The 57,191-nt window shown below is 68.3% G+C and carries 52 protein-coding genes (2 of these 52 only partly in view); 38 read left to right on the top strand and 14 right to left on the bottom strand.

What is annotated here, in order from left to right; genetic code table 11:
- The 6 genes from J7E45_RS03265 to J7E45_RS03240 all read left to right on the top strand — a co-directional run.
- Window positions 1–932, top strand: the 3' portion of a protein-coding gene (locus J7E45_RS03265) for a CDP-glycerol glycerophosphotransferase family protein (protein ID WP_215067009.1). It extends 352 nt beyond the left edge of the window; only the last 932 of its 1,284 coding nucleotides appear in the window; its start codon lies off the left edge, out of view; its stop codon occupies window positions 930–932.
- On the top strand, window positions 929–1,705 hold the full coding sequence (locus J7E45_RS03260; protein WP_251053363.1) for a biotin--[acetyl-CoA-carboxylase] ligase: 777 nt from the start codon (window positions 929–931) through the stop codon (window positions 1,703–1,705). The genes J7E45_RS03265 and J7E45_RS03260 overlap by 4 nt, the downstream gene beginning before the upstream one ends.
- Before the next feature lie 86 nt (window positions 1,706–1,791).
- Window positions 1,792–2,310 carry a PH domain-containing protein gene (locus tag J7E45_RS03255; protein WP_091034537.1) on the top strand — a complete coding sequence of 173 codons (519 nt, stop codon included), beginning with the start codon at window positions 1,792–1,794 and terminating at the stop codon, window positions 2,308–2,310.
- Window positions 2,311–2,414: 104 nt separating this feature from the next.
- The gene (locus J7E45_RS03250) at window positions 2,415–3,539 is read left to right on the top strand and encodes a 5-(carboxyamino)imidazole ribonucleotide synthase (protein ID WP_215067007.1); all 1,125 of its coding nucleotides are present in this window, start codon (window positions 2,415–2,417) and stop codon (window positions 3,537–3,539) included.
- 144 nt (window positions 3,540–3,683) lie between these two features.
- Window positions 3,684–4,151: a 5-(carboxyamino)imidazole ribonucleotide mutase gene (gene purE / locus J7E45_RS03245; protein WP_091034535.1), complete on the top strand. Its 468-nt coding sequence runs from the start codon at window positions 3,684–3,686 to the stop codon at window positions 4,149–4,151.
- Complete coding sequence (locus J7E45_RS03240) at window positions 4,148–5,602, top strand: LCP family protein (protein ID WP_215067005.1); 1,455 nt, start codon at window positions 4,148–4,150, stop codon at window positions 5,600–5,602. Before purE ends, J7E45_RS03240 begins: the two co-directional genes overlap by 4 nt.
- 201 nt (window positions 5,603–5,803) lie before the next feature.
- Here J7E45_RS03240 and J7E45_RS03235 read toward each other — a convergent pair whose 3' ends face one another.
- A complete protein-coding gene (locus J7E45_RS03235; RefSeq protein WP_215067003.1) occupies window positions 5,804–6,391 on the bottom strand; it encodes a hypothetical protein in 588 nt (195 codons plus the stop codon).
- Window positions 6,392–6,534: 143 nt separating this feature from the next.
- A complete protein-coding gene (locus tag J7E45_RS03230) occupies window positions 6,535–8,298 on the bottom strand; it encodes a DUF4012 domain-containing protein (protein WP_091034042.1) in 1,764 nt (587 codons plus the stop codon).
- A 122-nt stretch (window positions 8,299–8,420) separates the two neighbouring features.
- Here J7E45_RS03230 and J7E45_RS03225 point away from each other — a divergent pair, with 122 nt between their 5' ends.
- The 5 genes from J7E45_RS03225 (at window position 8,421) to J7E45_RS03205 (ending at window position 15,307) form a co-directional block, all read left to right on the top strand.
- Window positions 8,421–9,494, top strand: a complete 1,074-nt coding sequence (locus J7E45_RS03225; RefSeq protein ID WP_215067000.1) for a glycosyltransferase — start codon at window positions 8,421–8,423, stop codon at window positions 9,492–9,494.
- 235 nt (window positions 9,495–9,729) lie between these two features.
- A complete protein-coding gene (locus J7E45_RS03220) occupies window positions 9,730–11,667 on the top strand; it encodes a cell wall-binding repeat-containing protein (protein ID WP_215066998.1) in 1,938 nt (645 codons plus the stop codon).
- 81 nt (window positions 11,668–11,748) lie between these two features.
- The gene (locus J7E45_RS03215) at window positions 11,749–12,687 is read left to right on the top strand and encodes an ABC transporter permease (RefSeq protein ID WP_231481684.1); all 939 of its coding nucleotides are present in this window, start codon (window positions 11,749–11,751) and stop codon (window positions 12,685–12,687) included.
- Window positions 12,684–13,421: an ABC transporter ATP-binding protein gene (locus J7E45_RS03210; RefSeq protein WP_091034031.1), complete on the top strand. Its 738-nt coding sequence runs from the start codon at window positions 12,684–12,686 to the stop codon at window positions 13,419–13,421. The genes J7E45_RS03215 and J7E45_RS03210 overlap by 4 nt, the downstream gene beginning before the upstream one ends.
- Window positions 13,418–15,307, top strand: coding sequence for a DUF6541 family protein (locus J7E45_RS03205; RefSeq protein ID WP_215066996.1), 1,890 nt, complete (start codon window positions 13,418–13,420; stop codon window positions 15,305–15,307). Before J7E45_RS03210 ends, J7E45_RS03205 begins: the two co-directional genes overlap by 4 nt.
- Here J7E45_RS03205 and J7E45_RS03200 read toward each other — a convergent pair.
- Window positions 15,291–15,644: a DUF2304 domain-containing protein gene (locus tag J7E45_RS03200; RefSeq protein ID WP_029262010.1), complete on the bottom strand. Its 354-nt coding sequence runs from the start codon at window positions 15,642–15,644 to the stop codon at window positions 15,291–15,293. The genes J7E45_RS03205 and J7E45_RS03200 overlap by 17 nt on opposite strands.
- A gap of 3 nt (window positions 15,645–15,647) precedes the next feature.
- Complete coding sequence (locus J7E45_RS03195) at window positions 15,648–16,346, bottom strand: glycosyltransferase family 2 protein (RefSeq protein WP_215066994.1); 699 nt, start codon at window positions 16,344–16,346, stop codon at window positions 15,648–15,650.
- Between the two features lie 57 nt (window positions 16,347–16,403).
- On the opposite strand from J7E45_RS03195, the gene J7E45_RS03190 reads away from it, so the two are divergent.
- From J7E45_RS03190 to wecB, 11 genes are read left to right on the top strand one after another with little or no spacing between them, the layout of a single operon-like run.
- Window positions 16,404–17,582 carry a glycosyltransferase family 4 protein gene (locus tag J7E45_RS03190; RefSeq protein WP_091034023.1) on the top strand — a complete coding sequence of 393 codons (1,179 nt, stop codon included), beginning with the start codon at window positions 16,404–16,406 and terminating at the stop codon, window positions 17,580–17,582.
- Between the two features lie 46 nt (window positions 17,583–17,628).
- Window positions 17,629–18,240 carry an acyltransferase gene (locus tag J7E45_RS03185; RefSeq protein WP_036303408.1) on the top strand — a complete coding sequence of 204 codons (612 nt, stop codon included), beginning with the start codon at window positions 17,629–17,631 and terminating at the stop codon, window positions 18,238–18,240.
- Complete coding sequence (locus J7E45_RS03180) at window positions 18,237–19,334, top strand: DegT/DnrJ/EryC1/StrS aminotransferase family protein (RefSeq protein ID WP_091034020.1); 1,098 nt, start codon at window positions 18,237–18,239, stop codon at window positions 19,332–19,334. Before J7E45_RS03185 ends, J7E45_RS03180 begins: the two co-directional genes overlap by 4 nt.
- Entirely contained in the window at window positions 19,331–20,317 is a 987-nt protein-coding gene (locus J7E45_RS03175) for a Gfo/Idh/MocA family protein (RefSeq protein WP_215066992.1), read from the top strand. Before J7E45_RS03180 ends, J7E45_RS03175 begins: the two co-directional genes overlap by 4 nt.
- 49 nt (window positions 20,318–20,366) lie before the next feature.
- The gene (locus J7E45_RS03170; protein ID WP_215066990.1) at window positions 20,367–21,575 is read left to right on the top strand and encodes a glycosyltransferase; all 1,209 of its coding nucleotides are present in this window, start codon (window positions 20,367–20,369) and stop codon (window positions 21,573–21,575) included.
- Complete coding sequence (locus tag J7E45_RS03165) at window positions 21,572–23,368, top strand: ABC transporter ATP-binding protein (RefSeq protein WP_091034012.1); 1,797 nt, start codon at window positions 21,572–21,574, stop codon at window positions 23,366–23,368. Before J7E45_RS03170 ends, J7E45_RS03165 begins: the two co-directional genes overlap by 4 nt.
- Window positions 23,361–24,494: a glycosyltransferase family 1 protein gene (locus tag J7E45_RS03160; protein WP_215066988.1), complete on the top strand. Its 1,134-nt coding sequence runs from the start codon at window positions 23,361–23,363 to the stop codon at window positions 24,492–24,494. The genes J7E45_RS03165 and J7E45_RS03160 overlap by 8 nt, the downstream gene beginning before the upstream one ends.
- A 1-nt stretch (window position 24,495) precedes the next feature.
- The gene (locus J7E45_RS03155; protein ID WP_215066986.1) at window positions 24,496–25,557 is read left to right on the top strand and encodes a glycosyltransferase family 4 protein; all 1,062 of its coding nucleotides are present in this window, start codon (window positions 24,496–24,498) and stop codon (window positions 25,555–25,557) included.
- A complete protein-coding gene (locus J7E45_RS03150) occupies window positions 25,554–26,669 on the top strand; it encodes a glycosyltransferase family 1 protein (RefSeq protein ID WP_215066984.1) in 1,116 nt (371 codons plus the stop codon). The genes J7E45_RS03155 and J7E45_RS03150 overlap by 4 nt, the downstream gene beginning before the upstream one ends.
- Window positions 26,666–27,760: a glycosyltransferase family A protein gene (locus tag J7E45_RS03145; RefSeq protein WP_215066982.1), complete on the top strand. Its 1,095-nt coding sequence runs from the start codon at window positions 26,666–26,668 to the stop codon at window positions 27,758–27,760. The genes J7E45_RS03150 and J7E45_RS03145 overlap by 4 nt, the downstream gene beginning before the upstream one ends.
- A gap of 9 nt (window positions 27,761–27,769) precedes the next feature.
- A complete protein-coding gene (gene wecB, locus J7E45_RS03140) occupies window positions 27,770–28,831 on the top strand; it encodes a non-hydrolyzing UDP-N-acetylglucosamine 2-epimerase (RefSeq protein WP_091033999.1) in 1,062 nt (353 codons plus the stop codon).
- Here the strand turns inward: wecB and J7E45_RS03135 are convergent.
- The gene (locus tag J7E45_RS03135) at window positions 28,777–30,051 is read right to left on the bottom strand and encodes a glycosyltransferase family 39 protein (RefSeq protein ID WP_215066980.1); all 1,275 of its coding nucleotides are present in this window, start codon (window positions 30,049–30,051) and stop codon (window positions 28,777–28,779) included. The genes wecB and J7E45_RS03135 overlap by 55 nt on opposite strands.
- 84 nt (window positions 30,052–30,135) lie before the next feature.
- Here J7E45_RS03135 and J7E45_RS03130 point away from each other — a divergent pair, with 84 nt between their 5' ends.
- Together J7E45_RS03130 and J7E45_RS03125 are read left to right on the top strand one after the other, a co-directional pair.
- Window positions 30,136–31,209, top strand: coding sequence for an acyltransferase family protein (locus tag J7E45_RS03130; protein WP_167634039.1), 1,074 nt, complete (start codon window positions 30,136–30,138; stop codon window positions 31,207–31,209).
- A gap of 60 nt (window positions 31,210–31,269) precedes the next feature.
- Window positions 31,270–32,565, top strand: a complete 1,296-nt coding sequence (locus J7E45_RS03125; protein ID WP_215066979.1) for a nucleotide sugar dehydrogenase — start codon at window positions 31,270–31,272, stop codon at window positions 32,563–32,565.
- Between the two features lie 48 nt (window positions 32,566–32,613).
- Here the strand turns inward: J7E45_RS03125 and J7E45_RS03120 are convergent, their stop codons facing one another.
- Window positions 32,614–33,579: a glycosyltransferase family 2 protein gene (locus J7E45_RS03120; protein ID WP_091033989.1), complete on the bottom strand. Its 966-nt coding sequence runs from the start codon at window positions 33,577–33,579 to the stop codon at window positions 32,614–32,616.
- The gene (locus J7E45_RS03115; protein WP_167635316.1) at window positions 33,572–34,000 is read right to left on the bottom strand and encodes a GtrA family protein; all 429 of its coding nucleotides are present in this window, start codon (window positions 33,998–34,000) and stop codon (window positions 33,572–33,574) included. Before J7E45_RS03115 ends, J7E45_RS03120 begins: the two co-directional genes overlap by 8 nt.
- 61 nt (window positions 34,001–34,061) lie before the next feature.
- Here J7E45_RS03115 and glf point away from each other — a divergent pair, with 61 nt between their 5' ends.
- Genes glf through J7E45_RS03100 form a run of 3 tightly spaced genes read left to right on the top strand, consistent with a single transcriptional unit; the run spans window position 34,062 to window position 36,761 of the window.
- On the top strand, window positions 34,062–35,198 hold the full coding sequence (glf, locus tag J7E45_RS03110; protein WP_091033984.1) for a UDP-galactopyranose mutase: 1,137 nt from the start codon (window positions 34,062–34,064) through the stop codon (window positions 35,196–35,198).
- Window positions 35,199–35,208: 10 nt separating this feature from the next.
- On the top strand, window positions 35,209–36,027 hold the full coding sequence (locus tag J7E45_RS03105) for an ABC transporter permease (protein ID WP_091033981.1): 819 nt from the start codon (window positions 35,209–35,211) through the stop codon (window positions 36,025–36,027).
- On the top strand, window positions 36,027–36,761 hold the full coding sequence (locus J7E45_RS03100; protein WP_215066978.1) for an ABC transporter ATP-binding protein: 735 nt from the start codon (window positions 36,027–36,029) through the stop codon (window positions 36,759–36,761). The genes J7E45_RS03105 and J7E45_RS03100 overlap by 1 nt, the downstream gene beginning before the upstream one ends.
- A 31-nt stretch (window positions 36,762–36,792) precedes the next feature.
- Here J7E45_RS03100 and J7E45_RS03095 read toward each other — a convergent pair whose 3' ends face one another.
- The 3 genes from J7E45_RS03095 to J7E45_RS03085 are packed head-to-tail and all read right to left on the bottom strand — an operon-like array spanning window position 36,793 to window position 40,276.
- Complete coding sequence (locus tag J7E45_RS03095) at window positions 36,793–37,404, bottom strand: hypothetical protein (RefSeq protein WP_308162045.1); 612 nt, start codon at window positions 37,402–37,404, stop codon at window positions 36,793–36,795.
- Between the two features lie 2 nt (window positions 37,405–37,406).
- Window positions 37,407–38,369 carry a glycosyltransferase gene (locus J7E45_RS03090; protein WP_091033974.1) on the bottom strand — a complete coding sequence of 321 codons (963 nt, stop codon included), beginning with the start codon at window positions 38,367–38,369 and terminating at the stop codon, window positions 37,407–37,409.
- Complete coding sequence (locus J7E45_RS03085) at window positions 38,366–40,276, bottom strand: glycosyltransferase (RefSeq protein ID WP_091033972.1); 1,911 nt, start codon at window positions 40,274–40,276, stop codon at window positions 38,366–38,368. The genes J7E45_RS03090 and J7E45_RS03085 overlap by 4 nt, the downstream gene beginning before the upstream one ends.
- A 148-nt stretch (window positions 40,277–40,424) precedes the next feature.
- Between J7E45_RS03085 and galE the strand changes: the two genes are divergently transcribed.
- Window positions 40,425–41,414 carry a UDP-glucose 4-epimerase GalE gene (gene galE, locus J7E45_RS03080; protein ID WP_251053360.1) on the top strand — a complete coding sequence of 330 codons (990 nt, stop codon included), beginning with the start codon at window positions 40,425–40,427 and terminating at the stop codon, window positions 41,412–41,414.
- A gap of 42 nt (window positions 41,415–41,456) precedes the next feature.
- On the opposite strand, the gene J7E45_RS03075 is transcribed toward galE, so the two are convergent.
- Window positions 41,457–42,755, bottom strand: coding sequence for an O-antigen ligase (locus J7E45_RS03075; RefSeq protein ID WP_215066976.1), 1,299 nt, complete (start codon window positions 42,753–42,755; stop codon window positions 41,457–41,459).
- A complete protein-coding gene (locus J7E45_RS03070; RefSeq protein ID WP_215066975.1) occupies window positions 42,752–44,167 on the bottom strand; it encodes an O-antigen ligase family protein in 1,416 nt (471 codons plus the stop codon). Before J7E45_RS03070 ends, J7E45_RS03075 begins: the two co-directional genes overlap by 4 nt.
- A 68-nt stretch (window positions 44,168–44,235) precedes the next feature.
- On the opposite strand from J7E45_RS03070, the gene manA reads away from it, so the two are divergent.
- The 4 genes from manA (at window position 44,236) to J7E45_RS03050 (ending at window position 50,369) form a co-directional block, all read left to right on the top strand.
- Window positions 44,236–45,366 carry a mannose-6-phosphate isomerase, class I gene (gene manA, locus J7E45_RS03065; protein WP_215066974.1) on the top strand — a complete coding sequence of 377 codons (1,131 nt, stop codon included), beginning with the start codon at window positions 44,236–44,238 and terminating at the stop codon, window positions 45,364–45,366.
- Between the two features lie 164 nt (window positions 45,367–45,530).
- Window positions 45,531–45,851: a WhiB family transcriptional regulator gene (locus tag J7E45_RS03060; protein ID WP_081859873.1), complete on the top strand. Its 321-nt coding sequence runs from the start codon at window positions 45,531–45,533 to the stop codon at window positions 45,849–45,851.
- Window positions 45,852–45,951: 100 nt separating this feature from the next.
- A complete protein-coding gene (locus tag J7E45_RS03055) occupies window positions 45,952–48,990 on the top strand; it encodes a glycosyltransferase (protein ID WP_215066973.1) in 3,039 nt (1,012 codons plus the stop codon).
- Window positions 48,987–50,369: a DUF5719 family protein gene (locus J7E45_RS03050; protein WP_215066972.1), complete on the top strand. Its 1,383-nt coding sequence runs from the start codon at window positions 48,987–48,989 to the stop codon at window positions 50,367–50,369. Before J7E45_RS03055 ends, J7E45_RS03050 begins: the two co-directional genes overlap by 4 nt.
- A 30-nt stretch (window positions 50,370–50,399) precedes the next feature.
- On the opposite strand, the gene J7E45_RS03045 is transcribed toward J7E45_RS03050, so the two are convergent.
- Window positions 50,400–50,828, bottom strand: coding sequence for a hypothetical protein (locus tag J7E45_RS03045; protein ID WP_244175999.1), 429 nt, complete (start codon window positions 50,826–50,828; stop codon window positions 50,400–50,402).
- Window positions 50,829–50,905: 77 nt separating this feature from the next.
- Between J7E45_RS03045 and J7E45_RS03040 the strand changes: the two genes are divergently transcribed.
- The 5 genes from J7E45_RS03040 (at window position 50,906) to ahcY (ending at window position 55,638) form a co-directional block, all read left to right on the top strand.
- Window positions 50,906–51,112, top strand: coding sequence for a DUF3499 family protein (locus J7E45_RS03040; protein WP_029261978.1), 207 nt, complete (start codon window positions 50,906–50,908; stop codon window positions 51,110–51,112).
- Between the two features lie 100 nt (window positions 51,113–51,212).
- Entirely contained in the window at window positions 51,213–52,139 is a 927-nt protein-coding gene (locus J7E45_RS03035) for an efflux RND transporter periplasmic adaptor subunit (protein ID WP_167635325.1), read from the top strand.
- The gene (locus J7E45_RS03030; protein WP_308162044.1) at window positions 52,136–52,939 is read left to right on the top strand and encodes an ABC transporter ATP-binding protein; all 804 of its coding nucleotides are present in this window, start codon (window positions 52,136–52,138) and stop codon (window positions 52,937–52,939) included. The genes J7E45_RS03035 and J7E45_RS03030 overlap by 4 nt, the downstream gene beginning before the upstream one ends.
- Window positions 52,936–54,150: an ABC transporter permease gene (locus J7E45_RS03025; protein WP_215066970.1), complete on the top strand. Its 1,215-nt coding sequence runs from the start codon at window positions 52,936–52,938 to the stop codon at window positions 54,148–54,150. The genes J7E45_RS03030 and J7E45_RS03025 overlap by 4 nt, the downstream gene beginning before the upstream one ends.
- A gap of 42 nt (window positions 54,151–54,192) precedes the next feature.
- Complete coding sequence (ahcY, locus tag J7E45_RS03020) at window positions 54,193–55,638, top strand: adenosylhomocysteinase (protein WP_215066969.1); 1,446 nt, start codon at window positions 54,193–54,195, stop codon at window positions 55,636–55,638.
- 34 nt (window positions 55,639–55,672) lie between these two features.
- On the opposite strand, the gene J7E45_RS03015 is transcribed toward ahcY, so the two are convergent.
- Window positions 55,673–56,482: an RDD family protein gene (locus J7E45_RS03015; protein ID WP_215066968.1), complete on the bottom strand. Its 810-nt coding sequence runs from the start codon at window positions 56,480–56,482 to the stop codon at window positions 55,673–55,675.
- Window positions 56,483–56,498: 16 nt separating this feature from the next.
- On the opposite strand from J7E45_RS03015, the gene J7E45_RS03010 reads away from it, so the two are divergent.
- Window positions 56,499–57,191, top strand: partial view of a stage II sporulation protein M gene (locus J7E45_RS03010; RefSeq protein WP_215067303.1) — the 5' portion only. It continues 300 nt past the right edge of the window; the window shows 693 of its 993 coding nt (coding positions 1–693); the start codon lies at window positions 56,499–56,501; the stop codon falls past the right edge of the window.

Raw genomic sequence — 57,191 nt, 5'->3', positions numbered from 1 at the left:
ACGTGAACCAGAACACCCGTAACTTCCAGATGTTCCGCTACGGCCGGCGGTGGCACGTGTTCATCAACCACGGCGAGTCCGACAAGATGTACATGACCACGAATCAGTACAAGGCGTACGACTACGCCTTCGTGGCTGGTCAGGCTGCGCGAGATCGGCTGTCGCGAACGCTGTGGGATTACGACGTGGACCGCCGCACCATCGAGATCGGCCGGCCGCAGGCGGATCACTATTCGGGAACGCTCCCGTTCGTGCCGGATGAGCGGACCGTCGTGCTCTACGCGCCCACCTGGGAGGGCGACCGGCCGAGCGCTCATTACGGCTCGATCGCCACGCATGGCGAAGCCCTCGTGACGCGACTGCTGGCGACCGGTGCGCATCGGGTGATCTACCGTCCCCATCCCCGCAGCGGGGTTGTGGACGAGGCCTACGGTGCCGCCCACCGGCGGATCATCGCGGCGATCAACGCCGCGAATGCGGCGGACCCGACCGCGCAGCACGTCTACGACCATGCGCCGGAGCTCGGGTGGCAGCTGACGGTGGCCGACGTCGCGATCGTCGACATCTCCGCGATGGTCTACGACCGTCTCGCCGCGGGGAAGCCGCTGATGATCACGCGTCCGACCGACGAACGTGCCTCCATCGACACGCAGGGCTATCTGGCTGATTGCGAATGGCTGACAGCCGAGGCGGCGAACGACATCGTCGCCGAGGTCGAACGGGTGCGTGCCGACGAGGCTGCCACCGCTCGTCTGCGCATGTGGGTGCAGCACTACTTCGGCGACACGACGCAGGGAGTGGCGACCGAGAAGTTCCACGCGGCGGTCGACCGGCTCATGCAGGAGTGGGAGCGGTGGCAGGCCCACGAGGTGGGGGCGATCCGCGAGGACGAGGACGACGACGACGAGGAAGTCGACGACGAGGAAGTATGAGCATGGACTTCCCGCTGGCGCACACGATCGTCCCTCGTCTGGAGGTTCTGGCACGAACCGGGTCGACGAACGCCGACCTTCGTGCGCACGCAGAGGACGCCGTCGGCTGGCCGCATCTGTCGACCATCGTGACGCGGGACCAGACCGCAGGACGGGGTCGTCTTGACCGCAGCTGGGTCGCCCCGGAGGGCGCGGCGCTCGCCGTCTCCGTTCTTCTGCGCACCCTTCCTCTCGACCAGGCGGCGCGGGGCTGGGTTCCGCTCGCCGCGGGCGTGGCGATGTCCGAAGCGGTTGCGGCGCAGCTGCCGGAACACGACGTCAAGGTGAAATGGCCGAATGACGTGCTGGTCGACGGGCGCAAGATCTGCGGCATCCTCGCTGAGGCCACGGCGGATGCCGTGGTCGTCGGCGCCGGTGTGAACACGGCGATGACCGTCGCGCAGCTTCCGGTGCCGACCGCAACGTCGTTCGCGGCCCTCGACGTCGACGTCGACGAGGATCGGCTCCTGACCGCCTATCTGACCGCGCTGGATGACCTGCTGTCGGCGCTCGTCTCGACGGGCGATGCGGGCACGAGCGGGCTGCATGCGTCGGCGACGGCCCGGTGCGCGACGATCGGACAGTCGGTCCGGGTGTCGCTGCCGGCCGGTCGGATGCTGGAGGGCGTGGCCACAGCGCTCGATCCGGAGGGGCGCCTGCTGGTGTCCGTCGACGGCGAGCAGCAGGCGATTTCCGCCGGCGACGTCGTTCACGTCCGCCCTGCCGGAAACTGACACGCCGTCGTCCAGACGGCGATGTCGGCGATCACAGGCACAATGGTGGTGTGACCCAGCCTGTGACGCTCGGCGGGCGGCCCCTGATGCCGCCGCCCGGTACGCCTTCGGAGGAGTTGCTGATCGCGCGCTTCCGGAGTCACGCACGTCGGCTGTTCTGGTCGGCGCTCGTGCTCATCGCGACCTTCGGTGCGACCGCATACTTCTACGGCAACCTTCCCGCTGGTCTCGAGGACTGGATGCTGCTCACCGCAGCAGGTCTCCTGGTCGTCCTCGCGGTCGTGATCCCTTTCGTGATCTGGTATTCGCGGAGCACCACGGTCACGACCCGGCGGGTCATCGCGCACCACGGCATCGGCGCTCGTGGGCGCCGCGAGATGTCGCACGCTCGCGGCTACACGATCGCGGTTCGCCGTGGTCCGCTGCAGCGACTGTGGGGCTCGGGCAACATCACTCTCTCGAACGGCGTCGACGCGCCGCTCCGGCTCGCGAACGTCCCGAATGTGACCCTCGTGCACGAGACGCTCGCCGACCAGATCGAGGTCGGCCAGATCCTGGCGCATCGCGACGCGCAGGCCGTCGGGGACGAACCGCACCCGTCGTGAACTCGCTGCTCGCCGCACGGCGGGCCCTCGTCCGCTGACTCGGAGCGTGTCGATTCCGCCGGCCCCGGTGCGCGAGAATGGGTGCAGACGAATGGAGACGGCACATGGCGCTGCGTGTTGGTGTGATCGGCGGAGGACAGCTGGCCCGAATGATGATCGCACCCGCGGTGGAGCTCGGTCTCGACCTGCGAGTGCTCGCCGAGGGCGAGGGGATGTCCGCCGCTCTCGCGGCCACCGCGGTCGGTGACTATCGCGATCTCGACACGGTGCGCGCTTTCGCCGCGGGTGTCGACGTCGTGACGTTCGACCACGAGCATGTCCCGCAGGACGTCCTGCGGGCGCTCGTCGCCGATGGCGTCGTCGTGCATCCGGGGCCCGATGCCCTGCAGTTCGCGCAGGACAAGCTCGTCATGCGGGCCCGTCTGGCCGAACTCGGCGTGCCGCAGCCGGACTGGGCTCCCGTGCGCAGCATGGCCGAGCTGCAGGACTTCCTCGATGCGCACGGCGGTGCGGGAGTCGTCAAGACACCCCGCGGCGGATACGACGGCAAGGGCGTGCGGGTCGTCCGTGCCGCCTCCGAGGCGCAGGACTGGCTCGATGCGCTGGCCGGAGATGACGCACTCCTCGTCGAAGAGCTCGTTCCGTTCGTGCGCGAACTCGCCCAGCAGGTGGCGCGCCGCCCGAGCGGGCAGATCGTCGCGTACCCCGTGGTCGAGACCGTGCAGCGCGACGGAGTGTGCGCCGAGGTCATCGCCCCGGCGCCCGCCGCCGCGGACCGCCTCGTGGAGGTCGCCGAAGCGATCGGTCGCACGATCGCCGAGGGGCTCGGTGTCACGGGCATGCTCGCCGTGGAGCTGTTCGAGACCGACGACGAGCGCATCCTCGTCAACGAGCTCGCCATGCGCCCGCACAACAGCGGGCACTGGAGCCAGGACGGCGCCGTCACCGGACAGTTCGAGCAGCACCTGCGGGCGGTCGCCGATCTGCCGCTGGGAAGTACCGCGCCCCGCTCCGCCTGGTCCGTGATGGTGAACATCCTCGGCGGTCCGGAAGAGGGCACGCTCGAAGAGCGCTTCGGTGCGGCGATGGCCGAGCACCCGCAGGCGAAGATCCACACGTACGGCAAGGCGCCGCGGCCCGGCCGGAAGGTCGGTCATGTGAACGTCGTCGATGACGACCTCGACGATGCCGTGTACGTGGCGCGGGCCACCGCCGCGCACTTCGACTGAACAGAGCCCGCTCTCGGCGCCGTGGGGCGCGAAACATGCGCCCGAACAGGCGCGGCGTTCGGGGTTTCTCCCAGCGGCAGACCGTAGCCTGATCTGGTGACCGAGCCACTGCACTCCTCCGCCGTTCCTCTTGTCGGCGTCGTCATGGGATCCGACTCCGATTGGCGCGTGATGAGCGACGCCTCCGCGGCACTCACCGAGTTCGGCATCCCGCACGAGGTCGAAGTCGTCTCGGCGCACCGCACCCCCGACAAGCTCATGTCATACGCGCGTGACGCGCGCTCCCGAGGTGTCCGCGTCATCATCGCGGGCGCCGGGGGAGCAGCGCATCTTCCGGGGATGCTCGCTTCGATGACCCCGCTTCCCGTCGTGGGCGTCCCGGTGCCGCTCGCCTACCTCGACGGCATGGACTCGCTGCTCTCGATCGTGCAGATGCCTGCCGGGATCCCCGTCGCCACCGTGTCCATCGGCGGCGCCCGCAACGCAGGACTCCTGGCCGCTCGCATCCTCGGGACGGCAGACCCCGACATCGCCGACCGGGTCGAGGCCTTCGCGCGCGAGCTGGAGGCCCTGGTCGAGCAGAAGAACGAACGGCTGAAGGGGTCACTGTGACCCTTGCGCCTCCGCGCGCATCAGGGCGCCCACTGATCGAGACCCGGCCGCTGCGGCACCCGGATGTCTCCGATCCGGGCACGATGGCGAAGCGCGGCTGGTGGCTCGTCGCGATGAATCTCCTGCTGCCGGGCTCGGCGCAGGTGCTCGCCGGCAATCGCCGACTCGGTCGTTTCGGCCTCGGTGCGACTCTCATCGCCTGGTTCCTGGCGATCGTCGCCCTCGGCCTCGCGCTGTTCGCGCGTCCGGTCCTGCTGTGGATCACGATCGGCGGCGGGTTCTTCTCGGCCGCCGTCCTCACGATCGTGCAGGTGCTCATCGTCGGATACGTCGTGCTCTGGATCGTGTTGACTTTCGACGCGCTGCGCCTCGTGCGCCTCGTGAAGGTGCCCGGACTGTCCCGCATGGCCATCCCCGTCGTCGCCCTGGTGCTGTTGGGACTCGTCGGTGGCGGAGCCGCGTATGCGGCGACCGCCGTGGGCTCGGTGCGCAATACGCTCGGTTCGATCTTCGGGCAGAGCGGCCCGAGCGTGGAGCCGAGCGACGGGTACTACAACATCCTGCTGCTCGGCGCCGACAGCGGCGACGGACGTGACTCGATGCGGTTCGACAGCATCTCGGTCGTGTCGGTCAATGCCGAGACCGGCGCTGTGACCATCACCGGCATCCCGCGCGAACTCCCGAACGCCCCGTTCAGCGAGGGTAGCCCGATGCAGGAGCTCTATCCGAACGGCTTCGAAGGGCACAGCTCATCGACGTGCGGCTGGAACGGGTGGATGAACCATGTGCGCAACGCGGCCGAGGTGTGCCGCGAAGACGGGGGAGCAGGGCTCTATCCCGACGCTGTCGCCCACGGCTCCGACCCGGGGATCGAGGCGACCAAGGACGCAGCGGAGGGGGTACTCGGCATCGAGATCCCGTACTACGTGTTCGTGGACATGCACGGCTTCGCGGAGCTCGTCGATGCTCTGGGCGGTGTGGAGATCGATGTCACCGAGCGCCTTCCGAAGGGCGGACCGCCCGAGGGCTGGACGGGCACCGATGTGAACGAATGGGCCATCGGCTGGATCGAGCCGGGTACGCAGCGGATGAACGGCGACACGGCTCAGTGGTACGCCCGATCCCGCTACACGACCAGCGACTGGGATCGCATGAAGCGTCAGCGTGAGCTCCAGGAGGCGATCCTCGCCCAGTTCACACCGCAGACCGTGCTCACGCGGTTCAACGAGGTGGCGGCGGCGGGTACGGCGCTGATCAGCACCGATCTGCCCTCGGACAAGCTGCCGGAGTTCTTCGACCTGATGCTCAAGGCGAAGGAGCAGCAGGTCACGTCGATCGAGCTCACGCCCGACTTCGGCGTGGACGAACATGAGCCGGACTACAGCTCCATCCACGACCTGATCGCGACGTCGCTGCATCCCCCGACGCAGACGCCGAGCCCCGCTCCCTGACGAACGTTACCCGCGTCGACCGGAGATGGTGGCGGGCACTCCGCCGGCCACGAGTGCGCGACAAAGCCCACGGCCCTCCCGTCCCAGAAGGGGCGGGCCGTGGGCTTCCGGTGGGTGCCACCGGATGCACCAGACGACGGTGATCGGAGGGGGAGGGATCACCGTCGTCCAGTCGACCACCGCGCGAGGCGGCAGCCGGACCTAGGCGCGCTTGCGGCGAGACGCTCCGACCGCGACGAGGGCGCCACCGGCGACGAGCGCCCCGGCGCCGCCTCCGAGGACCCACGGCGAGACGCTTCCGCCGGTGAGGGCGAGTTCGAATCCGTCGCCCGTGAGCGGCATCTCCGCGCCTGCCGGTGCGACCCCAGGATCGTGGTCGCACGTCGAAGCTGCATCGTGACCGTGCGCGACGGTGATCGTCGCGGTGTACGAGCGCGAGCCGCCGAAGGAGACGGCGTAGGAGCCCTCACCATCGGAAGGCGGGCGGAACGTGAGCGTCAGACTGCCGTCGGTCGCGGCGGTGTTGCCCGAGACGGCGGCATTCCCGGCATTGAGGCCGGAGACGGAGACGTTCACGTTCTCGGACGGCAGGAAGTATCCCGGTCCGAACACGATGGTCGAGACTTCGCAGATGTCGATGACCGGGTCGCCGACCTCGACGCCGGGAGGCGTCGTGTACGAATCGGTGGACGCGGCCGGAACCGGCGTCGGCGCAGCGGATGCGACGGCGGGCGCCATGAATACGAGCGCGCCAGCGGTAAGGCTGATGGCAGCCAGTTTTTTCAGCATGATTTCTCCCCAGAATTTCACGCGGAATCGCATCCGGATACACCCCTGCATCCGACTGCGTGGAGTCGTCTTGCCCCCACGGCAAGATTGCAGACTCCAGATATTCCCCAGTGGCTCAACGCTACCCTATCGAGCGCGGAATGTCACGTTGCGCAGTTCAGCGGTTTCCGTGCGGTTTCCGGAGCCTCGATGAGCGGGGTGTGCCGCACTTCCGTGAATCGCTCTCCGGCGCCCGTGCCCTCGAACTCGACCGTGATGGTCGTCGATTCGCCGGGGGCGAGGGAGACCTCGTGCTGCACGACGGAACGATCGCCGAGCATGGCCGTCTGCACGCCTTCCTCCTCGCCGTCGCGGTCGACATGGGCGGGCGTCGCGCCCTCCGGCCCGTACACCGCGATCAGCGTGCGCACCGTGCCGGCGGGGACGCCGTAGAAACCGTCGGCCGTGACATAGGCGGGCAGCGAGGTCGCGGCGTCCGCCGGGGCCGTATTCGTCCACGTGACGCGCACCTGCGTGGTCGGAGCGCCCTGGCACGTGCCGACCGACGTCGTGATGGATGCACGGGTGTAGTAGTCCATCTTCCCGCCGGTGGTGTCGTTCATCAGCACACCCACGTAGGTCGCGTCGTCGCTGTCCGTGGGGATCGTGCCGCCCAGTTCGGAGGCTGCGAGCACGGCCTCCTCCTCCGGGTGTGCGCTCCAGATGCGGATCCGACTCTCGTCCGCCGATGTGGCCAGTGCCCCGATGAGAGCCCGGGGGTCGCCGCCGGACAGCGCGGCGCTGAACAGGCCGCCCGCCGCCTGCGCGAAGATCGCGTCCTGTGCGGCGGGATCGGGGACGGCAGCATAGATCTGGGACAGCAGGATGTCCGTCACGGTGTCCGCTGTGGCCGTGAAGGGTCCGAAAGCGAGGTCTCCGGTCGCCTTCATGAGGTGCTCCGCGACGACCGCGTCCACGGCGATGACGCCGTCGACGGTCCCGCCGAAGCGACCCGTCCACCGGGCCGCGATGATCTCGCCCGCCTCGGCGAAGTCCGGGATGGCGGTGATGTTCTGGAGGTAGCGACCGGGGCGGTCGTCGAACAGGGCGATCGTGGACTCGCTGAGCGGCAGAGCGGTGTCCAGCGGCGGGAAGTCCCGGGTCGACGCCTGTCTCTGCAGCGTGATCGTGCCGTTCTCCGCATGCAACAGAGCGATCGAGCCGATGATCCCGCCGGAGGAGCGCAACTCGGCGTTGTTCTGCATGGCCAGGACATAGTTGCGCGGGCCTTCGCCGCCGAGCATCGTCGGGAGCAGGACAGAGGCACCGTGCAGGGAGCCGACCGCTGTCGCTGCCCCGGTCACCGCGGATCGCAGTTCACGTACGGCGTCGGCGAGGGGTGGCAGGGTCGCGTCCGCATCGATGCGCTTGGCCTGCTGCTCCGCAGCGGTGAGGGCGGTGCTCGCTGTCCCGAGCGGCTTCTGGATCTCGGCGAAAGGGGCGAGGTCGATCGTGCCGCCTTTGACGCCCAGGCCCGCCAGATCGAGTCCGCCGGCCACATCGAGCAACGGCGTGAGCGCGTCGGTCGAGACGTCGTTCGCGATCTCGGCGATCTCGCTCACCGCCCGGAAGTTCGGTCCGAGCCACGGCACAACGCCGAATGCCTGCCAGACGGGGTCCGAGGTGAGGTCGTCGGCGGATGCCGCGTTGCGCGCGATGCTCCCGGAGATCCGCTCCGCCTCTTCGAGGTCGCCCGAGGCGATCGATGCCTTCAGTTGCGTGGCGCCCTTGGCGACCTGCTGAAGGTCGTTGACCGCGCCGATCCCGCGGATCGCCACCCAGCCGATCGCGATGAGAAGAATCGACAGCAGAACGCCGACGGTCCACCCGATCCATCGGCGTCGGACGGGAAGACGACCATCGCTCACTCGAGCATTCAAGCACGAACCGCTGGGGCGGCGGTGGGCGAAAACTGTGGGAACGCTGACATTGTCGCGGCGCGGGCGGTGCGCTCCACGGGGGAGCTGCGCGGCGAGGATAGCCTGATCGCATGGGTGCTCGGCTGCGTGTTGTTCTGGATCAGCTCGTGCACGTCGTCGACCCCGACCAGGCTTCCGCCTCTCTCGATCTCACGGTCGGACTGATCGCGACGGCGCCTTCCGGGTGCACGGTGGACGCCATCGTTCCTACGGGTGCGGAGGTGCCGGTCGCCGGTGTCGGCGAGGTGCGGACCCTCGGGCTCGGGCGTCGCGAGTTGGCCGCCTCCTGGCAGCTCGGGATCGCTCCGGGGGTCGGCGGAGGAATGATCCATTCGCCGACGCTGATGGCCCCGCTCGTGCGGCATGACCGCGTGCACGACAACCACCAGACCACGGTCACGCTGTGGGATCTGCGCGCCTGGGACGCACCGGAGCAGCTGTCCAAGAGCCTCGTCGCCTGGCAGCGCGGCATGCTCCGGCGGGCAGTGAAGCATGCCGATGCCGTGGTCGTGCCCTCGCATGCCGTCGCCGAGCGGCTGTCGGAACTCGCACGTCTCGGCGATCGCGTCCGCGTGGTGGCGGGTGCTCCGCCCCGTGGATTCGCGGCGCCTGTCGACGCCGCCGAAAGGCGAGCCGCGTTGTCGTTGCCCGCACACTATGTGGTGCTGGCGGGGTCGGCGGCCGATCTGCACGACGGTTTCCGCGGCGCTGTCGCAGCGGGGATCGATGCCGTCGTGCTGGGCGCTCCCGATGGTGCGGAACCCCGTTACGCGGAGCTCGCCTCGGCCGCGGGGCTCCCCGAGCGGCGCGCGCATATCCGAGGTGCGCTGGATACCGCGGACCGTGCGGCCGTGCTGGCCGGGGCATCGGTGTTCGCCGCGACGAGCAGTTCTGCCGGGTGGCCATGGCGCGCGGTCGAGGCGATGGCCCTCGGGATCCCTGTCGTCGCGGTCGACAGCGGCTCGCACCGGGATGTCATCGCCGATGGGGGGAAGCTGGTCGCCGCCGACGAGATCGCGGACGCTATGGCGGAGGCGACGGATGCCGCGGCGGACCGGCTGCGCGTCCTGGCCGCGGATCGGTCCAGGGCCTTCTCCTGGGCGAGTTCGGCGGAGCGGCTCTGGGCTTTGCACGCCGACCTCTGAGGGCTGGGAGCCACCTGCGCATCGGTGCGACACGCCGGGGTGCTGTGGCCAAAGAGGCGCAACAGTGGCATCATCCTGCAACTTCCGTCACACTGGTCACATGTCTCGACGTGCCCCACGCTCGCGAAACACCCTGAGGACTGCCCCACTCCTCACCTGTTTCCTCGCTGTCTCCGCCCTCGTTCTCGGAACGGTCGTTCCCGCCGCCGCTGCTCAGGCGACGGTCGCCTCACCCGTGGCGACAGTCGCGAACGCCTCCGCCGCCCCCGTCGATGCGGGGATCGCGAAGAGCAGCCTCACCGGTTTCACACCGGGAAACCTCATCAGCGACGCCGTGTTCACGAACAAGAGCACGATGACCGAGGCGCAGATCCAGACCTTCTTCAACGGCAAGGTCGCGCGCTGCCTGGGTGGCCGTGACGAGAACAACGAGGCGATCGTCTGCCTGAAGGACTTCCGGATGACCACGGTCACCCGCCCGGCAGACCAGTACTGCAGCGGATACACGGGCGCCGCGAACGAATCGGCCGCGCGCATCATTTACCGCGTCTCGCAGGCCTGCAACATCAACCCGCAGGTGCTGATCGTGATGCTCCAGAAGGAGCAGGGGCTGATCACCCACACGTGGCCGAGCGCCTGGCGCTATCGGATCGCTCTCGGGCAGGGATGCCCGGACACCGCGCCGTGCGACCCGAACTTCATCGGCTTCTTCCACCAGATCTACGGCGCCGCCCGCCAGATGCAGATCTACATGGAAGGCAAGTGGTTCCAGTGGTATGCGCCGGGCAAGACCTGGAACATCCTCTACAACCCCAAGGCATCCTGCGGCTCCGCGCCGGTGTACGTCGCGAACAAGGCGACGTCGGCTCTCTACTACTACACGCCGTACCAGCCCAACGCGGCTGCCCTACGCGCCGGCTACGGCGAGGGTGACGGATGCTCGGCCTACGGCAACCGGAACTTCTACAACTACTTCACCGACTGGTTCGGTCCGACGCGGACGCTGACCTTCACTGCGGGCAAGCCGCTCGTCAACGGCTACGTGATCCCCGGTCAGACCCTCACGGCGACGGGCGTCTTCACGCCCGCTGCCACCACGACGCTCTACCAGTGGTTCCGCAACGGGACAGCGATCCCCGGTGCCACCGGGCGGTCGTACAACCTGACCGTCGCGGACAGCGGCACGAAGCTCGAGGTCAAGCTGACGGCCAAGCGTGCCGGCTACGTCGATGCGACGGCACAGTCCGCCGCCTACACGGCGACGACGGTGAAGGTCGACCGGATCTCCGGGAACAGTCGAGAGCAGACCGCGGTCGAAGCCTCCCGCGCCGCATGGCCCACCGGGACCAGAACGGTCTTCCTCGCGACGAGCCTCGACTTCCCCGACGCCCTCTCGGCGGTGGCGGCGGCGAGCAAGGCGCAGGCATCGCTCCTGCTCACGACCCCGGGAGCCATCCCGGCGAACGTCGCGGCGGAGCTCAAGAGGCTCGCACCCACCCGGGTAGTCCTCGTCGGCGGGGTGGGCGTGATCTCGGACGCCGTGGCGGCGCAGACGAAGGCCGCGGTACCGGCTGCCAAGATCGAGCGGATCAGCGGCGCAGACCGTTACTCGACCTCGCGTGCCATCGTCGAGAGCTCCGGCGCGAGCGCCAACGTTCTCCTGGCGACCGGTGCGGATTTCCCGGATGCTCTCAGCGCGGCGGCCGCCGGTGGTGCAGGGCGCATTCCGGTGCTGCTCGTGGACGGACTCGCCAACAGCGCTGATGCCGCGACGATCGCGACGCTCCGGAAGATCGGGGCCACGAACATCACGGTCGTGGGCGGTGCCGGCGTCGTCAAGGATTCCGTGGTCGCCCAGCTGCAGGGCCAGGGCTTCAAGATGAACCGGCTCTCCGGCACCGATCGATACCTGACGAACATCGCCGTGAACAACGCGTACTTCCCCTCGACGGCACTGCGAGTGCTCGTCGCCACGGGTGACGACTTCCCGGACGCCCTCACCGGATCGGCTCTCGCCGGCAGGCTCGGGGTCCCGCTCGTGCTCTCGCAGAGCACCTGCATGTTCCCCCAGGCGGCGGAGTTCCTGCGCACCAGGGGAGCGACGACCGTCACCCTGGTCGGCGGGACGGGAGTGCTCTCCGCGGAGGGCATCGGCCAGCTTCGTCGATGCTGAGATCGTCTGCGCGTGGGCAGCGCAGATCCTCAGCATGCCCCGGCTAGTATGAAGGCTGCTCCTTTCCCGGATGGAACACCTGTGACGATCAAACCCGATCCTTACGCCATCATCCCGCGAGCCGACTTCGACATCCCCGGCAAAAGCCATGGGCTCATCGACGTGGTGCGGTGGCGCTATCTGCTGAACCTTCTCGTCCGCACGGGCGTCACGACGCGGTACCGCAACTCGGTGCTCGGATGGACCTGGTCCTACGTGCGACCCGCGGCCCAGTTCCTCGTGTTCTGGGTGGTCCTCGGCATCTTCATGAATCTCGACAAGGGGATTCCGAACTACGCGGTCTACCTGTTCTCGGGGATCGTGGTGATCAACCTGTTCTCTGAGGGATTCAAGAACGCGACCACGTCGATCGTCGGCAACGCCCCGCTGGTGCGCAAGGTGTTCCTTCCGCGCCAGCTGTTCGCGGTCTCGGCCGTGATCGTCGCGTTCGTGCACTTCCTCCCGCAGGTCGGGCTGCTGCTGGTGGTCTGCCTCCTGATGGGATGGATCGCGCATATCTCGGTGCTGAGCATCCTCGCCGTGCTCGCGGGAATGATCATCGTCATGGTGTTCAGCCTCGGCCTCGGCCTCTTCTTCGGCGCCGTCAACGTGCGCTTCCGCGACGCGGAGAACATCGTGGAGTTGATGCTGTTGCTCGCGACATGGGCGTCACCCGTGCTGTACGCGTGGACCATGGTCGAACAGGCGGTCGTCGACCGGCTGCACTGGCCGTCGTGGCTCGTGGAGCTGTACCTCCTCAATCCGATCACCCAGGGCGTGGAGCTCTTCCATTACGCTTTCTGGCGCCCGGCGAGCGAGGGCATGATCTCGGCCGCGGGATACGCAGGTAAGGGCATGATCGAACTGCCGCCGAACCTGGGCTGGAACACGCTGTGGACGTTCCTCATCGCCGTCGCCACCCTGCTGATCGGGCAGTTCGTCTTCCGCCGCCTCGAGGGAAAGTTCGCACAGGACCTATGAGTGAACAGACGGCGATCAGGCCGAGCATCATCATCGACGACGTGCGCAAGCGGTTCACGCTCAACCACGCGTTCTCCCTCAAGGACACCGTCGTCGCGTGGATCAAGCGGCAGAAGCTCACCAGCCAGTTCGAAGCGCTGAAAGGCGTGGACCTCGTCATCGGCGAGGGTGAGTCCGTCGCCATCCTCGGGCTCAACGGATCGGGCAAGTCCACGCTTCTCAAGTTGGTCTCCGGCGTCATGGAGCCCGATGACGGACAGGTGCTGACCCGGGGTCGGGTCGCCGGTCTCATCGAGGTCGGCGCCGGCTTCCACCCCGAACTCTCCGGACGCGAGAACGTCTTCCTCAACGCGGCGATCCTCGGGATGAAGCGCCACGAGATCGAGGCTCGCTACGACGAGATCGTGGCGTTCAGCGAGATCGAGCAGTTCATCGACCAGGAGGTCAAGCACTACTCCTCCGGGATGTTCATGCGGCTGGCCTTCTCGGTCGCGATCCACGTCGAGCTCGACGTGCTCCTCGTCGACGAGATCCTCTCCGTCGGCGATGCGCCGTTCCGGGAGAAGTGCCGACTCAAGTTCGAAGAGCTCATCGCCGCGGGCAAGACCCTCGTCGTCGTCAGCCATGACATGGAGATGGTCCGTGAGCTGTGCACCCGCGGCATCGTGATCAACAAGGGCGAGGTCATCTACGACGGTGAGGTCGAGGGCGCCATCGCTCTGGTGGACGCGTGAGCGACTGGATCGGCCAGATCCCTGCGCTGCTCGTCGCGGCCGCCCTTCTGATCGTCCCGGGGCTGCCCATCGGGCTCTGCCTTCGCGGCGTACAGGGAATCGTGCGCCTCGGTGTGGCGATCGCCGTCTCCCTCGGCGTTCTCGCTGCCGCGTCTCTCCTCGCACCGCTGCTGGGGATGCGCTGGGGACTGATCCCCGTGGCCGTGGTCACCGTCGTCATCTGGGTCGTCGCCGCGGCGCTCCGGTTCTTCGACCGGCGCGCGGTCGACACCGCACCCCGTGCGGGGAGGGGCGCATGGATCGCGCTCGCCGCGGCCGGTGTCGCCTGGATCGGCATCGTCGCCTTGGGCATCGGGGCTCCCGGCAACCCCTCCCAGCTCTATGACGGCCTGTTCCACCTGAACGCCGTCGAGTTCATCGCTGAGACCGGCGACGCCTCCCCGCTGCACATGACGATGGTGGTGCCCGGCGCCGCGACGTCGTTCTATCCCACCCTCTGGCACGCGCTGGTCAGTCTCGTCGTGCCGGCCGCGGGCAGCATCGTCGCGGCGACCAACGTGACCACCGTCGCGGTGATCGCGCTGGTGTGGCCCGTCGCCCTCGCCTGCCTGACCGCCGTGGCGTTCCCGTCCCGCCCGGCTGCCACCACGTGGGCGCCGCTCGTGGGTCTGGGCTTCAGCGTCTTCCCCCTCGGCTTCCTCAACTGGGGCGTCCTCTATCCCAACCTGCTCGGCACCGCGCTGATCCCGATCTTCCTCGCGGTCGTCCTGATCGCCTTCGCGCCGGCGCTCTCGTGGGCGGGGAGGACGCTGCGCATCCTCATCGCCCTCGCGGCTGCGGGTGCGGTCGCCCTCGCGCATCCCTCCGCACTTCTCGGCGCGGTGGTGCTGCTCGTGCCCTACCTCGTCTGGTTGGCGTGGCGCACAGCTCGCGCGGGCGGAAGCACGACACGGGTCGTCGTCGCACTCTCGGTGGTTCTGGGGGCGGTCGCACTCGCCGTGGTCTGGATCGTGGCCAATGTGACGACGCACGAGTGGCTTCCCACCTCCTCTCTGGGGCAGGCTCTCGGCGAGGTCGCATTCCTCAGCCCGGTCGGCAGGTCGACGGGGCTCCTGCTCGGGCCGCTGGCGGCGATCGGTATCTGGCGCGTGGTGAAGGACCGGACGTGGTGGATCCTCGGCTCCTACGCCGTGAGCATCTTCTTCTTCCTGATGGCGACCTGGTTCCCGGTCGAATCGATCCGCAGTGTCTTCGTCGGCGTCTGGTACGACGACACGACCCGCGTCGGAGCGCTCATCGCGGTGTGGGGACTGCCCCTCGCCGCGCTCGGCGCGTCTGTCGTCGTCGAATGGATCCGCGGCTGGTGGCGCGCAGGACGCAGGGGCCTCGTGGTCGCTGTCGTCGCGATCGTCGCCGTCGCAGGGGCGACCCATCTCGTGGGACTTCGCAACGACGTGGGCTACATGCGCAGCGTGAGCTTCCAGTTCAGCGAGGCGTCGCAGGGGCTCTCACCCGACGAGGTGGCGCTGTTCGACGAGATCGACGACGAGTTGCCCGACGACGCCGTCGTGATCGGCGACCCGCTGACCGGAGCCGGCCTGTTGTTCGCATTCACCGGGCACGACGTGGTCTTCCCGCACGTGACCGGGCGCTACGGCGATGACGCGTCGACCCTGGCCAGGTACCTGGTGGAGGGCGGGCCCGCCGTGTGCGACGCGATCGACAGACTCGGCGTGACGCACGCCCTCGACTTCGGCGACCGCGTGCTGTTCGAGAACCACTACACGACCTTCGACGGCCTGCACGGCCTCGACGATTCCTCGATCCTCACCGAGGTGGACCGCGTCGGCGACGCCGTCCTCTACGAGGTCACGGGTTGTGAGTAGGGTGCTTCTCGTTCTCTGAGGCCTCGAGCAGGGCGATCTTGCGGGCCAGGAGGGTGAGCTGCCGCTGCTGGGCGACGTTGCGGCGGTATTGCGAGTACACGAACGCGAGGAACATCACGATCAGCGCGTAGAGCACGAGGTCGGTGCCGCGACCGACGCCGACGAGCTGCGCGAGCCAGCTCAGCCATTGCGGGAAGAGCACCGAGAGCACTGCGGCGATCACGAACAGGCCCATGAGCAGTCGACGAATCGCGAGGTGACTGTCTGCGCCCGTCCGGCGCATCATGAACACCGCGAGCACCACGATGGCGGAGATCAGGAGGATCTGGATCCACATGGGCTACCTCACCACCAGGTCGACGAGGATGTTGACGGAGTTGAGCACGCTCTGGCCCTTCGCCTTCGAATAGTCCGTGTACAGGAGCTCCACCGGATACTCCTTCCAGGAGAGATGGGTTCGGCCGAGTTCCAGCACGATCTCGGTGGCATGCGCCATCCGGTCCTGTCGGAGATCGATCGCCGCTGCGGCGTCGCGTCGGATGACGCGGAGCCCGTTGTGGGCGTCGGTGAGCTTGAGGCTCGTGGTGAGATTGGTGACCCACACGGCCGTCTTGAGGATCACCTTCTTGATCCAACCGGGGTTCGTGCGGTCGTCGAGGAATCGGGATCCGAAGACGATGGCGACGTCTTCGTCGCGGGCGAGCTGCAGCATGCCGATGGCATCCTCGATGCGGTGCTGGCCGTCGGCGTCGAAGGTCACGATGTACTCGCACTCCGGGTGCGCCAGCGCGAAGTCGAATCCGGTCTGCAGCGCCGCACCCTGGCCCAGGTTCACGGGATGCTGCACGAGCATGGCGCCCGCCTTCTCCGCCTCGCGCGCGGATCCGTCTCGCGAGCCGTCATCGACGCAGACGATGTGCGCGAAGAACGGTTTCAGGCTCTCCACCACGCCGCCGATCACGCTCGCCTCGTTGTAGAGGGGGATGACGACCCAGGCGCTGAGGTCGGGGGAGGGAGGCGCGGGGACGCTCGAGGACATGGTTCTATTGTGTCAGGTGTCCGAACGGACCTTCATCAACCGAGCTACAGGGGCAGGATGCCGAGGAGAAGACGGGTCGTCGTCGCGACGCGGCTGTACACGCCGGAAGTCACAGCCGCCAGCTTCCGGATGGACGCACTCGTCCGGGCTCTCGCACCCGACTCCGACGTCGTGGTGCTAACGACTCGGCCACCCCACGGGATGACGACCACCGATGCTCCGGGCGTCACCGTTCGGCGAGCCCGGGTCCTTCGTGATCGGACCGGAGCCATCCGCGGTTACGTGCAGTACCTCTCCTTCGACATCCCGTTGTTCTTCCGTCTGCTGCGGCATCGCGCCGACGTGATCGTCGCGGAGGCACCGCCCACGACCGGACTTGTCGCCGCGGTCGCCGCCCTGCTCACCGGACGCGTCCTGGTGTACTACCCGGGCGATGTCTGGACCGACGCGGTCGCGTCCATGGAGGCGCCTCGACCGGTGATCGCGGTCATGCGCGCCGTCGAGAGCTTTGTCTTGCGGCGCGCCGCATCCGCCATCGCCGTGTCGCCGGAGGTCGCCGAACGACTGGGAGACATCGGCGGCCGTCCCGAGCGCGTGATCAGCGTCGGCAACGGGATCGACACCGATGTCTTCTCGCCCGACGTGCCGGCCCCGTCGGCAGACGTCCCGTACTTCGTCTACACGGGAACCATGTCGGAGTGGCAGCAGCCTGAGGTGTTCATCCGTGCCCTGGCGGAGCTCTCCGAGGTCGACGTCCACATCCGGTTCTTCGGGCAGGGGTCGGTGGAACCGGAACTCAAGGTGCTCGCGGAGCGGATCGCACCGGGCCGCGTGCATTTCGGGGGACTCGTCGGACCCGCGGAGTCCGCCTCGTGGCTCAGAGGGGCAGTGGCGGCGCTCGTGAGCATCGTCCCCGGCATCGGCTACGACTTCGCGCGACCGACCAAGACGTATGCGGCCGCGGCGGTCGGCACGCCCGTGCTGTTCGCCGGCGCGGAGACCGGCGGAGAGGTCGTGCGCGCGGGAGGGCTCGGCGAAGCGGTCGGCTTCGACGCCCATGATGTCGCCGCTGCGATGCGGCGACTGCTCGCCGAGTGGGCGGACGGAACCACCGAGCACGCGAGGCCCGCACGCGTCGCCTGGGCCGTCGACAACGCGTCGTTGCGCACGGTGGGCGCCCGGGCTGCGGACGTCGTTCGCGGCGCGCGTCGAGGTTCGCGGCGCAGCGCCAAGTAGAATCTCGTCAGTGCTGCCAGTTCCCGGCGGCGTGCTAGGAGCCCCCGTGACTGAAACCTCTCGCGTGCGGATCGTCGAATCCGCAGATGTGTCCCCTGACGCCGTCATCGGCGACGGCTCTGCCGTCTGGCACCTCGCGCAGGTGCGCGAGGGCGTGCGGATGGGGGAGAACTGCATCGTCGGACGCGGCGCCTACATCGGCACCGGCGTCGAGATGGGCGACAACTGCAAGGTGCAGAACTACGCCCTCGTCTACGAACCCGCGAAGCTCGGCGACGGCGTGTTCATCGGACCCGCCGTGGTGCTCACCAACGACACCTACCCGCGGGCGATCAACCCCGACGGATCGATCAAGAGCGCACACGACTGGGAGCCGGTCGGCGTGACCATCGAGACGGGTGCGTCCATCGGCGCCAGAGCGACGTGCGTCGCTCCGGTGACGATCGGTGCCTGGGCGACGGTCGCCGCCGGTGCGGTGGTCGTCAAGGATGTCCCGGCGTACGCGCTCGTCGTCGGCGTGCCGGCGCGGCGCATCGGATGGGTGGGCGAAGCAGGGATCCCGCTGAAGCCCGCCGACGACGCAGACATCTGGGTCTGCCCGAGCACCGGCGACAGATACATCGAATCAGAAGGCACATTGAGCAAGGAGACCGTGTGAGCGAGTTCATTCCCCCCGCGAAGCCCATCATCGGCGACGAAGAGCGGGAGGCCGTCGACCGAGTCCTGCGCAGCGGCATGGTCGCTCAGGGCCCCGAGGTCGCCGCGTTCGAGCAGGAGTTCTCGGCGCACTTCGTGCCCGGTCGCCCCTCCGTCGCGGTGAACTCCGGCACCGCGGGCCTGCACCTCGGCCTGCTGGCGGCCGGCGTCGGTGCCGGTGACGAGGTCATCGTGCCGTCGTTCACCTTCGCCGCCACGGGGAACTCCGTCGCCCTCACCGGTGGTACGCCGGTCTTCGTCGACATCGAGCCCGACACGTTCTCGCTCGACCCCGAGGCGGTCGCGGCCGCGATCACGCCGAAGACCAAGGGCATCCTCCCCGTGCATCTGTACGGCCACCCGGCCCGCATGCGGGAGCTGGAGGCCCTCGCCGCCGAGCGCGGGATCGCGCTGTACGAGGACGCGGCTCAGGCCCACGGCGCCTCGCTCGACGGACGCCCGGTGGGCTCGTTCGGCGACTTCGCCATGTTCAGCCTCTACCCGACGAAGAACATGACCAGCGGCGAGGGGGGCATGGTCACCACGGCGACCGACGAACTCGCACGCCAGGTGAAGCTCCTGCGCAACCAGGGCATGGAGCGTCAGTACGAGAACGAGGTCATCGGCTTCAACGCCCGCATGACGGACATCCACGCCGCGATCGGACGCGTGCAGCTGACCAAGGTCGATGCCTGGACGAAGACCCGGCAGTCCAACGCCGCGTTCCTCGACGCCAATCTCGAGGGCGTCATCGTGCCTCCGGTCGCGGACGGCGCCGTGCACGTCTACCACCAGTACACGATCCGTGTTCCCGAGGACCGCGACGGTTTCGTCGCCGCGCTCAAGAACGAATACAACGTCGGCGCCGGGGTCTACTACCCGATCCCGAACCACCGGCTGCCTTCGCTGACGCACTTCGCTCCGGGGCTCGACCTGCCGGAGACCGAACGCGCCGCCCGCGAGGTGGCCTCCCTGCCGGTCCACCCGTCGCTGACCCAGGACGATCTCGAACGCATCGTCGCCGCCGTCAACGCGATCGCAAAGGCGGGTGCGTGATGACTCTGCGCGCTGGCCTGCTCGGCGTGGGGATGATGGGGCGTCACCACGCACGCGTCCTCCGGGAGATCGATGGCGTCGAACTGGTGGCGATCGCCGATCCCGGGGGCGACCCGCACGGCGTCGCCGGAGATCTCCAGATCCTCCCCGACATCGAAGCACTGATCGCCACGGGCATCGACATCGCCGTGGTCGCGGTCCCGACGCGATTCCATGAGGATGCAGCCCTGAAGCTGGCCGCCGCGGGTGTGCACACCCTGGTGGAGAAGCCGATCGCGCACAGCGTCGATGCCGGCCAGCGCATGGTCGACGCCTTCGCATCAGCCGGTCTCGTGGGGGCCGTCGGTCACATAGAGCGTTTCAACCCCGCTGTCCAGGAACTCCGGCGCCGCATCGAAGCCGGCGAACTCGGAGCCGTGTACCAGGTCGTCACGCGCCGGCAGGGGCCGTTCCCCTCGCGCATCGCCGATGTCGGGGTCGCGAAGGACCTGGCATCGCACGACGTCGACCTCACGGCGTGGGTCGTGCAGAGCGACTACGAGCGCATCTTCGCGCAGACGGCGTTCAAGAGCGGCCGCGAGCATGAAGACATGATCACCATCACAGGACGCACGGCGTCGGGCGTCATCGTCAACAACATCGTGAACTGGCTGAGCCCGATGAAGGAGCGGCTGACGGTCGTGACGGGGGAGAAGGGTGCGTTCCTCGCCGACACGTCCACCGGCGACCTGACCTTCTACGCGAACGGCACGATCCCGCTGGAGTGGGAGTCCGTCTCGTCGTTCCGCGGGGTCTCCGAAGGCGATGTCACCCGTTTCGCCTTCGCGAAGCGCGAACCGCTGCGCGTCGAGCACGAGGCGTTCCGCGACGCCGTCCTCGGCCAGCGCACCGACGTGGTCACCATGGAGCAGGGCCTTCGCACGCTGGTGGTCGTCGAAGCCGCACTCGAGTCCGCACGTGACGGCGACTCCGTGAGGCTGTGAGTCGTCGAACCATGGCTCAGGGCCAGACGCCTTCCGATCCGGTGACACGATGAGCGGTTCCTTCGTGCGTCGGAGCGCCGGTCGCGTCCTCGACGCGCTTCCGGAGGGCATCCGGCTCCGCATCGCCGGTTCTCGCTACGGGTTCGACGCCGCAGACGTTCCCGCACCGGTGGTCGCCCCCGACGGTGACGTCCGGCTGTACATCGCGCCGGTGAACTTCGCGGGGCAGGCGTTCCGGTGGGCGCGAGCCGCCGAGCTCCTCCCCGGGGTGGGCGCGGTGAACATGCAGTATCGCAATCCGACCGGCGACTTCGGGTTCCCTGCCGACTACGCCCTGCCCACGGCCGTTTTCCTGAAGAGCTGGCGGTGGCAGCGCGCGCAGTTCGACGCCGTCGTGAATGGGTTCTCCCACGTGCTGGTGGAAGCGGTCCGTCCGATCTTCGGCGAACTCTTCGACGGTGACGTCCGGCAGGAGGTCGCCGCGATGAAGGACGCCGGCCTGCAGGTGGGGCTGATCGCCCACGGCACTGACGTGCGGGTCCCGAGCGTGCACCGTTCCGACAACCCCTACTCTCCCTTTCACGGCGACGAGTGGGATCAGACGCCCCTGCTGGAGCAGAGCGCTCAGGTCCGCAGCGCACTCGCGTCTTCGCTGGCCCTGCCGACGTTCTACTCGACGGCCACCCTTGCGCGGCACCTGCCGCCCGCCAGCTGGCTCCCGGTCGTGGTGGATCCCGACCGCTGGGCGAGCACCGAGCCTCCGATGACCCGCGCGAAGCCGGTCGTTATGCACGTGCCCAGCAGCGGAATCGTCAAAGGCACGGCGGCCGTGCGCGAAGCAGCTGCCCGCCTCGAGGCCGAAGGGCTGATCGAGTACCGGGAGGCGCACGCGGTGCCGGCGGACGAGATGCCTGATCTGTACCGTTCGGCGGACATCGTCATCGACGCCCTGCGCATGGGCAACTACGGCGTCGCGGCCGTCGAGGCCATGGCGGCCGGGCGCGTCGTGGTGACCTACCTCACCGATCTCGCGGTGAGTGAGGCCGAGGAGGCCGGCGCTGTTCCGCCGTGCGTCTTCGCGAACCCCGACACACTCGAAGACGCCCTGCGCGAGATCTGCGCGGATCCCGAGAGTTTCCGTACGCTCGCCGCACGAGGTCCCGCGTTCGTGCGCCGAGTCCATGACGGGCGGCGCTCGGCGCTCGCTCTCGCCGGTTTCCTCGGCGTGACCGCTCCCTGGAGCGAGGAAGTCCTATGAAAGCGATCTTCTCTACATATCGCGACATCATGCCGAATCTCCCCGACTCGGCTCGTCGCTACATCAACACCTTCGTGCTGCTCTCCGCACTGCTGGCCGCGCTCGATGTCGCGGCGCTCATGATCCTCGCCGTCTCGCTTTCGTCCATGCTCGCCGGGACTCCGGTGCAGCTGCCGGTGGTCGGGGCCATCGGACCCGACGGCTACATCTGGATCATCGTGTTCGTCTCCGGACTCATCATCCTGAAGTCGACGGCGTCGCTGATCATGCAGTGGTTTGCGACCAGACGGCTCGCCAGTTTCGAGCTCGAGATCGGCGATCAGCTCTTCCAGAGCTATATCCACGCGCCGTGGATCGACAGGCTCCAGCGGAACACGACGCATCTCGTCCGTCTCGCGGACGTCGGGATCGCCAACGTCACGTCGGGCTTCCTGCTGCCGTTCATGAGTCTGCCCGCTCTGCTCACGACGTCGCTTCTCGTGGTGGTGGTCATCGTGATCATGCAGCCGCTGACCGCGCTCGTGACCGTCTGTTATCTCGGACTCATCGCGCTGCTGCTGTACGTGGTGCTCTCGCGCCGCACCGTCACGGCCGGTCGGGTGAACCGCGACTACTCTTTCCGGGTCGCCGCGCTGATGACGGACATGGTGTCCGCCCTCAAGGAGATCACGCTGCGCAACAAGTCCGATGAGGTCGCTCGCGTCGTCCAGGCGGATCGCAGCGTGTCGGCCAAGGCGCGGGCGAATCTGAACTTCCTCTCCTCGGTGCCGCGCTTCGTCCTGGACGCCGGCATCGTGGGCGGCTTCCTGCTCGTCGGCGGTGCGGCGATGCTCTTCTCGGGATTCGAGGCCGCCGTATCGGCCATCGCCCTCTTCGGCGTCGCCGGGTTCCGTCTCGTCCCCTCGCTGACCGGATTCCAGTCGCTCGTCTCGATGATGACCGCGAACATCCCCCATGTGGAGGCCGTGCTGCGCGACATCGAGTCGTCGCGGCGCTACCGCGACAATTCCGAGCACATCGGGCACGATCCCATCGTCGGGACTCCTACCGAGCTGAACTTCCACGGTGCGGGGTTCACCTTCCCCAACGCGCCCCGGCCGGCCCTCGCCGACGTGACCGGATCGATTCCGTTCGGCACCAGGGTCGGGATCGTCGGGGCCTCCGGGGCCGGGAAGTCGACACTCGTCGATCTGCTTCTCGGACTCCTCACCCCGACGGCAGGACACATCGCGCTGGGGGACCAGGACCTCACCGATGTCATGGCCGCGTGGCGCGGGCGCGTGGGATACGTCCCACAGGACGTGGCGCTCTTCGACGCCACGATCGCACAGAACGTCGCCCTGACCTGGACGGATGACTTCGACGAGACCCGCGTGCGCGAAGCGCTGCGCAAGGCGCAGCTGCTCGACGTCGTCGAAGCCAGAGCGGACGGCATCCACGGACGCGTGGGCGACCGAGGGCTCCAGCTCTCCGGCGGTCAGCGCCAGCGTCTCGGGATCGCGCGCGCCCTCTACGCAGAGCCGCTCGTGCTCGTCCTCGACGAGGCCACGAGTGCGCTCGACACGCGAACGGAGGCTGCGGTGACGGCCTCCATCGATGCGCTCGGCGCAGAGATCACCGTTATCTCGGTCGCGCACCGGCTGTCGACGATCCGGCATTCGGATCAGGTGTGGTTCCTCCGGGACGGAGAGGTCCGCGCCCGCGGCACCTTCGCAGAGGTCATCGCGCAGGAGCCCGAGTTCGCCCATCAGGCTGCGCTGGCCGGTCTGACGAAAGACCCGACAGATGACTAAGCCGCGTCTGCTGCTGATCTCGTTCTCGCCGATCGTTTCCGATGCGCGTGTGCTCAAGCAAGTCGTCGCCTTCCGCGACGACTTCGAGCTCACCACAGTCGGGTACGGTCCCGCACCCGAGGGGGTCACCGCCCACTGGGAGGTGCCGCGGTCTGCCGACTACCAGGACTACAACGGGCGTCTGATCACGCTCCACGCCTACCGCGCCGTCTACTGGCGGATCTCGGCGGTCAAGTGGGCCCGCGAGCATCTTCCCCGCGGTGAGTACGACATCATCCTCGCGAACGAACCCGAAGCGGTCGGCGTCGCGCAGTGGCTCCGTCCGCGCCTCGGCATCCATGCCGACCTCCACGAGTACACCCCGCGTCTGAACGAGGAGCATGCGGCGTGGGCTCGGCGCATCAAGCCGTATCACGAGTGGATCTGCCGGACGTATGTGTCGAAGGCCGCGAGTTGGACGACGGTGAGCAACGGCCTGATCCGTGAGTACGAGAAGGAGTTCGGCTTCCGTCCGGAGCTCGTCACGAATGCCGCCCCCTTCGCGGACCTGACTCCGACTCCGGTCGCGGGGCCGTTGCGCCTGGTGCACAGTGGTGCGTGTCTGCGTAACCGCAACCTCGACGAGATGATCCAGGCGGTCGAGGCGTCCAGTGCGGATGCGACCCTGGATCTGTATCTGACCCCCAACCACCCGGACTACCTCGAGGAGCTGCGCGCTCTCACCGAGGGGAGCACGCGGGTCAGAATCCTCGATCCCGTGCCGTATGCGGACCTGATCCGCACGATCAACGCCTATGACGTCGGCATCCACCTGCTTCCGCCGACGAACTTCAACAACACGTGGGCCCTGCCGAACAAGATCTTCGACTATGTGCAGGCCCGTCTCGGCGTCCTGATCGGCCCATCGCCCGAGATGCGCGAGTACGTGGAACGGTACGGCTTCGGCGCGGTCGCCGACGGCTTCGACGCCGCCGACCTCACTCGCACGATCGATGCGCTGACCGTCGAAGACGTTCGCCGGTACAAGGAGCGTGCGCACGCCAGCGCCCACGCCTTGGGCGCGCAGGAGCAGGTCCAGGTCTGGCGGCGCAGCCTCGATGCGATCGCCGGGCGCGAGGGAAGCTGAGATGCGGATCCTCATCGTCACCCCGTGGTATCCCACCGTCGAGAACCCGCAGACCGGCGTCTTCGTGCAACGCGACGTCGAGACTCTCCGCCGGTCCCACGAGGTGTCGGTGCTGCACCTGAGCACGTCGACCGATCGACCGCTCGACGGTGCGGCCGTCGAACGCATCCCGTATGCCGCGGCGTCGCTCCGGGGGATCCGTCGCGCGCGTCGAGCCATCCGAGAACGTGCCGCCGGTGTCGACATCGTGCACAGCCACGCGATCTCCGCGCTGCCTGCCGTGCCACGAAGGCTGTCTGTTCCGTGGGTGCACACGGAGCACTGGTCCGGCCTGCTCAGCCCGCGTACCGCGCCTCTCCCGGTGCGCGTGGTCGGGGGCTGGATGGCGCGACTGCTTCAGCATCCAGCCGTGGTGATCGCTGTCAGCGAGCAGCTCGCCACCGCTGTCCGCCGCACGCGCACGGGCCCGACGGTCGTCGTACCGAACGCTGTGTCAGCGCCGGTGGAGCCGCCACGCGACATCACCGACCTGGTGATCGTCGGGGTCGGTGGGCTCATCGGACGCAAGCGCCCCGTGCTCGCCGTCGAAACCGTCGCGGCGTTGGTGGGACGAGGCCGGGACTCCCGTCTCATCTGGGCAGGCGACGGCCCCGAGCGCGATCGTGTGCTCGCGCGTGCGTCCGAACTGGGGGTTCGAGACCGGGTGGAGCTGCGGGGTAACGTCGATCCCGCCGAGATCTCGGGCCTGCTCGGCTCGGCTCGCGTCTTCCTCCTTCCGACGGAAGGGGAGACCTTCGGAGTGGCGATCGCAGAAGCGCTCCGTCATGGACTCCCCGTCGTCGTCGGCGATGAAGGTGGCCACACCGAGTTCGTCCGCGCCGAGGACGGGGCACTCGTCGGCACGACGGACGCGACGGACTGGGCGGCCGCCGTCGAAGACGTTCTGGATCGAGACCGCGATGAGATCCGCCGCAGTGCAGAGCTCCGTTTCTCGGACGACGCGCGCCGTGCCGCCTTCGATGCCGTCTATGAGACGGCGCTGGACAGGAAGGGACAAAGATGAAGCTGCTCGTCCTCTCGTTCTCCCGAATCGAGTCGGACCCTCGGGTGCGGCGTCAGATCGAGCTCTTCCAAGACGACTGGGAGATCGTCACCTGCGGCTATGGCCCCAAGCCCGAGGGAAGCGTCGAGCACTTCGAGATCCCGGAAGAGCTCGCGGTCTGGCGTTATCCCCGCGCGGCGATGATCGCCCGACAGTACCGCCGCGCGTACTGGGGAAACCGTGCCCTGGCGTGGGCGCGTGACCATCTCGCCGGCCACCGATTCGACGTGATCCTCGCCAACGAGGTGGAGTCCGCCGGTGTGGCCGCCGGCCTCGCGCCGACCAAGGGCTTCCACGTCGATCTGCACGAGTACGCGCCCACGTTGCACACGGAGAAGTTGACCTTCCGGCTCTTCGTCGCCCCGTTCCTGCGCTGGCAGCTGCGGAAGTTCGTCTCGAAGGCATCCTCCACCACGACCGTCGGCCGAGCGATCGCGGACCGCTATCGACGCGAGTTCGCCTTCGACACGAAGCTCGTGATGAACGCGCCCGCCTACTCGGAGCGCGAACCTCACCCGACGCCGTCGCCGATCCGGGTCGTCCACGCCGGTGCGGCGCTGCGGAATCGCGGACTCGGCACGCTCATCGAGGCGATGGAGCGCACCTCCGCCGATGTCACGCTCGACCTGTATCTCCCGCCGAACGATCCGGCGTATCTGGAAGAGCTCCGGGCGGCGGCAGCACGGGTGCCGACGGTCCGGATGCATGACCCGGTACCGTTCGACTCGCTGATCGACACCCTCGCCGGTTACGACGTCGGCATCCACATCCTCGCGCCCACCAACTACAACAACGCGTATGCCATGCCGAACAAGTTCTTCGAGTACGTGCAGGCCCGGCTCGGGCTCGTGATCGGACCGTCGCCGGAGATGGCCGCGACGCTGACGCGCCACGGACTGGGTGTCGTCTCCGACGACTTCTCCGCCGACGCCGTGGCGCGTGCGCTCGATGCACTCACCCCGCAGGGGGTCGACCGATTCAAGGCGGCGGCGGCCGACGCGGCACGCGAGCTGTCCGCAGAAGCGCAGATGCCGGTGTGGAAGAGCGCCATCGACACGATCGCGGGCCGATGACGATGGCCACGCCCGCACAGGTCGACGTGCTCGTTCCGGTGCACTCCGCATCGCGGCCGGTGCGCAGACTCGCACAGAGCGTCCTCGAGCACACGAACGTGCCGGTGCGTCTTCTCGTCGTGGCGCACAACATCGAGGAGCATCGCATCCGAGCGGCGCTCGGGCCGTATGCCGAGGACGCCAGGGTCGAAGTCGTCGGGTTCCGTGACGGGATCCCGTCGCCGGCCGGACCGATGAACTTCGCCCTCGACCGGGTGAGGGCTCCGTGGTTCACGAAGATCGACTCCGACGATCGACTCAGTCCCGGCGCCCTGGACGGCTGGGTCCGTCGTGCCGAGGAAAGAGGAGCGGACGCTGTGCTGCCGGCGATGCTGATCCCCGCGGTCGGGGAGGGGTTCCCCACGCCACCGCGCCGTCCCGGCCGTGTCGTCTTGGACCCGGTGCGTGACCGTCTGAGCTATCGCACGAGCACGATGGGACTCTTCTCCGCCGCCCTCCGTGAACACGCACGCCCCGTGGAGGGGCTGGAGACGGGGGAGGACATCGCCCCCAGCATCCGGTTGTGGTTCGGTGCGCGCACGGTGGTCGCCGCGGCTGACGGCGACGCGTACCTCGTCGGCGACGATGCTGTCGACCGTGTCACGGAATCCGCTCGAACTCTCGCGACCGAGCTCGCCTTCGCGCCGCTGCTCGTCGCCGAGGACACGTGGGGCGGTCTCGGTGAGACGGACAGGGCAGCTGTGACCCGCAAACTCATCCGCGTGCACGTGCTCGGGGCGCTGGGCCGACGTGAGCTGGACGCCACCGCCGTGAGCGATGCGGCGTCCGCGCTGGAGACGCTGCTGAGGTCGGCGCCCTCGGCGCTGCGCTCGCTCTCGCGTCTCGACGGCGAGCTCATCGATCGGCTCCGGGCGAACGCCCCGGTCGAAGACGTCGCCGCGCTCGTCGAACGGCGGCGACGGTATGCGCAGCCCCGCGCGATGCTCACGCCCTCGCTGCACCGCACGCTCGACCGTGACGCCCCGCTGCGCTTCCTCTCGGCCTCGCTCCTCGCACAGCGCAGGGCACGACGGGCGGCGCGCGCCGCATAGGATCGTAGGGTGAAGATCCTCAGCGTCGTCGGCGCCCGCCCGCAGTTCGTCAAGCTCGCCCCCATCGACCGCGCCGCGCGTGAGGCCGGAGTGGAACACGTCATCGTGCACACCGGTCAGCACTACGACCCGATGCTCTCGGACATCTTCTTCTCCGAGCTCGGCATCTCGAGCCCCGACGTGCACCTCGGTGTCGGCTCGGGGAGTCACGGTGTGCAGACCGGCGCGATGCTGGGACAGCTCGATGCCGTCTTCGACGCCCACGCACCGGACTGGGTGCTGGTCTACGGCGACACGAACTCGACGGTCGCGGCCGCTTTGAGCGCCGTCAAGATGCACATTCCCGTCGCGCACCTGGAAGCCGGCCTGCGGTCGTTCAACCGGCGCATGCCCGAGGAGCACAACCGCGTGCTCACCGATCACGCGGCCGACATCCTGCTCGCACCGACCGAGGTCGCCATGGCGCACCTCGCCGATGAGGGGCTCGAGGCCCGTTCCGTCCTCGTCGGCGACGTGATGACGGACGTCCTCTACTCGACCAGGGACGAGCTCTCGGGCGAGCCCTCCGTGCTCATCGACGAGCTGGGGCTCACTCCCGGCGAGTTCCAGGTCGCGACCATCCACCGCGCCGAGAACACCGACGACCCGGTACGCCTCGCGCAGATCATCGAGGCGCTGGGCGCGCTGGCCACTCCGACCGTCCTGCTCGCCCACCCGCGGCTGGTCGCCAAGGCGGCGGAAGCCGACATCGATCTCGAGCAGGGCAACCTGCGCGTGCACCGACCCCTCGCTTACCGGGATCTCATCGCCGCGGTGCTCAGCAGCGGACACGTCGTCACCGATTCGGGCGGACTTCAGAAGGAAGCCTTCCTGCTGCGGGTGCCGTGCACGACGGTGCGCACCGAGACCGAGTGGGTCGAAACCGTGCAGCTCGGCTGGAACGCCCTGGTCTCAGATCCGTCGGTCCTGGCCGAGACCGTCGCACGCCCGGCCCCGTCGCCGACAGACGAGGCTCCCTACGGAGACGGCTCCGCGGCGCGGCGCGTCGTCGAGGTGTTGTCCGCCGGCTGAGGCCCGTCGCCCGGCTGAGACCTGTGGTCCGCCTCGCCCGACACCTCCGACTCGAGTGCCACGGGATCGGAGTCATCGCGCGCGCCCGGAAGGCCGGTCGGATTGGTCCGTGACCGCTGCACCCAGGTCACGGTCGCGCTGACGAGCATGCCGGCGGCGAGAAGCCAGAAGATCAGTCCGGGAGTCGCGTACCGGAACTGCGTGGGCGTGCCGTTCGTGATGTTGTAGATCGCCGTGGCGGCGATGGCACCGAGCAGCAGATGCGACTCCACGCGCCGCCAGAAGATGATCATCCCGGCGACCGCGAGGCAGATCAGCACGAGCAGTGAACGGTCGCCTCGCAGCATCGTCACGACATCGGCTCTGACGATGTCGAACGCCATGCGCGGAACGTTGAGGAGGGCTTCGCCGAGCGAACTCGCCCCGGCCTGCATGAGGAACTGGTCCAGCTGCGAGAACGACGGGAAGATGAGCGATTGCAGGACCTGGCAGCCGATCGTCGCCGCGCCCACGATGATCGCGGGGAGCATCATGCGGCTGTTGCGACGCTCGATCAGTGAGCCGATGACCCAGGCCGCGATGAAAGCGCCGGCCATGATGAGGGTCGCCTGGCGCGTGAAGGCCGAGAGCACCGTGACCGCGCCGATCGCTATCAGCATCCAGGGGCGGGGCTTTTCCAGCCAACGCCACGCGAGCAGCAGTGCGACGGCCGTGAACAGCGCCGAGAGGCCCTCGGTGAGCATCCCGGTTCCGATGGAGACGAGGAACATCGACGTGTTCAGGAGGAGGCCGATGAGGAGCGCGACGAGCGTGCCGAAGCGACGACGGAGCATGATCACCGCGATGACCATGAGCGCTGCCGTCGCCAGCAGGGGGATGACGGCGAGGCCGGCCGGACCGAAGAGCGCGATGAACGGGGCGCTGAGTGTCGGAAGGACCACGCGCGGCTGCACCAGGCCCCATCCGAAGAGATCCTCCACCGGGGGGACGTCGATGTTGCGCGGGCCCGCGTAGTCCACGGTGAGCTGCCGGGCCGTCTCGGGATCGTTGCCGAGGAAGAGATAGGCCATGGCGAGGTAGTAGCGCGAGTCCGGATAGAACATCCGGTACCACCTCACATACGTGGCGTACGTGAGGAGGAACGTCGATGCGAGGATCGTCCACAGGAGGAGCGTGCTGCGGTGGCGCAGAAACCAGGTGCGCGCGGGAGAGTGTGCCATGGCGATATCACGCTAGCACGGAGGTTTCGCGGTGGCGGCTCGGCGGTTTCGATGCGCGGGTCGTGGACGGGATAGCGTACGGGGGTGACATCGCTTCCAGGTACCCTCACTCACCGACGCTGGGGACTCGACATCCTTCGCATCGTGGCGATCATCGGCGTGGTCAGCATCCACACCTTCGGAGCTCTGCGCTCGTCTCCCGAGCTGGAGGGCTCGCGCTCCTGGTGGGTGGCGGTCGCGCTCAACGCCGGATTCATCTGGGCCGTGCCGGTCTTCGTCATGATCAGCGGCGCCCTCCTGCTCGACCCGCGGCCGCATGCCGCCGGCCCCGCCGCGTTCTATCGTCAGCGTCTGATGCGGCTCGCGCCGGCCTTCATCTTCTGGCAGGTCTTCTATCTGATCGTCGTGCGGCAGTGGATGAGCGGGCTCGACGAGAGCGCGGCGACGATGCTCGCGCTCGTCCTGCGCGGGCAGCCGTACACTCACCTCTACTTCCTCTGGCTCATCGTCGGTCTCTACGCCATCGCACCGGTTCTCGCCCCGTTCCTCAGAGAGGGGGGACGTCGGCGCGCGCTCGTTCTCGGCGGGGTCCTCATCCTGGTCACGGTCGCGACGTACTCGACGTCAGCGCTGCTGGCGTGGGCGGGGAGCCCGTCGCCCATCATCCTGAGCGCGCTCACGCAGTGGCTGCCCTACGTCGGCTACTTCGTCGCGGGCTACGCGTTGCGTGATCTCCGACTGACCGGTGCGCGCATGTGGGCGTGCGGCGCGATCGCGGCGGCGGCCATCGCGTGGACGATCCTTCAGGCGGGTTCCGTCGATCCCGCGTCGCTGCTCGCAGCGCTGCTTCCGCAGAGCTATCTCGGCCCCGTCACGGTCGTGATCGCCCTCACTCTCTTCGTTTTCGTCAACAGTCTCTTCTCCGGGGACGTCGGCACCGGTGCGGGGCGGGTCATCCGGACGCTGTCGGAAGCGACCTTCGGGGTCTACCTCGTGCATTTCGCGCTCCTGATCGCCGTGCGGTCCGTGCCCTGGTTCGCCGACGCGGCGACCACGTCCGTCGTGTCGGCCGTTCTGGTCTGGCTCATCGTGGTGGTGCTGTCGTTCGCACTGGTCGTGCCGTTGCGTCGCGTACCGGTGATCGGGCGCATCTTCTGACCGCGGTCGCACGGCGGCGGCGGAGCTCTGGGGCACCCACGGGCCCGTAGACTGGACCCTATGCGTATCGCCGTCGTGGCCCTCGGAAAGATCGGGCTCCCCCTCGCCGTCCAGTTCGCCTCATCCGGCCATGACGTCATCGGAGTCGACGTCAACCAGAAGGCTGTCGACACCATCAACGCCGGGCGCGAGCCCTTCCCCGGCGAAGCGCACCTCCAGGAGCGACTCGCCGAGCTCATCCCGTCCGGGCGGCTCCGCGCGACGACCGACTACGCCGAGGCGATTCCCGGTGCGGATGCCGTCGTGCTGGTGGCCCCGGTCTTCGTGAACGACGAGACCTGGGAACCGGACTTCAAGTACATGGACGCGGCGACCGCGTCGCTCGCCGAGCACCTCACCCCGGGAACCCTCGTGTCCTACGAGACCACCCTGCCCGTGGGGACGACGCGCAGCCGCTGGAAGCCGATGCTGGAAGAGGGATCGGGCCTCACGGAGGGCGAGGACTTCTTCCTCGCCTACTCGCCGGAGCGCGTGCTCACCGGGCGCGTCTTCGAAGACCTCCGCAAGTACCCGAAGCTCATCGGCGCGCTCTCCGCCGAGGGGAACCGCCGTGCGCGCGAGTTCTACGAGGCCGTCCTCCAGTTCGACGAACGCACCGACCTGCCTCGCCCCAACGGTGTCTGGGATCTCGGGAGCACCGAGGCCTCCGAGATGGCGAAGCTCGCCGAGACCACCTACCGTGACGTGAACATCGGTCTCGCCAATCAGTTCGGCCTCTTCGCGGCATCGCACGGCATCGACGTCTACAAGGTCATCGAAGCCTGCAACTCTCAGCCTTACAGCCACATCCACCGGCCTGGCATCGCCGTCGGCGGACACTGCATCCCCGTCTACCCGCGGCTCTACCTGGCGACCGACCCCGACGCGGACATCGTGCGGGTCGCCCGCCAGCTCAACGCGTCGATGCCGGAGCGTCTGGTGGCGCAGGCAGAGGGCATCCTCGGCTCCCTCTCCGGGCAGCGCGCGGTCGTCTTGGGTGCCGCCTACCGCGGAGGCGTCAAGGAGACGGCCTTCTCGGGAGTCTTCCCCACGGTGAAGGCGCTGCGCGATCGTGGTGCCGAGGTGCGGGTGCACGATCCGCTCTACACTGACGAGGAACTGCGCGGTCTCGGCTTCGAGCCCTACGAGATCGGCGACGAGGTCGACCTCGCGATCCTGCAGACCGACCACGCCGACTACCGCGAGCTCGCTCCCGCCCAGCTGCCCGGAGTCAAGCTGCTCGTCGATGGACGCGCCGCCACCGACGCCGAGCGATGGACGGGCACGCCCCGCATCGTGGTCGGTACGGCGGCCTAGCGCTGCGAGGAAGAGCGGGCGGCCGACATCTGTCGGCCGCCCGCTCTTTCATTCTCTGGCGTCGAACGGCGAGTACGTCGGCGTCGAGGGCGTCGCCTGGATGTCGAGTTGCAGCGCGCTGATCAGCATCTGCGTCCCGATCATGAGCGGGAGCGCCGCGAGCATGACGGTGGCGGCGGTCGCCACCACGGAGCTCGCGATCTGGAACATCACCCAGACCGCGATGCCGAGCCCCACGATGAACAGCAACAGGCCCATGAACAGCAGAAGCGCAATCGGAGAGAAGGACCACAGCACGTAGCGGTACCAGATCCGCGACCAGTAGCCGACCGTCAGCCGGTGCAGAAGCTCGGGGACGACCTTGCTCAGGCGGATGCTGGAAACCTCGTCGCCGTAGACCGCGGGAATGGGCACATCGGTCGCCGGCACCTGGAGGATGTTCAGGTGGATGAGCAGATCGTTCTCGAAGCTGTAGCGCTTCGCAACGCGCTCGAGCGGCACCCGTGCGAGGGCCTCGGTGCGGATCGCCGTGTATCCGTTCTGCGGATCGAAGAGGTTCCAGTAGCCGGACGCCAGCTTCGTGAAGAAGGAGAGCACGACGTTGCCGAACACTCGGTACCCCGGCATGCCACGGAACGATTCGGGGGAGTAGAAGCGGTTGGCCTTGGCGAACCCGAAGCCCCCGTCCGTGACCTTGTCCAGCAGCGTGGGCAGGTAGTCGGGGTCCATCTGCGCATCGCCTGCCATCACGACGTTGACGTCCGCGCCGAGGTCCATCGCGGTCCGATGCGCGGTGATGATCGCGCCGCCGACGCCCTGGTTCTCCTCGTGGCGGATCAGCGTCACACGGGGATCCTCGATGCCGCGGACGACGTCGCTGGTCCCGTCAGGGCTGCAGTCGTCGACGATCACGATGTGATCGACGTAGTCCGGCATCGTCTGGATGACCTTCGCGATCATCTTCTCTTCTTTGTACGCGGGGACGACGGCCGCGATGACCGCATTCTTATACATCCGAACTCCGAGCCGGTGGATTGGTGAACACCCAGTAACGATAGGCGAAGTAGTTCCAGACGGTGGTCGCGACCACGGCGAGCACCTTGCCGACGAACCATCCGCCGCCGAGCGAGTCGACGAACCACACGATCGCCGTCGTCGCGATCGTGTTGAAGACCACGAGTGCGGTGTAGCGGGCGACGCTGGGCACGACCTTCGAATCGGAGGCGAACGCGACCACCCGCTGCAGCGTGTAGGTGACCGCGAACGATGCGAGGAAGGCGACGGGGGTGGCGATGGCGAGCGGCACACCGAGGAGGTCGTGAGCGACCCAGAGCAATCCGGCATCGACCAGGAAGCAGAATCCGCCGATGACGAGGTAGCGAACCGCGCTGTGGCCCCAGATGCGGCGCACGGCACCGCCGACTCGATTCGGCATGGTTACAGTCTCTCAGACGACACGCGCAGGTTCGGGCAGCCGCCGCCGATACGATTGGTGCATGGATCTTCTCGTCGTCGGGTCGGGTTTCTTCGGCCTCACCATCGCTGAGCGTGCCGCCGAAGCCGGCCGCAAGGTAACCGTCATCGACCGCCGCCCGCACATCGGCGGCAACGCCTACAGTGAGGCGGAGCCCGAGACCGGCATCGAGGTGCACCGCTACGGTGCGCACCTCTTCCACACCTCGAACGCGACGGTGTGGGAGTACGTCAACCGCTTCACCAGCTTCACGAACTACGTCCACCGCGTCTACACGACGCACAAGGGCACGGTCTTCCCCATGCCGGTGAACCTCGGCACGATCAACCAGTTCTTCCAGTCGGCCTACACGCCCGATCAGGCGCGTGCACTGGTCAAGGAGCAGGCGGGCGAGTTCGATGCCAAGACGGCCGCGAACTTCGAAGAGAAGGGCATCGCCCTCGTCGGACGCCCCCTCTTCGAGGCCTTCTTCCGTGACTACACCGCGAAGCAGTGGCAGACCGACCCGCAGAAGCTCTCGGGCGACATCATCAGCCGCCTTCCCGTGCGCTACACGTACGACAACCGCTACTTCAACGACACCTGGGAGGGCCTTCCCACCGACGGGTACACCGCGTGGCTGGAGCGGATGGCGGACCACCCGAACATCGAGGTCAAGCTCGGCGTCGACTACTTCGACGATGCACAGCCGCTCAGCAAGAAGGCGACCGTCGGTCAGCTCCCGGTCGTCTACACCGGACCTGTCGACCGCTACTTCGAGTACACCGAGGGCGCGCTCAGCTGGCGCACGCTCGACTTCGAGCAGGAAGTGCTGAACGTCGGCGACTTCCAGGGCACGAGCGTCATGAACTACCCGGACATGGATGTGCCCTACACCCGCATCCACGAGTTCAAGCACTTCCACCCGGAGCGCAAGGACGTGTACGACTCGGACAAGACGGTGATCATGCGCGAGTTCTCGCGTTTCGCCGAGCGCGAGGACGAGCCCTACTACCCGGTGAACACCCCGACCGACCGCGATGGGCTGCTGGCCTACCGCGAACTCGCCAAGGGGGAGAAGGACGTCCACTTCGGCGGCCGGCTGGGCACGTACCAGTACCTCGACATGCACATGGCCATCGGCTCGGCGCTGTCGCTCTGGAACAACACTCTCTCCTAGACTCGACATCGTGAGTCACGCTGCTGTCGGGGCGCCCGGGACGCCCCGGCGCTATCTTCATTCGCTGTGGCTGCTGTCGGCCCGCGACCTGAAGGTCCGCTACTCGACGAGCTTCCTCGGCTACCTCTGGTCCGTGCTGGATCCACTCGTGATGAGTGCGATCTACTGGTTCGTCTTCACGCAGATCTTCCAGCGCGACGTCGGTGAAGAGCCGTACATCATCTTCCTGATCAGTGCGCTGCTTCCGTGGGTGTGGTTCAACGCTTCGGTGTCGGACTTCACGCGAGCCTTCAAGAAGGACGCCCGACTCGTCAGGTCGACCTCGATCCCGCGTTCGATCTGGGTGAATCGGATCGTGCTCAGCAAGGGCATCGAGTACCTGTTCTCGTTGCCGGTCCTCGTGCTGTTCATCGTCGTGAACCTGGTCGTGGAGCTCGATCCGAATCAGACGGTGCACATCGGCTGGGGAATCCTCTGGTTGCCGGTGGCAGTGCTGCTGCAGACGATCCTCCTGATCGGACTGGGGCTCCTGGTGGCGCCGCTCTGCGTGCTCTTCGTCGATCTTGAGCGCACGACCGCGCTGATCCTGCGCGCGATGTTCTACGCGACACCGATCATCTACAACGTGACCGATCTTCCCGGCATCTTCCAGACCCTCGGCGCATTCAACCCGCTCGCGGGCATCTTCATGCTCTACCGGATGCCCTTCTTCCCCGACCAGTGGAACCTGTTCACGCTGACGATCAGCGTCCTGATGACTCTTCTGATCCTCGCGCTCGGCATCTGGACCTTCCGGAGCCTCGAACGCCCCGTGCTGAAGGAGCTGTGATGTCCGCGGCGATCGAAGTGCAGAATCTGGGCGTTCATTTCCGTCGGAACAGGCGGGGCAGCCGGAGCTTCAAGGATCTCTTCGCTGGATCCTCGCGGCGCTCTCGTCCCGGCGAGTTCTGGGCGCTGCGCAACGTGTCGTTCTCGGTGCAGCCGGGGGAGTCGATCGGGGTGGTCGGGCGCAACGGGCAGGGCAAGTCCACGCTTCTCCGCCTGGTCGCCAAGGTTCTCCTCCCCGACGAGGGCACGGTCACGGTGAACGGGGGCGTCGCCCCCCTGATCGAGATCACCGGTGGCTTCGTGGGAGACCTCACGGTGCGGGAGAACGTGCGCTTGACCTCGGGCCTGCACGGGATGTCACGCGAGGAGGTCTCGCGCCGTTACGACGGCATCATCGAGTTCGCCGAGCTCGCCGGGTTCGAGGACACGCCCTACAAGCACCTCTCGAACGGGATGAAGGTCCGGCTGGCATTCGCCGTCGTGTCCCAGCTCGATGAACCGATCCTGCTGGTCGACGAGGTGCTCGCCGTCGGCGACAAGGCTTTCCGTGACAAGTGCTACAAGCGCATCGACGAACTGCTCGCCGAGGGGCGAACCCTGTTCTTCGTCAGTCACAACGAACGCGACCTCCGACGGTTCTGCACTCGCGGGCTCTACCTCGACAAGGGCGCGCTGGCGCTCGATGCGCCGATCGCCGAAGTGCTCGACCGCTACAACGCCGACTACGCGGTCTAGCGGCAACTCGACGAGCTGACCGGCGGTCCGCTCAGAGTCCCACCAAGCTCCGCAAGGCGTTGACGGACTTCCGCGCCGCGTCGACGGCCGCGGGAACCCCGGAATCGTTCGTGATCGCTGCCTGGAGCTGCGTGAGACGCTGAGCGTAGTCCGTCACGCCGTCGTACCACTTCGTGGCGATGGACGAGGGCGCCTGCGCGTCCGACAGCCGCTGCGCGTCCTGCTGCAGGGTGTCGACGACGGGAAGGGCGTCCTGCCCGCTCGCACCCGCGATGATGTCGAGCCCGCGGGGCGCGGAGTTCAACCACCCGCTCACCTGTCCGCGGAACACCTCGACGGTGGGATCGGTCGCGGGCGGAGGAGTGAGGGCCGGTGTCGGCTCCGGCTCGGGAGCAGCGGTGGCCGTCGGCGTGGGCGTCGGTGTCGGCGTCGGTGTCGACGTGGGAGTGGCGGATGCGGTCGGCGTCGGCGATGCGGACTCCGACGGCTCGGGGGAGTCGCCCCGCGGTAGGAGGAAGAACAGCAGCAGGCCCACGATCGCGAGAGCGGCAACGGAAAGGCCGACGATGAGCCAAACCCGTCCGGTCCTCTTCGGCTGAGGGGGTAGGGGTGCCCAGCTCAGCTCCGGCTGCGATTCGTCCACCGTCACGCCTCCAGGGGTGGCATCGGCTGCCAGCTGCGATCCCGGCCGGCCTTCCCGCCGTCGCGGATGCCGCGGAAGAGGTTGCTCGTGCCGCGCACGGTCCGCTCGACGAACACGAGCCGGATGAGTTCCTTGAAGAACGTCGCCGCGGTACCGAGGCCGAAGAGCACCGGGTTGTAGACGCCGTGGACGCGGTAGTACTGCTTGATGAATCCGCGGTTGCGCATGATGTAGTAGCGGTACGCGTTGCTGGACGCGTTCATGTGGCGGATACCCATGTCCCACTGCTTGATCTCACGGGTGCGCCGCAGCACGAACTCGTCGACGATCACCGCGGTCGTCAGGCGCGAGGCGAGCCACCCGTACATCTGGTCGTCCCAGTAGATGAAGAACCGCGGGTCGGGCAGACCGATCTGCTGCACGATCGAGCGGTGGATGAACATGCCCTCGAAGCAGCCGCTGTTCATCTCCTTGTAGCCCGTCTCGTCGAAGCCGGACGGGGCGAACGGAATGGGGATGCCCATGCGCTCGGCGATGCGGTACTGCCAATAGAACTCGCTGCCGTCGTAGTCGAAGCGGCGTCCCTGGATGCTCTTGAACCTGCTGCTCCAGGCGCCCATCTTCGCGAGTCCCTCGGTGAGGACCTCGACATCGTCGTCCATCATCCAGATCCACTCGGAGCCGAGCTCGTACGCGGTGCGCATGCCTTCACTGAAGCCACCGGAGCCGCCGGTGTTCTTCTCGAGCCGTCGGTACACGATCTCGGTGCCGATGTCCTCTCGGAACGACTCGACGACGTCGGTGGTGTCGTCTGCCGAGGCGTTATCGATGATGACGACGTGGCCGGGCTTGGGGTCCATCGCGGTGATGCTCGTGAGCAGACCCGAGAGCAGGTGAGAGCGGTTGAAGGTGACGATGACGATCGTCGCGGCCGTGGGGTCGAATGCAGCGGGCGCCGCGGTCATGCCTTCTCCTCGAAGATCTGCTGCCAGGACTGGGGTGACACGAGATCGGGCAGCGCCTCGCGGTACTGCTTCTGCAGGTCCGGCCAGCGCCGGCGGAGTTCGGCATGCAGCCGCACCGTGTCGCGCAGCATCCGTCGGTACTTCGCGCGATCACGCGTGTAGATGTTCTTGCCGGAGCCGTCGGCGGCACTCACCAGTGCGCTGTCGAACGCCGGGACACGCCACCAGTGCGCATCCTCCTTGCCGAACTCGACCTCGGGCTGCGCGATGTTCGCCGCGTTCGGACGGTGGAGGAAGTGCGACGTCAGCGTGGAGAGGGTGAACAGCCGCAGCCGCATCCCCTTCGGGCTGTCCAGGTCGTTCTTCGGGAGCTGCTTGTACACCTGGCGGCCGCGACGCGCATGCAGCACGGCGGACGGGTCGCGGTGCACGACCGTCTCCGGATAGTCGGCGGCGAGGGCACGGGCGGCGGGCATGGCCGTCGCCAGGTTGCGACGCATGTGCTCGGGCCCGGACAGCACATCGCGCAGCGCCTGCGCACGCAGCGCCACGGGGTAGTACTGCATCATCATGAGGTGCTTCAGGTCGACGCGACGGCTGTGGACGAGCAGTCGACCGCCCCTCGGCGCGTTCGAGTGCAGGAGCCCTGCCACGATGCGGTTCCGGGCGTGGAAATACGCCTGCCAGTCGATCGTGTCATCCTTGTTGACCCAGGAGACATGCCAGAGCGCTACGCCCGGCATGGACACGGTCGGGAAGCCGGCCTCGCCGGCGCGGAGGCAGAACTCGGCGTCATCCCACTTGATGAATGCGGGCAGCGAAAGACCGACCTTGCGGATCGCGTCGAGGGGGATGAGGCACATCCACCAGCCGTTGTAGTCGGCGTCCATGCGCATGTGCAGGAGCGTGGACTGTCGCAGGTTCGAGACCCCGAAGTCGTGCGGCATCTTCTCCTGGTACAGGTTGCGCCACATGAACGGATGCTCGTCGACGACCTCGGCCCAGCCGTGCAGCTTCGGGCGGTCGAGCAGGTCGAACATATGACCGCCGACCAGGACCGGAGTCGTCGCGTACTGACCGAAGACGATGGATCGGCGCAGCGACTCCGGTTCGAGCCTCACATCGTCGTCGAGAAGCTGCACGAAGTCGCTCTCCGGGCGCTGGAGTGTCTCGTGCATCGCGCGGGCGAACCCGCCGGATCCGCCCAGGTTGTCCTGACGGATGACCTGGAGGGTCTCGCCGAGGCTCGCGGCGACGTCGTCGTAGCCCTCCTGATCCGCGACGAGCTGCGTCCCCTGATCGATCAGGAAGATGCGGTCCACGAACTCCAGCGCGTCCGGCGACGCGGCGAGTGCCCGCAGGGTCTCGACGCAGTAATCGGGCTTGTTGTAGGTCGTGATGCCGAGCGAGGCCTTGCCGGTGCGCTTCGGCTCCTGGTCGGTCGTCCATTCCGCACCCTCGAGCACGGCGGGCTTCTCGTCGGCGACGATGTCGAACCAGATCCAGCCGCCGTCGCTGTACTGCGTGAGCTCGAGGTCGAACGACGTCGAGGCCTCGCCCGTCACCTCGCGCGTGGCCACGCGCTGGCGGACCCCGGATCCGTTGGAGCGGTACACCAGGATCGTCGCCGGTCCGGTCGTGCGCACGGTCAGGCGCACCTGTCGGACGCTCGTCCAGTGCTGCCAGTACGACGCGGGGAAGGCGTTGAAATACGTGCCCATCGACACGCGCCGCCCGGCAACGATCCGCGCGCGATGCCGACCGAGGATGTTCCCGAGGTGCGCGCGGTTCGAGACGCGGACCGGTTCGTCCTCGATCACGGACCAGGTCTCCGGGTCGGCGTAGAGCGGAAGAAGGTCGGGGTCGCGATCAAGTGGGAAGACGACGTTCTGAAGGACGTGGGCCACTGGCAGGTTCTCCGATGTTGGTGCCGCAGGCCACTGTCAGGGGACAGTGCGGGACTCGACGAGCAGTGAGTAGCCTACCGTCGATGACCTTCGCATCTGCGGAGAGTCGCCCGGTGCCCCCTCGGAAGCGCTGGGTAGACTGACCGCGATGAAGGTACTGATCACCGGCGGTGCCGGCTACATTGGCTCAACCGTCGCGACGGCATGCATCGAAGCCGGAATCGAGGTCGTCATCCTCGACGACCTCTCCACGGGGCTTCGATCCTTCGGCGAAGGCCGCAACCTCTACGTCGGCGACATCGCCGACGGGTCGGTGGTGGAGGCCCTGCTCGCGGATCATCCTGACATCGACGCCGTCATCCACTGCGCTGCCCGCATCGTGGTGCCGGAGTCGGTCGCCGACCCGCTCGGGTACTACGACGCCAACGTCGGCAAGACTGTCGTGCTGCTGCGGCGTCTGCGCGACGCGGGGATCCCGCGCATCGTGTTCAGCTCCTCGGCATCGGTCTACGCCGGTGAGACGGGCGACGGCGTGGACGAGGGCGGCACGCTCGCGCCGTCGAGCCCGTACGCCCGGACGAAGGCGATGGTCGAGCAGATCCTCGAGGATGCCGCGACGGCGGGCGACTTCCGCGCGATCGCGCTGCGCTACTTCAACCCGATCGGTGCGGACCCGCGGCTGCGGACGGGTCTGCAGAACCCGACCCCGTCCCATGCATTGGGCAAGATCATGCAGGCGCGCGTGGCCGGGGAGCCCTTCACCATCACGGGAACGGACTGGGACACGCGCGACGGCTCCGGTCTTCGCGACTACATCCACGTCTGGGATCTCGCTCTCGCGCATGTCGCGGCCGTGCAGAAGTTCGATGAGGTCGCCACGCCGGACGACCCCTACCAGGTGATCAACCTCGGCACGGGAGACGGCGTGACGGTGCGCGAGCTCGTCGCGGCGTTCGAGCGTGTGACGGGCGAGCCGCTTCCGGTGGCGGAGACCGACCGCCGACCCGGCGATCAGGCCGGCGCGTTCGCGATCGTCGACCGCGCTGCCGCGGTGCTCCAGTGGCAGGCGCAGCGGTCGGTCGATGACGGGGTCCGCGACGCGATCGCCTGGGCGGAGAAGCTGCGCGCCACGCTCTGATACCGCGCCACTCTCTGACACCGAGAGAGGCGATTGCGGCGGCTATTCCAGGGAACGCAGAGTCGAGATCGCGCCCGTGTGCGCAGCGTCGATGTTCTCGCGCCAGGAGCGCGACTGCCCAGCCCGCAGCGCGCACAGCACGAGCATGAACCACCCGGCGCCGACCAGCGTGAAGCTCTCGAACATCGAGTCGACGGCGAGCGTGACGAGGATGATCGGCGTCCACGCGTAGACCACGGACCGCCGGACGCTCGCGACCAGCCAGGATCGGATCAGTGCGACCCCACCGAGGAGCAGGAAGAGCACGAGTCCTGCCGCCCCGAGCTGGAGCAGCACGTCGAAGAACGCGTTCAGCGCGCTCTGGTGATGGTCGTCGAGTTGGAAGTTGATGTACGTGAACGGGTACTCACCGCGCGCCCAGTCGCCGAACCACCCCCAGCCCTGGATCGGCTTGAGTGCGACGAAGTCGAGGATCGTGTTCCAGAGCGACGCGCGCATCGAGAAGTCCGATCCGGCATCGAGCAGAGCGATGATCTGATGGCGCAACGCGAACGCGATCGTGAGTGCCAGCGCCACCAGGATGCCGAGCATCCACTGCACGAGGTTTCGCCGCGCCGGCGACGTGTGCCGCACGATCGTGAGGGCGAGCGTCACGATGCCGACCGCGACCGCGAGCACGAGCACGGTGGGGGAGGCCGAGAAAAACGCCAGGGACCCGGCCAGGCCGACCGACACCACCGCCAGTGGAGCGTTGACCGACTGCGTCCGCCACTCGATCACGAACGTGATCAGCGCGATCACCGCGACGAATCCGAGCATGTTGCGGCTGCCGAACAGACCCTGCACCGGGCCGCCGGCGGCGAGGTTGCCCTGAATCGCGAGGAAAGTGAACGGCACGTCGAGCAGGATGCCGGAGAGGATCTCCACCCCGAGCGAGAGAGCCAGCAGTACACGCAGAGTGTCGCCGATGGCGCGCACGGTCTGCAGCGTGTCGCGGATGTGGCCGATGGTGATCGCGAGGAACGCGTATCCGAACAGCGACATCCACCCGAAGAACGTGTCTGAGCGGTCCGTCGTCCAGACCATGCTCACCAGCGCCCAGCCCAGGAAGGCGAAGAGCGACGAGGGAGCGATACGCAGCGGGGAGAGCTCGTCGCGGCGCACCCAGAGGATCGCGGCGCCGAGCACGCACAGCACCGCGATGATGGTGGACAGCGTGACCGTCGAGGTCATCCGTCCGATCGCATACGAGCCGAAGATGGCGGTGAGCGCCGTGAGCGTGAAGGCCCGCGCGAGCTCCACGGAGCCGAGCAGGCGGACCAACGGCCGGACCGGTGTCACGGAACCCGCCGTTGCCGCGTGCCGCGTTCGAACACCAGGTCGCGTTCTCCGACGCCCACCAGCGGCACCGACTTCAGCTTGAAGGACAGGAGCACCAGGAGCAGCCACCCCCAGAGCATGATCGGCGTCGACTCCGAGAAGCCCTGGACCAGCAGGACCACGGTGAAGAGGCTCGGAAGCAGGGTCAGCGGAGAGAAGGGACGACGGGCGTGGAGATCCCAGCGGGGCCGGTCGACCGCGAAGAACCAGGAGCGCCACAGCAGGCTCAGATAGGCGATTCCCATCAGGACCACACCGAGCACGCCGAGCTGGAACAGCACGTCGAGCCACATGTTGTGCGCGTGGAACACGGTGATGCCGTGATCCACGATCCAGTGGTCGAAGGCCGGGTCCGTCGGGATCCACGGGCTGGAGAACCCGTTGCCGAACAGCGGATGCTCTCGCACCCGCTCGAGCACCTTCGACCAGATCAGGTCGGAGCGGCCGGTGAGGTCGGAGCTGCGCCCGACGAGACCGAGCAGCGGCTCGCGCAGCAGCCATACCACGGCGGCGGCCAGCGCCGTGCCGCCGATGGCCGTCACGTAGATCCGCGTGCGGGCGCCCGGCGTGCGGGCACGGCGCATGAGCAGCGCCACGAGGAGGACCAGCGCGGCGGCTGCGGCGCACGCGAGTGCGGTGACCGACGATGTGCGCAACAGGAAGTACGCCGCGAGCAGCATCCACAGGGCGAGCGTCGTCCGCCAGCGCGCGCGAGCGGCGAACAGCACGCCGAAGGTGATGATCGCGAACAGCGAGATGATCGCCAGCAGGTTCGCGTTGCCGACGATCCCCTGGATCCGTCCGCCGTCGAAGAGGTTGTCCCTGACCCAATACCACTGCGGGTCGATCTCGCCCTCCGGCACCGTGGCGAAGTTCGGCAGCAGCGGCCCGTGCACGACGAGCGAGACCCACAGCTCGATCGCCAGCGACAGCCCGAGGATCCACTTGAAGGCGGAGGACAGGGCACGGATGATCTCCTGCCAGGTGAGCACGTGGGCGATGAACAGCCCGTTCACGGTGACGGCCGCCAGGAGCACCCAGGTGATCAGCGTCGGTCCTCGCCACTGGGACCACGCGACCGAGACCAGGGCGAGTGTCGTGTACCCCATCGCCGTCCACGGCAGGCGACGCCAGCGGAACGGCTGAGGGCGGTTGCGGGCGAGCATCGGGATGCCGATGCCGAGTGTCGCGAGGGTGAAGACCACGAGGGTGACGGCGGCGCCCTCCATGCCGATGAGGTTGTACACCGCCGTGTGCGCGAAGGTCACGATGAGCACGAGGATCACGTACCCGCGCAGCAGAAGGTGCCCCGTCGACTCGCGCTCCGGCGCCGAGGGCGGGGCTGTCACCGGGTGCTTGGTGTACTGGGCCATCGCGTTCAGGCTACCGCGCCGCACTCGGCGCGTGCCTGAACGCCGCAGCGCGGCTCTACGCTGGTGGCATGCTGCTGAGCCTCACGAACGCACCCCGCGACTACGCCTGGGGGTCCGACTCCCTCCTCGCCGGACTCGAAGGACGCACGCCGACCGGTACCCCCGAGGCAGAGGTGTGGTTCGGGGATCATCCCGGCGACCCCGCGGACGTCGCGGGCGGCGGCACCCTCGATCAGATCACCGGCGGCACGCTCCCGTACCTGCTGAAGCTGCTCGCCGCGGGCGGGCCGCTCTCGATCCAGGTGCATCCGACGATCGCGCAGGCGCGCGAGGGCTGGGCGAGGGAGAGCGGGCTCGCCGCAGACGATCCGCAGCGCAACTATCGCGACGACAACCACAAGCCCGAGCTCATCGTCGCTCTCAGCGAGCGCTTCGAATCGCTCAGCGGCCTGCGCCCGGTGGAGGACACTCTCGCTCTGCTGGACCTGCTCGAGGACAACGACGGCGTCGCACAGCTCCGCGCCCGTCTCGGGGGCGGGGCCGATGAGCTGCGGGATGCCATCGGCTGGTTGCTCGGCGGCGACGTGCAGCGCGAGGTCGACGAGATCATCGACGCGGTGGTGCGGGCAGCGGAGCGCGCCGACACGGGGGAGTGGGGCACGACGCTGAGCGCCATCGCGGGCGTGGCGGCGAACTACCCGGGGGATCCCGGAGTGGTCGTCGCTCTGCTCATGAACCACGTCGTGCTCCGACGGGGGGAGGGCGTGTTCCTGCGCGCCGGCCTTCTGCATGCCTACCTCTCGGGCCTCGGTGTCGAGATCATGGCGGCGAGCGACAACGTGCTGCGTGGCGGCCTGACGCCCAAGCGCATCGACGTTCCCGAGCTGCTCGCGATCCTCGACCCGACGCCGGGTGAGGTCCCGGTGTTGCGGCCGGCGGAGGGTCGAGCGATCACGGCGTATCCGGTCCCCGTCCCCGACTTCGCGCTGAGCAGGGTCACGGTGGACGGTGCGCCGGTCACGGTCGAGGTCTCGGGGCCGACGATGGTGCTGGCGACCGCCGGAGACATCACCGTCATCTCCTCGTCCGGCGAGGAAGTGCAGGTTCCCGTCGGAAGCGCGGCCTTCGCGGGCGGCGACGAGAGCACGCTCACGGTGTCCGGCGATGGTGAGGCCTTCGTGGCCGGCCCCGGTCTCTGAGCGCGCATCGCGCTCGCCACGCCGCGACACGCCGAGAGAACGTCAAAAACCTTCAAGAGTCGCTTGAGGGTTTACCATCCGCGACTTGACCGGAGCGAATGACACGGGTGTAATTAGTCATGCGCACGGCCCGCCGGGGGGCGGAGACAGGGTTGGAGATCGAGATGACGGGTTACCGTTCCGACGTACCGGAGAACTGGTTCGTCGATCCGATCAACCTCGGTGTTCCCGGGGTGCGGCGCACGGATGCCGCCGATGACGACAATGCCCTCGCCTGGCAGGCAGACGCTCTCTGCTCGCAGACGGATCCCGAAGCCTTCTTCCCGGAGAAGGGTGGATCGACCAGAGACGCCAAGCGGATCTGCACCACCTGCGACGTGCGTGGCGAATGCCTCGAGTACGCGCTCAACAATGATGAGCGCTTCGGCATCTGGGGTGGCCTCTCCGAGCGCGAGCGCCGCAAGCTCAAGCGTCGCGCCAGCTGATCGGCTGAGCCGGTCGTCTCGACTGTGGCCGCATCGCTTCGCAGGCGCGCCGCATCCACTGCTCCAGGGCAGGTCCCGACGCGCATAGGCTGACGACGTCATGCCAGCCCGAGTTCACGCCATCATCGTCGCGCGCCCCGGATCCTCCTCCCGCGCGCAACTCCTCCGCACTCTCGAAGCCATTCGCTCCCAGACCTCGCCCGCCGAGGCCGTGACCCTCGTCATGTGCGGCGATGCAGCTTCCCTGCGCGAGAGCGAAACCGTCGGGGCCGTCGTCGAGGGGATCATCGAAGCCCGCACGACGACCTCGTTCGCTGAGGCGGTGGAGCTCGCCCGTCCCCGTGTGCGCGAAGGCTCAGCGATCTGGCTGCTCGCGCAGGACACGGCCCCGCATCCGCGGGCGCTGGAGCGGCTCCGGGGAACGCTCGAGCGGTCGCCCTCTGCTGCGATCGTCGCCCCCAAGCTCGTCGCGACCGACAACGATCGGGAGATCGTCTCACTCGGTGTCAGCATGACGACCTTCGGTCGCTCGGTCGAACTGGCGGCAGGGGAACTCGACCAGGGGCAGCACGACCGCATGGACGACGCGCTCGGCTCCGACGTGCGCGGCATCCTCATCCGCGGGGAGGTCCGTGACGCGCTGCGGCCCGATCCGGCGCTCGCCGGCGCCGACGAGGGACTCGACCTGGGCGTCCGCGCACGCTTGGGTGGCGGTCGGCTCGTGCTCTCGCCGGGCGCGCGCGTCTCCGCAGCGCCGGACGGCCCCGCCGCGCTGCCCTCCGGCCGATCCCGTCGCGCCTACGTCACCCGGCTCGCGCAGCTGCACCGGCGACTCGCCTATGCTCCGGCAGGCGCGGTGCCGCTGCACTGGCTCAGCCTGCTCCCGCTCGCGCTGTGGCGCTCCATCACGCATCTCGTCGGCAAGCGGCCGGAAGCGGTCCTCCCCGAGTGGGGAGCTGCCCTCACCGCGATGCTGCGGGTCGGGGCGATCGCGCGGTCGCGCTCGCGCATCCGCTCGTTCCGCTCATCCACCTGGGCGAGCATCGCGCCGCTGCGGGTGACGTCGTCCGACCTGCGACGGCGCCTCGATGACGGGCACGGCAGCGAAGGCGGCGCGGTCAGCGAGCTGCGTTTCTTCTCCGGCGGCGGCGCGTGGGCCGTGCTCGCGGCACTCGTGGTGAGCATCGCCTCCTTCACGACTCTTCTCGCGTGGCCGGCGCTCGGCGGCGGCGCGCTGCTTCCGCTGCGACAGACCGTCTCGGCGCTCTGGAGCGATGCGGCATGGGGTGCGCGCGGCACGGCGATCGGCCTCGTCGGCCCCGCCGACCCGTTCGCCGCGGTCGTGGCCGTGCTCGGCTCGCTGTGGCCGGCGGGACCGTCGTTCGCGATGGTGCTGTTGTGGATCTTCGCTCTTCCGCTCGCGGTGCTCGGCGGGTGGTTCGCAGCGACGCGAGTGACCGACCGGTCGGGGCTGCGCATCTTCGCCGGTGTCGCATGGGCGCTGGCGCCCACCTTCCTCACAGCGCTCGTCGACGGCCGTCCGAGCGCCGTGCTGGTGCACCTCCTGCTGCCGTGGCTCTTCCACTCCGCGGTGGTGGCGCACCGCTCCTGGGGCGCGGCCGGAAGTGCCTCCCTTCTGCTCGCCGCCGTGGTCGCCTGTGCTCCGTCGCTGGCTCCGGCGCTCGCGCTGCTGTGGGTCGTCGCCGTGGGCATCGTGCTCGGCACCGCGCAGTTCCGTGGTGCCGGTCGTCTGCTGTGGCTGCTCGTGCCGACGGCCGCGCTCTTCGCTCCGCTCGTCTTCTGGCAGCTCGCGCACGGGACACCGCTGGCGCTGCTGGGCGATCCCGGCCTGGTGTGGGCGGGGCCGCAGGCGGCCGCCGACGCCGCCGGTCGTCTGGCGCTCGCGACCGGATTCCCCACCACGGATCTCGCCGGCTGGTCGTGGTTCGTCTCCGAACCGATCGCTGCGTGGGCGCCGGTGCTGTGTGCGCCGATGGCCCTGCTCGCTCTCGGCGCTGCTGTCGCGCCCCGGTGGCGTGCGGGCATCACGCTGCTCGTCGTCGCCCTGGCCGGTCTCGCGACGGCGTTCCTCGCCGTGGGCATCACTGTGAGTTTCGCGCAGGGCGCGGGAGTGGCGATCTGGCCGGGGGCAGGGCTCAGCCTCGCCTGGGTCGGGGTGGTGGGGGCGGCGCTCGTCACGCTCGACACCGCCATCACGCTACCGAGGCTGCGGGTCCTCGCCGCCGTCGCTGCAGCGGTTGCGCTCGGAATCTGCGCCGTACCGGCGCTCAGTGCTTTCCACGCGGGTCGCTCCGTCCTCACGAACGGCCCAGAATCGACTCTGCCCGCCTACGTCGCCGCTCAGGCTGCGGGGGATCGTCCGCTCGCGACGCTCGTGATGACGCCCCAGAACGACGGAGGACTCGCCGTCGAGGTGGTCTGGGGGGCGAGCGAGACCCTCGGATCCCAGACCACGATGGTCTCGACCGCCGTGGAGCCGCAGGGAGACGACATCGCGACGCTCGCCGTCGATCTCCTCTCCGCCCGCGACTTCGATGCCCCGGGTGAGCTGGCGGCGAAGGGGATCAGCTATGTGCTGCTGTCCGAGCTGTCGGGGAGCGACGGAGACAGGGCCCGCGCTCTCCGCACCGCGGCCGTCGCCTCGATCGATCAGCGAGCCGGCCTGGTTCACGCGGGTGAGAGCGATCGCGGAGTGCTCTGGCGTCTGGAAGCCGAGATCGCTGCGCCGCCGACCTTGAGCTCCGCGCAGGAGGGGAGCGCTCGCCTCGTGCTGACGATCCAGCTGCTGGCTATCTTCGTCGCACTGCTGCTGTCGATCCCGACCCGGGCTTCGCGTCGCGCGGCGCGAGCCCAATCCCGTATCGTCGGGCGCGCGCCGGATGAGCCGATGATCCTGCCTCGGCACGCGGAGGACCAGTTCCCGCTCGAAGAGGAGACGCCGGTCGGAGCGATCGAGGAGCCGCAGGACGAAGCCGCTCTGAACGACGAGGCGCTCATGCCGATCGCCGAGCCCGAGCCCGAGCCGGAGCCGGTCGTCGCCGAGCCTTCTGAATCGGCCGACGTGGAGTCGGACGAGGATGACGAGAGAGCCGAGACGACGGAGGAGAGGGACCGATGAGTGGTTCGCGCGCATTCAAGGTCGCGGCGACGGGCGCTCGTCTCGTCACCGGAGTCGCCGTCATCGCCGCCTGTGTGGCCGGGACCGTCGCCGCGATCCACGCACCGTGGCCGGTCATCCGACACGATGCCGCCCAGGTCGACGTCACGCCGCTCCCTGGAGACAGTGTCCTGGTCTGCAACGGCGACCTGCGCGCGCTCGGACGCGATGCCATGGATCCGCTGGCGCTGAGCTCGGCAGGATCGCCGACCCTCACCGCGGGCGGGACGTCGGGTGATCCGTCCTCGGCCGGTCTGACGGTGCAGGATCTTCCGGACGCGGGTGAGGTGCGCGTGCTCACGGGCCCGGTCGAAGGGCGCTCGGCACCGTTGATCGCTGCAGCGGAATCGATCGCACTCGCCACGGACGACCTCTCCGGGTACGCGGCCGCTCCGTGCGGGGTCCCCCGACTGAACTCCTGGCTCGTCGGGGGGAGCACCGCCACCGGCACCGAGGACATCCTCACCCTGACCAATGCTGCGGAGGTCCCCTCGACCGTGACGCTGTCGGTGTACGGCGAGACCAGAAGCGCACGCACGGTCGTCGTACCCGCCCGCACGCAGACCGCTCTGCCGCTCACCTCGATCGCCGCCGGCAACGCGGCGCCCGTCATCCGTGTCGATGCGACCGGGGCTCCGGTCCGCGCCGTGCTGCAGTCGTCGCTCATGCAGGTGCTCGATCCCGCCGGATTGGACCTGCAGGACGCGGTGCCCGGCGCGCAGCAGAAGCTGGTGCTCACCGGCGTGGAGGTGTTCGCCTCGGACGGGGACGACGATGAGATGGCGGTGCTGCGGCTGCTCTCGCCCGGCGCGGACGCCCGCGTACAGGTGCGCGTCGTCGCGGAAGGAACCGGTTCCGCAGCGGACGAGTTCACGGTTCCGCTCGAGCCCGATCTCCCCGCTCAGGTCTCGCTCAGTGGTCTCGAACCCGGCCGTTACACCGTCGAGGTGGATTCGGAGGAACCGGTCGTGGCCGCGTTGCGACAGCAGGACGGCTTCGGGCGTGACGCCGACTTCGCGTGGGTCACCCCGGCGCCGGAGATCGACGGGGAGGTGGTGTTCGCGGTGCCGTCCGGTCCGCCCAGCCGACTCCAGCTGGCGAACTCGTCGGATGAGGACACCACGGTGACGATCGAGCCGCTCGACGGCGGAGCCTCCCAGGAAGTCCTGATCCCGGCAGGCGAGACGGCCGGGATCGACGTCGCGCCCGGGACGACCTATCGGATGCAGTCGACGGGCGCGGTGCACGCGGCGGTCGCGCTCACCGCTCCGGGCGCGCTCGCGGTGCTGCCGGTGCAGGCGAGTGCCGGTGCCGAGAAGGCGATCACGGTCTACCCCTGATCCGTTCCGGGGGATGGAGGAGCCGCGAGCTCAGTGCTCGTGACCGAGATCCCACGGTTCACGGCCGACGTACTCCGCAGCGGCCCGGAACACGGCGCTCTCGATCGCCATCCTGCGGTGCGCTGCATCATCGTGCCCGGGGGGCAGAAGACGCTCGATGGGCAGCCGGAACAACACGATGCGTCGATTCTCCCGATCGAGGTGCCAGCGCGGAACCGCATCGGTCGCGTCGAATGCCGGGATGGCCCCGATCTCGAACCTGACGTCCTGCAGTTCCGGCCACGTCCCGCGCAAGAACTCGACGGCGGTGCCCACGGTCAGATCGAAACGATCGAGACGACCGTCGAGGGGCGCGAGAGGCGGGCGCACGACTTCGCTGCGTCCCAGACGCCCGTGACGGCCGTGCCGTGCACCGCGCCGTGGTGCGGCAGAGGTGTGCGTGGCGCGGCGACGGGGCATGTCGAAAGTCTAGGCGGTGCGGGCGTGTGCGGCGCGGCCTCCCCGGCTCGGATGCCGCGAACCGTACGCTGGCGGAGATGGACGGACGACTGTGCTCGAAGGTCGGCTGCGCGCGAGAAGCCGTGGCCACCCTCACCTACGACTATGGGGACAAGATGGCGGCGCTCGGTCCGCTCGGCGCCGCGAACGACCCGCAGGCGCATGACCTGTGCTCGCCGCATGCCGATCGGCTCTCGGTGCCCGCGGGCTGGCTCGTCGTGAGGCACGAGGCGCTTCGAGCCTGAGGGTCGCCCCGACACGCGGTCGCCTTCGCTATACCCGGAAATCATTTCTTGGGTACGCTGACTCCAGGCGTGCCAGGGCGGCGCTGCCGGAAAGGCACTCGTGATCGTCTGGCGTCGCTGGATCTTCCCCCTGCTTCTCGTCGTGGTCATCGGCGCGTGCGCCGCAGCACTCGTCAAGATCGCTTTCTTCCCCGACCGCGCCGAGAGCATGGTGAGCCCGGAAGCGGCGATCACCGATCCGGTCGTGGCGGTCGAGCGCGGATCCGTCGTGAACGCGCTGACCCTGACCGGCAATGTCGCGCGCGATGAGATCTTCGGGGTGCGCAGCGAGATCGACGGCACGGTCACCGCTGTCCATGTGAGCGAGGGCGCCGCGGTGTCGGCCGGCCAGAAGCTGTTCACCATCCGCCAGGAAGATCCCCGCAAGGACATCGATGTGCTCGCGTCGGAGGCCGGCGACGTGTCCGAGATCGCGCTCGTGAAGGGGCAGCCGACGTCGGTGGGCACCGAGATCTTCAGTCTCACCCCCGCGCGCTACCACCTCCTCGCGACCGTCGACCCGGTGCAGCTGTACCGCCTCGTCAACGCGCCGAGCGAGGCCACGGTCACCATCACCGGAGGACCCGCGCCGTTCGCCTGCACCGGCGTCCGCGTGCAGGTGACGGCAGAGGGCACGGCGAGCGTGCGCTGCGCCATCCCCGCCGGCCAGACCGTGTTCGCCGGGCTCCCCGCGACCATGGACCTGGCGCTCGGTCAGGTCGAGGACGCGCTCGTGATCCCGGTCACGGCAGTCCAGGGCGGCGCGGGCTCCGGCAACGTGTGGGTCGATGCGGCCGACGGCGCAGAAGCCGAGGAGCGCGCGGTGAAGCTCGGCGTGAACGACGGGACGATCGTCGAGGTCACCGAGGGGCTGGAGGAGGGCGAGAGCATCCGCCAGTTCGTGCCGGGCTTCGTCGCCCCGGTCGAGGAGTTCTGCTACGAGGTCTCGCCGGGCGTGGAGCAGTGCGACAGCGGGATGAGCTGGTGACTCTGGTCGCTCTCGAGGACGTCACCAAGAGCGTCCTCCTGGCAGACGATTCGCGGCTCGAGATCCTCCGCGGCATCACGCTCGAGGTCGGCGCCGGTGACCATGTGTCGATCGTCGGCCGCTCCGGCTCCGGCAAGTCGACGCTGCTCAACATCCTCGGGATGCTCGACTCGCCGACCTCGGGCTCGGTGTCGTTCGAGGGACGGGAGGTTCGTCGCATGCGGTCAGGGCGTCTGGACCGGCTGCGCGGCGACAACGTCGGCTTCGTCTTCCAGCAGTTCAACCTGCTGCCGGGGCGCACCGCACTCGACAACGTGATGATGCCCCTCGGCCACGCGAAGGGGAAGGTGTTCTGGAACCGTCGGCAGATCGCCGCGGACATGCTCGAGCGGGTGGGACTCGGGCACAGGGTCGGCCAGATCGCCGACAAGCTCTCCGGTGGTGAGCAGCAGCGTGTCGCGATAGCCAGGGCATTGGTGCGCAAACCCGTGCTGATCCTCGCGGACGAGCCGACCGGCGCGCTCGACATCGACACCGGCGCTTCGGTCATGTCGCTGCTCGACGAGGTCGCCACCGAGACGGACGCGGCACTGGTCACCATCACACACGACCTCCACGTGGCGGCCCGCGCGCGCCGGCACTACCGCCTCGACGCCGGGCGCCTGGAGACCGCGGATCTCAGCCGCGCGTTCGAGGCCTCGACGCTCGCGGCTTCCGTGCCGTCCGCTCCGGCACCTCCCGTGGCCCCCGCATCGGTGCCGCCCGTGGCCGCGGCGCCCGCATCCGAGGTCGTCTCGTGACCGGCTTCCTCGGTGCGCTCTCCGACGCGTGGGCCGAGATCCGGGTCCACAAGCTCCGTGTTTTGCTCAGCCTGATCGGCATCGCCGTGTCGGTCGGTGCGCTCACGGCGGTCGTGGCGATCTCGGAGTATCAGCGCCAGTTCCAGGCGGAGCAGTCCGATCGCTGGGGAGGACGTGCGGCCACGATCGTCGTGGCCGCGAGCACGGGCGACGGCACCCCCGTGGACGCCGACGATTTCGACGCCCGCTTCAGCCGTGTCTCGGAGCGATTCGGTTTCAGCCACACGGCACGCATCGCGCAGGGGGTGATGCTGGACGCGCAGCTGCCGGAGGGCGTCACCCCGGTACCCGCACGCATCATGGATCCCGCCTACTCCCAGATCCACCGCGAGCAGCTTCTCGAGGGACGCTGGTTCCTCGATTCCGATCTGGAGGCCCTGGCACCACCGGTGGTCATCACGGAGGCGCTATGGGACCGTCTGGGACGAGTGCCGCTGACACAGCATCCGACCGTCGTGTTCGACGGTCCGGCCGGGGGCACCTATCAGGTGATCGGTATCGTCCCGCGCCAGGGGTTCGGTGACGAGGAGCTGCGGGTCGACCTGCTCTACGACGCGTATCGCTCGCGCGTCGACGCGCTGCCGCCCGATGCGATGACGCAGTACGAGGTCTGGGTGGGCACTGAGCAGGCCGACCAGATCGGACCGGTGCTGGCGATGGATCTGCGTGCCGGGCTGCCCGAAGGGCAGACGGTCTCCGTGAGCCGCACGGACTGGGCGGCGCAACCGGGAAGCATGGATGTGCAGGCCACGTTCGAGATGATCACGGGCGGAATCGCCGCGCTGATCCTCGCGCTCGGCGCCCTCAGCCTGATCAACATCCAGCTGGTCGCGATGCGCCAGCGCGTGCGCGAGATCGGGGTCCGACGTGCCTTCGGTGCCAGTTCGGGGCGGGTGTTCTTCGCCGTTTTCCTGGAAAGCCTCGTCGCGACGACGGTGGCCGGTGTGATCGGCATCGCGATCGTCGTCGCGGTGCTGCGTTCGGACTGGATCGTCACGTCGATGTTCTACGGCATCCAGGACGTCCCGCCGTTCCCGATGCGGGCGGCACTCATCGGACTCGTCGCCTCGGTGATCGTCGGCGCGGTGTCGGGGTTCATCCCTGCCCTCGTCGCGCTGCGGGTGAAGGTGATCGACGCGATCCGCTTCTGACACACCCGACGGGTGGCGTCGTTGGGGTGGAAGAATACGAGGATGTCAGAGCTCGAGTACCGCATCGCCGACCTGTCCCTCGCCGAAGCAGGCCGTCATCAGCTGCGTCTCGCCGAGAACGAGATGCCGGGGCTGATGTCCCTCCGGGAGGAGTTCGGTGCGGCACAGCCGTTGAAGGGCGCCAGGATCGCCGGCTCTCTGCACATGACCGTGCAGACAGCGGTGCTCATCGAGACGCTCGTGGCGCTCGGCGCGCAGGTGCGGTGGGCGAGCTGCAACATCTTCTCCACTCAGGACGAAGCGGCCGCCGCCGTCGTGGTCGGCCCGGGCGGCACGCTCGATGCCCCGGCGGGGGTGCCGGTCTTCGCCTGGAAGGGGGAGACGCTCGAGGAGTACTGGGCGTGCACCGAGCGCATCTTCGACTGGTCGTCGACGGGATTCGAGGGGCCGAACCTCATCCTCGACGACGGCGGTGACGCCACGCTGCTCGTGCACAAGGGCGTCGAGTTCGAGAAGACGGGTGCAGTCCCCGCTCCGACGGACTCCGACTCGCACGAGTACTCGGTCATCCTCGATCTGCTGCGCAGGTCGCTCGCGTCGTCGACCGATCGCTGGACGAAGCTCGCGGCCGGGCTCATCGGGGTGACGGAGGAGACCACCACCGGCGTGCATCGTCTCTATGAGCTCGCCGCATCCGGAGAGTTGCTCTTCCCGGCCATCAACGTCAACGACTCGGTGACCAAGAGCAAGTTCGACAACAAATACGGCATCCGTCACTCCCTTCCGGATGGGCTGAACCGCGCGACCGACGTGCTCATGGGCGGCAAGGTCGCCTTCGTGTGCGGGTACGGCGACGTGGGCAAGGGGGCAGCCGAGGCTCTGCGCGGACAGGGTGCCAGGGTGATCGTCAGTGAGGTCGACCCGATCTGCGCGCTGCAGGCGGCGATGGACGGGTTCCAGGTGGCGCGCCTGATCGACGTCGCGGGCGAGGTCGACATCGTGGTGACCGGCACCGGCAACCGCGATGTGGTCACGACCGAGCATCTCCTGGCGCTGAAGCACCTGGCGATCGTCGCCAACGTCGGCCACTTCGACAACGAGATCGACATGGCGGGCCTCGAAGCCATCGAGGGTGTCGAGAAGGTCGAGATCAAGCCGCAGGTGCACGAGTGGCGTCTGCCGAGCGGACGCAGCGTCCTCGTGCTCAGCGAGGGGCGCCTGATGAACCTCGGCAACGCCACGGGGCATCCGTCGTTCGTCATGAGCGCCTCGTTCACCAACCAGGTGCTCGCCCAGCTGGAGCTCTACACGAACATCGCCGCCTACCCCACGGGCGTGTACGTCCTGCCGAAGGCGCTCGACGAGAAGGTCGCACGCCTCCACCTCGACGCACTGGGAGTGCAGCTCACCACACTCAGCGACGAGCAGGCCGCCTACATCGGCGTTCCGGTGGACGGACCGTACAAGCTCGAGCACTACCGCTACTGAGCGCTCCCGCGATCGAGGGTCGCGCTGCGACGGATCAGACGCCGACGCGCCGGCCGGTGAGCCGCTCGGCTCGACGGTCGGCGTTCTCCAGCGCGCGGCGCTCGCGTTCCCGACGCAGCACCGTGATGCCGACGAGCACCTGTTCCGGTGGCGCGCTCGGCATCGGCGAGACGAAGGGTGTCGCCTCGGCGAGCAGGTCGTGCGCCACCCGCGCTCGAGCGGCGGGGACCATCCGCGGCGCGCTCACGAGGAACTGCGAGATCCGGCGCGCGAGCCGGTCGGGCATGCGCGCCACATCGGCGATCTGCGCCCAGCCGTCGAGGGCAGGGGGCAGCACCGGGACGTGCGAGGGGAGTGCGGGCGTGCGGACGCGCTGGCTGTAGGTGCCGGCGACCAGGTCGCCCAGACGCTGCGATCGCGCCGTGAAGGCACCCGTGAGCACCGCGATGCCGCCGAAGGTCATGTAGATCTCCAGGACGCCGAGAAGCGCCCTGATGAACGCGTGCCGGAACCCGGCTGCGCCGCCGTCCACGCGGACGATCCGCCCTCCCACGGCGAGCTTGCCGAGGCTGCGGCCCTTCAATGCAACCTCCATCGTGATGGGCAGCACCACGAAGCTCACGACGATCGCCGCGACCGTGGCGATGCGGTCGGTGGCATCGCTGAGCACCCCGGCATCGAGCAGCCAGATGCGCAGGAAGAGCCAGAGGATGAACACCGCATACCCCAGGAGCATGTCGATCGCGGCACCCAGCGCGCGGAGCAGGAAGCCGACCGGCTGCACGTCGATCGCGACGGCCTCGCCGGAGAGCACCTCGTCGGAGACGTCGATCGGGACGGACATGAGTACAGTAAATCAGGTGGATGCCGATGCGCTGACCGATGCTCGCCGTGCGGAATGGGAACGGCTCGAGGAACTCAGCCGAGCCCGGCTCGACGGTGCCGGCGTGGACGAACTGATCGTGCGATACCGCGCGGCCTCTGCAGATCTCGCCGAGCTGAAGACGTCGGTCGGCGACTCCCCGCAGGGCGCCTACCTCTCCACGATCCTGGTCCGCGCCCGGCTGCGCCTCACCGGAGCATCCGACAGCATCCTGACCCAGACCGCCCGGTTCTTCCGACTGCAGCTTCCGGCCGCCCTGTACCGCTTGCGGTGGACGACGCTGATCATCGCGGTCGCCTTCATCGCCGTCGCGGTCGGCACAGCGGCGTGGATCGCGAGCGATCCTGCCCTCATCGCGACGCTCGGCCCGCCCGACCTGCTCGAACAGTACGCCGACGAGAGTTTCACCGGTTACTACACCGAGAACCCCGCTGCCGAGTTCATGGGCATGGTCTGGACGAACAATGCCTGGATCGCCATGCAGTGCGTGCTCTTCGGCGTCACGGGGATCTGGCCGGTGTACATGCTCGTGCAGAACTCCATAGGCCTCGGAACGTCCGGCGCGGTGATGGCCGCGCACGACAAGGCCGACCTGATGGTGCTCTACATCCTTCCGCACGGCATGCTCGAGATGACCTGCATCTTCGTCGCAGCGGCCGCCGGTCTGCAC

Origin of the sequence: Microbacterium sp. ISL-59 (genome assembly GCF_018613945.1) — a bacterium.
GTDB lineage: Bacteria > Actinomycetota > Actinomycetes > Actinomycetales > Microbacteriaceae > Microbacterium > Microbacterium oxydans_B.
This window is presented reverse-complemented; position numbering and strand designations above follow the sequence as displayed.

What these genes read in the sequence shown, in the direction of transcription:
- J7E45_RS03225 (WP_215067000.1), top strand. Translation starts at nt 8,421, where the DNA reads ATGGGTGCTCGGCTGCGTGTTGTTCTGGATCAGCTCGTGCACGTCGTC.
- J7E45_RS03155 (WP_215066986.1), top strand. Translation starts at nt 24,496, where the DNA reads ATGCGGATCCTCATCGTCACCCCGTGGTATCCCACCGTCGAGAACCCG.
- J7E45_RS03165 (WP_091034012.1), top strand. Translation starts at nt 21,572, where the DNA reads ATGAAAGCGATCTTCTCTACATATCGCGACATCATGCCGAATCTCCCC.
- galE (WP_251053360.1), top strand. Translation starts at nt 40,425, where the DNA reads ATGAAGGTACTGATCACCGGCGGTGCCGGCTACATTGGCTCAACCGTC.
- J7E45_RS03160 (WP_215066988.1), top strand. Translation starts at nt 23,361, where the DNA reads ATGACTAAGCCGCGTCTGCTGCTGATCTCGTTCTCGCCGATCGTTTCC.
- J7E45_RS03120 (WP_091033989.1), bottom strand. Translation starts at nt 33,579, where the DNA reads ATGTATAAGAATGCGGTCATCGCGGCCGTCGTCCCCGCGTACAAAGAA.
- manA (WP_215066974.1), top strand. Translation starts at nt 44,236, where the DNA reads ATGCTGCTGAGCCTCACGAACGCACCCCGCGACTACGCCTGGGGGTCC.
- J7E45_RS03260 (WP_251053363.1), top strand. Translation starts at nt 929, where the DNA reads ATGAGCATGGACTTCCCGCTGGCGCACACGATCGTCCCTCGTCTGGAG.
- J7E45_RS03145 (WP_215066982.1), top strand. Translation starts at nt 26,666, where the DNA reads ATGACGATGGCCACGCCCGCACAGGTCGACGTGCTCGTTCCGGTGCAC.
- J7E45_RS03045 (WP_244175999.1), bottom strand. Translation starts at nt 50,828, where the DNA reads ATGCCCCGTCGCCGCGCCACGCACACCTCTGCCGCACCACGGCGCGGT.
- J7E45_RS03250 (WP_215067007.1), top strand. Translation starts at nt 2,415, where the DNA reads ATGGCGCTGCGTGTTGGTGTGATCGGCGGAGGACAGCTGGCCCGAATG.
- J7E45_RS03170 (WP_215066990.1), top strand. Translation starts at nt 20,367, where the DNA reads ATGAGCGGTTCCTTCGTGCGTCGGAGCGCCGGTCGCGTCCTCGACGCG.
- J7E45_RS03090 (WP_091033974.1), bottom strand. Translation starts at nt 38,369, where the DNA reads ATGACCGCGGCGCCCGCTGCATTCGACCCCACGGCCGCGACGATCGTC.
- J7E45_RS03055 (WP_215066973.1), top strand. Translation starts at nt 45,952, where the DNA reads ATGCCAGCCCGAGTTCACGCCATCATCGTCGCGCGCCCCGGATCCTCC.
- ahcY (WP_215066969.1), top strand. Translation starts at nt 54,193, where the DNA reads ATGTCAGAGCTCGAGTACCGCATCGCCGACCTGTCCCTCGCCGAAGCA.
- J7E45_RS03015 (WP_215066968.1), bottom strand. Translation starts at nt 56,482, where the DNA reads ATGTCCGTCCCGATCGACGTCTCCGACGAGGTGCTCTCCGGCGAGGCC.
- J7E45_RS03115 (WP_167635316.1), bottom strand. Translation starts at nt 34,000, where the DNA reads ATGCCGAATCGAGTCGGCGGTGCCGTGCGCCGCATCTGGGGCCACAGC.
- J7E45_RS03135 (WP_215066980.1), bottom strand. Translation starts at nt 30,051, where the DNA reads ATGGCACACTCTCCCGCGCGCACCTGGTTTCTGCGCCACCGCAGCACG.
- J7E45_RS03210 (WP_091034031.1), top strand. Translation starts at nt 12,684, where the DNA reads ATGAGTGAACAGACGGCGATCAGGCCGAGCATCATCATCGACGACGTG.
- J7E45_RS03070 (WP_215066975.1), bottom strand. Translation starts at nt 44,167, where the DNA reads ATGGCCCAGTACACCAAGCACCCGGTGACAGCCCCGCCCTCGGCGCCG.
- J7E45_RS03040 (WP_029261978.1), top strand. Translation starts at nt 50,906, where the DNA reads ATGGACGGACGACTGTGCTCGAAGGTCGGCTGCGCGCGAGAAGCCGTG.
- purE (WP_091034535.1), top strand. Translation starts at nt 3,684, where the DNA reads ATGGGATCCGACTCCGATTGGCGCGTGATGAGCGACGCCTCCGCGGCA.
- J7E45_RS03050 (WP_215066972.1), top strand. Translation starts at nt 48,987, where the DNA reads ATGAGTGGTTCGCGCGCATTCAAGGTCGCGGCGACGGGCGCTCGTCTC.
- J7E45_RS03190 (WP_091034023.1), top strand. Translation starts at nt 16,404, where the DNA reads ATGCCGAGGAGAAGACGGGTCGTCGTCGCGACGCGGCTGTACACGCCG.
- J7E45_RS03100 (WP_215066978.1), top strand. Translation starts at nt 36,027, where the DNA reads ATGTCCGCGGCGATCGAAGTGCAGAATCTGGGCGTTCATTTCCGTCGG.
- glf (WP_091033984.1), top strand. Translation starts at nt 34,062, where the DNA reads ATGGATCTTCTCGTCGTCGGGTCGGGTTTCTTCGGCCTCACCATCGCT.
- J7E45_RS03200 (WP_029262010.1), bottom strand. Translation starts at nt 15,644, where the DNA reads ATGTGGATCCAGATCCTCCTGATCTCCGCCATCGTGGTGCTCGCGGTG.
- J7E45_RS03235 (WP_215067003.1), bottom strand. Translation starts at nt 6,391, where the DNA reads ATGCTGAAAAAACTGGCTGCCATCAGCCTTACCGCTGGCGCGCTCGTA.
- J7E45_RS03150 (WP_215066984.1), top strand. Translation starts at nt 25,554, where the DNA reads ATGAAGCTGCTCGTCCTCTCGTTCTCCCGAATCGAGTCGGACCCTCGG.
- J7E45_RS03060 (WP_081859873.1), top strand. Translation starts at nt 45,531, where the DNA reads ATGACGGGTTACCGTTCCGACGTACCGGAGAACTGGTTCGTCGATCCG.
- J7E45_RS03255 (WP_091034537.1), top strand. Translation starts at nt 1,792, where the DNA reads ATGCCGCCGCCCGGTACGCCTTCGGAGGAGTTGCTGATCGCGCGCTTC.
- J7E45_RS03125 (WP_215066979.1), top strand. Translation starts at nt 31,270, where the DNA reads ATGCGTATCGCCGTCGTGGCCCTCGGAAAGATCGGGCTCCCCCTCGCC.
- J7E45_RS03195 (WP_215066994.1), bottom strand. Translation starts at nt 16,346, where the DNA reads ATGTCCTCGAGCGTCCCCGCGCCTCCCTCCCCCGACCTCAGCGCCTGG.